Genomic DNA, 50,240 nt, shown 5'->3' with positions numbered 1-50,240 from the left:
ATAGCGTTCCAAAGTTTATGCTAGTCATGGGGGAAGTTTGATTTGAGAAGCTGGTAACTTTCATCTTCTTACTTCTCCCGCCTTTTTTCTTAATTCACATTAGGCGTGAATTAGTATTACTAATTTCATTATTTTCACTTCCAAGAGTGAGGCATCAGCTTAAGTTAACTACCTTCATACTCCTGTAATGTTCCTAACTTGGCAATTCCTGGCCAAATAGCAGCCACAGCAATTACTACAAAAATTGTGCCAATTCCACCACCAACTACGGAGATGACCGGGCCAAATAAAGCTGCTGTCAAGCCGGATTCAAAGTCTCCTAACTCGTTTGATGCACTAATAAATACACTATTAATCGCCGCTACACGACCACGTAAATGATCTGGCGTTCTAATCTGTACTAAGGTATGGCGAATCACAACGCTAATGGTATCTAGTGCGCCACTCAACACTAACATCAAGAGTGATAGCCAAAACCAACGTGATAGCCCAAAGATAATTGTGACAATACCAAAGCCAACGACTGACCAAAGTAAGGCAGGGCCAGCTTTGCGTAAAGGTGGTAAATATGCCAATACAACCGCCATAAATAAAGCCCCAATTGATGGGGCTGCTTGCAGGTAGCCTAACTCTAATGGCCCTACCTACAAAATATCTTTGGCGAATATCGGTAGTAGAGCGATGCCTGCGGCGGGCTACGCCTACGCACCACCCAATAACACTGCAAACATATCTAAGGTAATGGCTGCTAAAATCAGTTGATTTTGCCAGACAAACTTAGCTCCTGCTGACAAGACTTTGAGGGAAATTGGTTCTTTGGTACGAATGGTTTCTTGTTTTGAGATTGCCACCGTTAAGATAAAACATAGCAAACCTGCGATCGCCGCCAGTACGTATACACCTGTAGCACCTCCCAAAAAGGCTATACCAAATCCTCTCAAAGCTGGGCCAATAACTGAGGCTAACTGAAAGCTACTACTATTCCAAGTGGCTGCATTAGTAAAAGCACTAGTAGGTATTAATTGCCACATCAAGGTATCACTAGCGGGTTTCAAGAAGGCTCTGGCAATTCCTGTGAAGATTAAGCAAGCATAAAATAAAATGACTGCGCTTTTAGTCCAGGAAAATACCGCCAATGCTAGGGAACATAAGACTAACAGCAACACTGATAGTAACATTGTGAGTTTGCGTAGGCGCAGCCCGCCGTAGGCATCGCGGCGATCGGCGACATCGCCAGTAATCAAAGTGAGGGCAATCATCGGTAGGACTTGGGCTAACCCCACACCACCTAAGGCCAAAGCTGAATTTGTGCGATGTCTACGACAAGCCGCTCCGCGTCTACGTACAGTTCCCAGCCAATAGCCACAGTCTGCATTTGTGACCCGATGAACAAGAGTACACGCCCGATAGTAAATAGTCGATAATCTCGAAACCTCAGTGCCGCAAAAGGATCATGTTTTGCAGACTTAGCGTTGGGGAGGTTTAAGTTCCGTTTGCTCGAAGACATTTTTTAGTAAAGCCAACCCTTCTTCAATATGGGAAACTTGCTTTGGTGTCAGACCTGCCAAAAGGTCGGCAATATGTGTGCGAGTTTGGTCTTGGGATTGTTTTAATTGATGCTTTCCTTCTTCAGTCAGATTCAGAAGAACTCGCCGCCTTTCTTGGGGATCGTCTATACGTTGTACCAAGTTGCGTTGTACTAGCCGTTCTGTTGTGGCTGATGCTGTCGCACAGGTGACACCTAAATGATCTGCCAAATCAGACAACGAAGCACCTGGACTGCGGTTAAGAAATGCTAATGTTCTCAACTGTGGTATCGATAAAGAAGCGGCACTATTAGCTCGCATATCCGCCCGGATAAACCGCATCACTAACGGAATTGTATCCATTACTCCAGTAGCACATTTTTCAGAAGTTGTGCTTTGGTTAGGTTTATCTGGGGTCATGAAGCTCTTTGTTCTCCTAATTACATTGCTACCCGTGGATAAAGTTTTCCACAGATTGAGGTCAAGACTACTAATGTTAACAAGAGAACTGCACAATTCAAACCAAACCCATAGATACTAGTTCCATTTGCTAGCATCGTGCCGCGTAACGCATCCACTTCGTAAGTTAAGGGATTAACACGAGACAAAAACTTTAACCAGTCGGGCATCATGGAAATGGGATAGATGGCATTACTAGCAAAAAACAACGGCATAGTTAACAACTGCCCAATTCCGGTCATTCGTTCTCTAGTTTTTACCAGACAGCCAATGATTAAAGAAAATGTGCAAAAACAACCTGCTCCCAACATGACGACTAATAGGACTTGCAAAAAAGCTAAAGGATGAAGGTTGAGTTTGACACCTAACAGTAGTGCCAATCCATAAATCACAAATACCTGTGATAAACAACGCACTCCACAGGCTAGGGATTTTCCTAACACCATTGCTACTCTAGGTGTCGGACTAGCCAAAAATTTATGCACAACTCCTAAGTCTCGCTCCCAAATCAGTGTCATCCCGCCTGTAAAAATAGCAACGAATAACACGCTCTGCGCTAAAATACCCGCAGACATGAAGTCTAGATAAGGTAAGTCACCTGTCGGAATTGCCCTAATCCTGGTGAAAACTTGCCCGAAAATCAACAGCCACAGTGATGGTTGCACGGCTCGGACTATTAAATCAGTGGGATCATGCCGGAGTTTCCGCACTTCCATCTCGGCAATCACCAGGGTTTTGGTGAATACCTGAGCAATTGTAGAAATCACATTGGCTCGATAAGTAGGTTTGGACTTAACCCAACCGTTGGGCTGTACGTCTGGTTCTGGCTGTATCACGATAGCTAACTCCCGATGTTAATTGATCGCCTGTGTAGTGAATAAAGACATCATCTAAGGTTGCATTCGGCTTACCCAAAGAAGCTTTTAAATCACTGGGTGTGCCTGTAATCACAACTTCGCCTTGCTGCATAATCGTCACTCGGCTACACAGATTATCGGCTTCTTCTAAAAAGTGGGTAGTTAAAAATATGGTTGTACCGTAATCTGCACGCAGTTGTTCCACAAGTTGCCATACCTGAGTCCGGGCAATGGGATCTAGTCCGACAGTCGGTTCATCGAGGAACAAAATCTTGGGCTGGTGCATGATAGATTGGGCAATTTCTAGCTTGCGAATCATCCCACCAGAGTAGTTACGCACTAAACGATGGGCTGCTGCTTGCAAACCCATAAAATCCAGCACTTCCCGAATACGCTTTTGCCTATGCTTGACAGGAATGTCGTATAGCTTGGCAAAAGTTAAGAGGTTTTCGTAACCTGTAAGACTACCATCAGCAGACAGAGCCTGGGGTACATAACCAAATAGCCGTCTGACAGCAGCAGCCTGACGAGTTACGTCATAGCCAGCTATAGTTACTCTGCCTGCACTCAGGGGCAATAGAGTAGTCAACATCTTGATGGCTGTGCTTTTCCCCGCTCCATTGGGGCCGAGTAAGCCAAATATCTGACCTTGTTCTACTGTGATATTCAAATCATTGACTGCAACTGCTTTACCGAAGTAACGTGTCATTCCTTGCGTTTCTAAAATCACTGCGTTAGGGCTTCTAGTAAGTGATTTAGACAAATCAGTGTTTTCCGTAAGTCTTGTCACTAGTTTGATGCGCTTTCAAATATTTAGTTTATCTAAATATTAGCTTCGCACATTTTATTTAAAAGTCAAGAGTCTGATTGGTGTTAAGAGGATGGTCGTTGATGTGACTTGAGCCATAACTTATTTTTGTTCTTCTGCACGATCGCTTATGACTGAAAACCATTTTATGTCAAGACTTATGCCAGTTTATTTAATTTAACTTTCGGGGGTGGCTTTTTCAAAAATATTGTTTCAATTTAGACTTTACCCTTTGTTTTATTCAGCATGACCTATTGACATTTTGTTTTACATCATTTAATGTAAACATATATTAATGTAAAAAAATATATGGAATTTGAAAGTGTGCGTCAGTGGCAGGGAACTGCGGATGCACTTACAAAAGAACTTAAACGCCAGATTGAACAACTTAAACTATCAGTAGAGCCACCAGCTTTGCGAACTGTGCGCTCGTGGAGAGCAAAGCAACTTTTATCACAACCCAAAGGGCAGGAATTTGGATTCCGTCAAATTTTGGAGGGATTGGTAATAATTTTACTATTAAAGAAAGGTTGGACACTTGCAGCGATCGCTCAAGTTTTACCTTCCTTTGGTGAAGATACTTTAGAGATGCAAATTCTGGCAGAGGCTCAAGGTCAAGACCCCACATGGTTACCTGCAATTTCAGCAACCTCTTTACCGTTACCTACTGGACACCGCCCAGCGATGGATCTGGCTGAAGATGCTGTGGTGTTACTTGCTCAGGGAATTCTTCGCCAATATGAACGGGTTCTCCCAGGTCGAGAAATTGTGCGCCAAGAGGATAGTACACTGCCACCAGAACTCTATCAAGCACTGTGCAAATTGGGCCGTCTATATATTGAAGAAGGATTAAGCGATCGCGCTGCCTGTGTGCATACTGTTTTAGATAACGCTCGATACTCTCTTGGTGGCGATCGCTGGCAGTTAGGGGTTTTTAGCCAATTAGACTTTCGCTTTTCTAGCGTTACCTTAATCGATCCAGATTTACGAGTACCTACTTCAGACTGTGCAGAGATTGCCAACCTGAGCGGGGCTTTTGGTGAAGATAATGTGATTGAGCATCGCTTATATACTCAGTTATGCGAAGCAACTGAACGATTGGGCGGTCGTCGCCAACACAAAGCTTACACCGCGCTACGAGAGTTATTTGGCAGGTACTCTCTGATAGGAGAACGGCAACTATTAGACTACTTGGTTGAAAATGACTTGACCCCTTTACAGCGAATGATCGTTGAAAATTTCTTCCACTTAGTGCCAGATATCTGGCTAGTTGATGGACTAGCACATCGTTGTGCCCACTGTGGAACATTGATGCGATCGCATCCCAACAAAAAACTTTTTTCACAAGGGCGTTGTCCAATTCGCCAGTGCATTGGCCACAACTCGCCAAAAGTATCTGAAAAACTAGATCCCAAAGACATTTTACGAATTGCCGAGCCACGAATTCTTACCTACTGGACAGGCCCAGCAATTGACGAATTAGCCATTTTTGATACAGCCCGACAAAATAAACTCAATGCTGAACTTTACCCGGAGTCGGATTTATGCGATGTGGCAATTAACGAACGGGCAATTGGAATTGATGCTAAGTCTTACACAAGTCCGGTGACTCTGGCTTTGCGTCTCAATCGTAGTATTGGCGGGCTGATTCACTATCGCCGCCGGATTCTTGCTGTGAGCGATCGCTTAATAGAAGACAACCCAAGCTACATTTCTACCCTCATCTCAACACTAGATAAGAAGGGCGATCCCGCCAGTTTAGAAATTATGTCGGTTTCGTCTGTAATTGATTTTTTAAAGAAGATGCCTTATGCGAACCAAACCTGATTTTTGGAAAGGTGTAGACCGAATTTGCTGGCTTTGCGTCTTAATGGAGGAATTTATTGATACTAATTCACTGGAGTACGCGCCAGTAATTATGTCAGGTATGGCCAGCATTTTAAATGCAGCTGTATTAGAGCAAGCCCGTCAAGCTATTTTCAATATGCGGCAGATGTCCTTGACTTTTGTTACACGGCAGTCAGTTCAACACGCAATTGCTCTCTATAACAATCATCATTACTGCAACCATACTAAAGGAGCGTATGAGATTGATACCGAAACACTGCACTTCAAAAGAACAGATCCTTTAGAAGATTCTCAAATTACACAAGCGCGTCAAATTTTAAGTGCCCCTTTGTCATACGATTCGTATGGTTTTACATTTGCCGATCCTCGTCAGGCGATGGCGGTTGCATTAGGTGAAGAGTCAACCGCCGTGAAGTTAGACATCCCTCGTATAAATGCCCCGATTATTGCACGTCGTACACATTCTCTCAACCGCCAACCAAGAGGAAAAATTCGCATTCCCCTAAGTGAACTGCGCGATCTGGCTATTGAGATGGACGAGCGTGAAAAGCAAGATACTGAGCGACGACGTGGTAACTGGGCAGATCGTTTTGAACGCTTTGACCTCATGGTATCGGAGGACGGAAAAGGTCTGCGGAAAGAAAATGATGTTCTGGAATTAGAAGACATCAAGCACTTAATTGGTTTGCCAGGGTCAGGTAAAACAACCATTCTCGTGTTGATAGCTATCTGGCTAGGATTACATGACTATAAAGCAATGTTTGTGTTTCCCTCTATTGAAGTTGCTAGACAGTACATGGCTGAACTGGCATTTCATCAGGTAAAAGTGGGAATGCTTGTCGGACAAAGTGATGAAACTCGTCGTCGTCATGCAGATAATATTGCTGAAGCTATAGCAACACAAGGTAATGGTGGTTTTGCTCACACCTTAGAACAGGCAGAAGTTTTTGGGATGAACTGCGTCCTACCAGCCTTTTCAACTGCCGATATGTCTCTGTGGGGCTTTGGTTACGCACCTTGCAACGAGATATTGCAAGGCGGAGGGAAACAGGGAAAGATGAAGAAATGCCTGTGTCCCTTATGGACAATGTGCGGTCGAAACAAAGCACCGCGAGATTTGTTGGATGCTAATATTTGGGTTGGTCATGTGCGATCGCTCGATACTCAAATATCACCTCACGCGATTCAGGAACAAGTACGATATTTTGAATTAATTGCTCGTACCTTCGATGTAGTTGTTTGCGACGAAGGTGATATGGTGCAGACAGTGTTAGATGGCTATGGGGCAGCAACTTTAAGTATTTCAGGCTCAGAGCGATCCATTCATCGGGTAATTTTAGAACAAATCCATAACCGCTTTGCTGGCAGCGAGAGCCATCGATTATTCGATCGAGATGTAGAACTCTACAGCCGTGACTCGGCAGAATTTGGTAGCTATAATACTTCCTTAATTACCACCCTTCAGAATATGTCTAAGTCGCGGGTGGGAGAACGCTACGAAAATCAATTATTGACTGTATTACGGATTGTTAGCGAACTATTGAATACTTTAAAGAAATCCTCTCAGCAGGATGACCTTGATGAACAAGAAGCCAAACTAGGCTTTAGTAAAAGTCGGGCGCTAACTGAATTTTGGGAAGCGGCAGCATATAACGCCTTCTATGATCGCACAGGTGTTGAGAACCCTCAAAACTTTAAAGCAGATTTGTGGCCTCGGATTTTAGGCTATAACCGTGAAATCCTTGAAAAGCAATGGGAAACTCTCATTAGTCATTTCCGCCGTTACCTGGCTGAAAATCTGATTAAGCGACGTGATGCGATCGTTGAAGAAATTGCCGAATTATTTCTCAAGCTCTGTTTTCCAGATCATTTATCAACAATAGAAGCAGAAGATTTAGCTAAATTACTTATAACTGTTACTTTCGTAATTGTGGGCTACCAGCGAATTGTACCAGGAACTAGAACGATGGTTGCAGATGGTTTCATTCGTGAACCAATTGTGGAATCAACTGCATCACCAGAACTCCGAAAATTTATTCCAGAAAGTATTTTAGGTTCATTTTCTGGAGTGCGATACAGTTTTTCCAAAGCACAAACAACACGTACCGCCGCCAAAAATGTGCAATTGTCCTACATTACATTTGTTGGTGCGCCTCGAATGTTAATGCATCGCTTTCATCGGTTGTTAGAGGCAGATGATGGACATCCAAGCCCAGCCGTTTTAATTACCTCGGCAACTTCATTTTTAGAAGCTAGTCCTGCCTACCACATTAACGCTGGCCCACATTATTTACTAAAACCGCGTCAGTCAGAAAATAAAGCAGAGCAGAGCGTTTATCGTTTCAAATGGTTCCCAGATAGTGAACGTGGTGATGAACCCCTCAAATATAGCGGTGCTGGCGACCTTCAAAAGCGTAATCTTCTGCGAATGGTAAATGCTCTTGTAGGAGGAAGTAAACCTGAAATTTACAAGTCTATGAATAGATTTGATGTAAAGTCTGGTATTCGTCGCAAAGCCGCTTTAGTTGTCAATAGTTATGAACAGGCTCGTTCTATCAAGAAATATATCAATGACTATCATCCTGAAGTTGGTAGATATACAAAGGCAATTGTTCAGTCCCTCAGAGATGGAGAACAACCGGCAGATTTTGTTACCTCTGCTCAATGTGAAGCGTTAGGAGACGATGAAAACTGTGATATTTTAATTTTTCCCATGTTGGCAATTGGTAGAGGTGTGAACATCGTTTTCACCAAAGGAGATAGAAAACTAGATGCGGCAATTGGCTCGATTTACTTCCTGACTCGTCCTCATCCTACCAAGGATGATATGCAGCTTTTGTATAGCTTGGCAGGACGCGCAACACAAGAATTTGATAGTCGAGTTTTTGGTGAAACAGAAGATTTAAATGCGATCGCAACTTCTTGGCAGCAATCGAGAAAAGACCTTTGGAAAACTGCCAATAGATTGTTACGTGAACCCTTAATGGCTAGCCGTTTAGGCCCTGAACTATTCAAATCGTTTACAGCTAATCAAATGGTTGCGATTTTGCAAACAATTGGGCGAGGAATGCGGAATGGATGCCCGGTATCAGTTTACTTTGTGGATGCAGCTTGGGCTAAAAAATCAGCAGAAGGTAAACCCGACTCTGGGCGAGACAGTATGCTGGTTCAGATGCGAATCATTTTAGAAGAATGTGTCAACCATAAAGACCCCGTAATTCGGGAAATTTATCAAGAACTTTATGGCGCATTTTTAGCACCCTTAAAACGTATTGAAGGACTCATTTACCCTGATGAGCTAGCTAATTCACAAGATTTGACGGATGAAGAAGACGGTTTTAATGATTTTTCACCACTATTGGAGATGTAAAAATGACCGACAATTTTGATAATGAAATGGAATTGGAAGAAGACTTTTTTGAAGAAGAGGAAGAACAAGAAACTGATGGTAGTTTAGTTTCAGATACCTTTTATATTCAGCAAGGTCAAATCAAACCAATCAAACAATTTCCTTTAGCCTTCACTGTACCAGATAAACTACCTCCAATCATAGTAGAGGGTTTAACACTTAGCTGGACAAAAGCATCTATGCTAAGTTTTGCCGAGATTCAAAAAGGAGCTAATCTCAAAAATCTCCCCTATGCCTCATTGCGAGGTTTTCTACAAGTAGTACTAAAAGATGCGGCGCGAATTGAACCAGAAGTAGGTCTGAGCAAGGGTGCATTTTATCATGCTAACAGAGGGGATGAGCCAGAACCTTTTGTTTACCTGACTGATGGCGATGAAGAAGAAATAAATAAAGTGCTTCGCCCAATTATTAATGATTGGTTCATAAATTATCTCAAACCGTTTGTTGAAAAAGAGGATATATCCATAGGGATTATTGAGCGATTAGAAGATTTGCGAGAAATAGGAGAGTTAATAAAAATTTCTCCATTTAAATCTCAAGTATTACCTTGGGGTTCAGATGAAAAGACAGGTACAACTCAACCAAAAGACAAGTATGCCTATCGGATGCTGGCAGATTACGCGGCTCGCCAAATTGCTGGACAGGTAATTTTCCCAGAGTTAGGGCCGATTAAACGCATTATTTCCAGCAACGGAACATTTACCTCTGGCATGGCAGAACTGATTATTGATCCGATTACCCTACCTAACACAAAAGGAAAATTCAGTTTTGTAGTGCGTCTGGAAGTCGTTACTTATCCATCTTTGCATCAACCTTTGCTGAAAGTTGAGGTTTCCAAACGTCGCTGGTTTACTCAATTAAAAGCTCCTAAGTATGACCGTAGGAATATTAGCGGTTTCATATTTTCCCAAGACCATTGCAATCGCTCCTTTAGCTATCAAGTAAAATGCCAACAAGATAAAAATAACAAAAAGGGTAAAAATAACAAACAAGAAAATAAAAGTTTTCGTTGGGTGGCAGATACAGATTTTAACATTCTGCAAAGAGAATTAAAACTAAAACAATCTTGTGATGGTCAAGAAATAGCTTCTGGTTTAGCCTCTACTGATAGCTGTGAAGTAGTTCTAACTTACCGTAATGGACTTCAAGATAATTCAGAAGACGAAGAAGAAACTTCAGAAAAATATGGTATTGAAACAGGTGTACCAGAAATTGATAAATTAGATGCGTTTGAGGCGATCGCTAAAATTCTTCAACCATTAGGAATCAAAATATTCGATGGTTACACAGAAGTACCATCTAAGCATAAACTAGATGATACAGCATCGCGTATGATTAATCTTCCGACACTGCTTGGTGGTGTTTTGGAAGCTCTTGAAACAAATACCAAATTGGAGTTTACTCCAAAATATTTAGATCAACTCAACGAGAAACAAATTGATGACTTGCTATGTAAATACTTTGACCTTCGTTTAGAAGGGATTCATTGGGGAAGAAAAGCCTTTCAATTTAAGGGACGCACGCTGAATCAGACAGATGAACTTCAAAAAATCATTCAAGCAAACCAAGCAGCTATTCAGCAATTGTATCCTAATGAGCGACCCTTATTATTTATCTTTTATGAATCTGAGTTGCAAACAGAAGCGAAACTATTGCAGAAAATTACTCAAATCTTGTGGGGAGACACACTCAAAGTAGAGATTAATCTCTTACCAAAAAAGACCCACGGGCCACGAGAAGGTTTACCTGGAAAAAAATTCAAAGCTAAAGAGCGATCGCGTGAGCGAATTAAAGCATGGGAATCCACTGCAAAACAGATTGAAAAGCTAAATCAGCCAACTTTCTGCTTAATCATGGCGCGGAACTTTTACCCAGATCCTACTGGTCAAAACACTGTGAAACCTGATGATAAAGTTAATAAACCTTCAACCCGCCAAGTATTAGCAAAGGTTGGTGCTGGTGTCCAGTTTCTACTACCCATCGCAAAGATACGAAAAACAAACTGTCTTAAACTCACAGACTTTTTCCATCGGATGCAGTCAGCATTAAAAGATTTGCTCTTTGCTCATTCTGGTTACATTAATGATCTGAGAGAAAAAGTTGATAAGTATCTGCAAAGTATCCCGCTAGAAGCCAGACCAAAAGAAATTATTGCAATTACAATCGTCCGTAAACAAAAGGGTCGCGCTCGTGGCAGTATTGGAAATACATTTTTACCAATAGCAATACGCCTGAATGTAGATACAGGTAAATGTGAGTTTTGCTGTGCTTATGATAAAGGAAATTTAGCAATAACTCCTTGGAGTAGCTTTACTGATGCACGAGCTTTTATTGCCCAACTTACTCCAATCAAACTAGCTGACAAAGAGGATGTACGTAAAACTCGATTCATGGAATTTGTAAAACAGATTATTACTAACTCTGTGAAAGAAGGGATGCAACCCTTAGTTATGATTGATTCTTCCAACTGCGTTAAACTTTGGAATTGGTTAGCTGATATCAGAATTAATGCTAATCAAATTAACCTTGGTCAACAGTATGAGAATATGCAGGATGAATGGCAAGGCGCGCGTTTAATTCGCATTCGCCAAGAACTTGCCCCTGGCATTATTGAGAAAAAATCAAGACATTTAATAGAAACTTCTGTAGAAGATACCAGAACTAAAGAAGAACTAAATAAACTGCCGCCTAATCTAGAAATTCCTTCAGCGTCAAGTGCGACTGGGTTATTTCGACTCAGCGCGACTAACCAAACTGGATGCGTAGCTTATCTATCTGTGGCGCGTGAATTACCACAAAGAAAAGCTCGTGGGCAAAGTTGCTATCGCTCAACCGATACTCTAGTAAAACAAACTGGGTTAAAGATAAGTCAACTCTCTAAAAAACCTCCATTTGCGGGTCGCTGGCCTACTCCCAACCCCCTTGAGATTGTTGTTACCTTGAGGCAACCGGAAGATAATCCTGATGATCTAGCTGCCCTTGTGGAGTCACTGCGCTATGGCTTTGGTCACTACAGCGATTGGACAGGTTTGCCTGCTCCCCTATTTTTTGAGCGTGTTGTGCGGGACTATATCAGTGATTTCACTATTGATGATGAAGAAACCGAGAATGAAGACGCAAATTCATAGACAGGATATCTAGAATACTGGTGAATTATATTGTGCGATCGCCTACCTCACAATAGCCAATCGCACAATTTTTGATATGATGATTTGCCTCTTTCTAACGCAACTCAAACCCCAAATTGTTCAAAACTTCCCGCAAGCGATCGCGTCCCGATAGAGATTCCACAAACGCGATTCGTTTAGCTGAGTGTTCTGACCAATCACCGGGAACATCCATCTGTTGGGAATTGTAGAATGCTTTCATGATTTGGTTGTAAACAGCAATTTCCTGGTCTTGTTTCTCTAACTGATAAGTCTCTTGATGCAATACCGCCGCTTGGGGTAAACGCGGTTTAATTTCTACATTTACGGCTGAATCTGCATAACCAACACACAACCCAAACACAGCAACAACATGAGGCGGTAAATTTAACACCTCTGCCACTGCTTCTGGACGATTGCGTAATGCACCAATATAAACTGTTCCCAAACCTAAAGATTCAGCAGCGACGACTGCATTTTGCGCTGCTAATGCTGCATCTATAGCCGCCACCAAAAACATTTCCAGATAATTCAGACCTTCATGGGGTAATCCTTGACTTTCAGCGATGTATGTTAATCTCGCTAAATCTGCCAACCACACCAGAAATAAAGGACACTGGCGAATATGTGCTTGATTATTCGCCAACTGCGATAACTTCTCTTTACGTTGGGGATCTTGGACAGCAATTACACTCCACGTCTGAAGATTTGAAGAAGTCGATGCAGATTGTGCTGCTGCTATCAAAGTTTCTAGAGTGTTTGCGGGTAGGGGATCATGCAAATAAGCACGAATTGAACGGTGAGACAGCAAATTAGATATTATCTCATTCCAAGGAATATCTGCATTAAACCCGTTTACACCATAACGACGATGAAATAACTCAGTTGGATTGTTCATAATCACGAATTATTTATTGATTCTTAGGTGAAAAAGCTGCATATTGCTCAGGTGTTAGCATAGCTTCTCTGACGTTTATTGGTTTGGGAATCAATTTTAGTTCCGAGAATTTATCAGCAACTTCCTGCTGGAGAGTAATTAATTCTGGAGTGATTGGTGTGATGCCAAATTTTCTTCGGTTAGTACTTTTTTGCATCGTTTCCAAATCAATACCCAAGATAGGAGAAAGAGTAGCCGCTACTTCAGCGCGATTTTGATCAGACCATTGTTCCAGATTTTGAATTTCTTCTAGGATGGCTTTAACAATTGCTGGCTGCTGGTTAGCAAAGTTTTTACTAGCAAGATAATATCCGCCTTGCTTATTAATTCCTGTGCCATCAATTAACACACGAGTATCAGCAGATTTTTCGGCTGCTGCATAAAACGGGTCCCAAATTGACCAAGCATTAACACTACCTTTAACAAAAGCTGCACGCGCATCGGCTGGTGGCAAATATATCGGTTGAATATCGCTATATTTCAGTCCATTTTTTTCTAAAATTTGCACCAGCATATAATGGGCGCTAGAGCCTTTTTGAAAAGCAATCTTTTTGCCTTTGAGATCATTGACTGTCTTGATAGCAGAATTTTTAGGTACAAGAATTGCTGAACTAGCCGCACTGGGTACGATTCCCGCGATATATGTGATTGCGGCACCGGCGGCTTGAGCAAAAATTGGTGGTGATTCTCCAGTATGTCCAAAGTCAACACTGCCAACATTCATAGCTTCTAAAAGCTGTGGCCCAGCAGGAAATTCAATCCATTCCACAGATACGCCTTCCGGTTGCAAGCGCTTTTCTAAAAGCCCTTTACTTTTCAAGAGAATGGCTGATTTTTGATAGCCTATTCTCACTACTGATGCTTTGGTTGGATTTGAATTATTAGCAGATACAGCAGTAGTGTTAATTGCATTATTAGCTGTGCAAGCGGCAAATAGCAAGCTGAGGCATAAGCCAGTAAGAAATGCTCCGGTAACTTTTATTGGTAAAGCAGATAATAACTGCTGTTGTCGGGTAAATCTGACAATAATCTTTTTTTGACAAAAAATTATGATTTCAGGACTTACGCAACTGGCACAATGCGATTGCTATTCAATAGTACAAAAGTATTAAATAAATCCGATTCCGAAAGCTTTGTCTTCGCAGTAAAAGTCGCTGCCTGGGAAGCAAAACATGAAATATTTATGAGAAAATAGGTAGAGGTTGTATGAGATAAATATTGCTTACGGTAATGAGATTCACTAAGCTTAATTACTGCCAATACTTATTAAGTAGTCAAATTAATTATACCATTACAAATTTAGCAGAGCATTTAGAGAATATTAGCCATGATGCCATTAACTATTATTTGAAAAAAGAAAAGTTAACACCTCGATTACTCTGGGAGAACGTGAAAGAGGTAGTTGAGCCTGATGCCAATGGTTACATAATATTTGATGATAGCGTTTTAGATAAAAGGTATTCTGAAGAAATAGAAATAGTCAGAAGGCAATATAGTGGTAATGAGCATGGTGTCCTCAAAGGTATTGGTGTAGTTAGCTGCGTCTATGTTAACCCTATTCTACAAAGATATTGGGTAATAGATTACCGCATTTTTAATCCTGATGCCGATGGTAAAACCAAGATAGACCCTTACGGGTGCGCCAGTTCCCTACTGCGGGAAACCCGCCTTCAGGACTGGCTTACCATGTGAAAGATATGCTGCAAAACCTTGTGTATCATAAGCTTTTACCGTTTGATACGGTTTTGATGGATACGTGGTATGCGGTAAACAGTTTAATGCTTTATATTGATGCAATCGACAAAATTTATTATTGCCCTGTAAAAAATAATCGGTTAGTTGATGATACTTTTGGTAAAGAAAAATATAAACGTATTGAATTATTAGAATGGAGCCAAGAAGAATTAGACTGTGGTAAGATAATCAAAATTAAAGGGTTCCCAGCTAATAAAAAAGTGAAACTATTCTGGGTTACTGTTTCTACCAACAGAACGGATTATGTCGCTACTAACGATTTATCTCAAAGTTCCACGGATGTTGTACAAAAGGCGTGTAAAATTCGTTGGAAAATCGAGGAGTTTCACCGAGAGATTAAACAACTAACAGGCATTGAATCTTGTCAATGTCGTAAAGCTAGGCTCCAAAGAAACCATATCGCTTGTGCAATGTTGGTTTGGGTTAGATTAAAGAATTTAGCCTATCAAACTGGTAACACTATTTATCAAATCAAGCATAATTTGCTTTCTAATTATTTAATTCAGCAACTAAAACGCCCAAGTATTCCTATGTGCTTGGTTTGATTTAAATTGTCGTGTGCCACTGCTACGCCCTGCCTACTATTTGTGCCAGTTGCGTAAGTCCTGACTCATTGAAATGGAAGCTTGCAAAGAAGTCTGCATCGAATGCAAAACTACTTGCATCGATACCCTCAAATACAGCAAGAATCAGGGTGGTAGATATATAGATATGACTATGATGTCCATGTTGCGAGACTGTGCGGAAATGTGCATGATGTGCGTCAACATGATTAATGATGGTTCGGAATTTATGGGAAACATCTGTAGTTTGTGCGCCCAAATTTGCGATCGCACCGCAATGGCTTGTGAACAAATGAGTAGCGATGCCACAATGATGTTCTGTGCTGCTATTTGCCGCAAGTGCGCTCAACATTGCAACGCGATGGGACTCAATTCTGCTTCCTATTTCCGCAGATCACGCTTGGTGGTAGAAGATGCACTACTGTCTAGCTAACTTTCCCCCAGGATTAAGTGGACTAATTTATAGCAGACCCAATACGGTTCGGTTAAGCCAAAAACCAGATAAACTGGGGGTTATCACCCCAGTGTACTGACATTGAATGCAACTCAAAGAATTCTCACTGATCTCGCCTGCGATTGAATCAGGTACGGTACTCAAAGCGTTAAAAAAAGCTATCAGAGCAGAGGCTATTGAACAAGCCATTGCAGACACACAGAGTAATCAAGAACGAAAGCGGGCTTTACCGTCGCACCTGGTGATCTGTCTGGTGATAGGTATGAGCTTGTGGTCAAAAGCGTCAATGAGAACAGTGCTAAAAAACTTAGTGGATGGGTTAAGTGAAGCGTCGGTGAGAGTGGGAAAATATTGGCAAATACCCTGTAAATCATCAATAACAGAAGCCCGACAGCGAGTAGGAGCAGGGGCAATACAGTTCGGTTAAGACATATCTTCATTGAGGCAGCAGAGGGGCAGGGTGCGGGGGACAGAGGGGAAATTTCCTCTCCCTGCTCTTTGCTCCCTGCTCCCTTACCTGCCTTTACGAATAAATCTCTTATCCGAACCGTATTGGAGCGGCACTGGTCAATAGGACGTTGCGTTTGAGGAGGGGCGATCGCACTTCTTTTCAGCAAGAGCGATCGCTTGTGTAAAATCTGCGATTCAATACTTCAGCTTAACCTATACTTTGCCTAATAATGGCTTTATAATCTGCATTCCGTCATCTTGCTTTCTCTGTATTAATAGCATTATTTAAGTTATTTTTAAAACAAAACTGCTTGGTAGTCCCTTTGTCTAACCTCACAAAATCGTGTTGCTCCCCCTAGAAATTTCAATAAGTTCGGAATAAAACTGGCTAGCCCAATAACGATATCTCATAATTTCACCATCACCCTCACAGAGAATTGGATGAGTGCGGTAAAGTTTGTTTTTCCAGATGGGGAAGTCTTTTTTCACTTCATTTTCTAAGGTCTTGATCAGCAATGGTGTCAAAGCTGAGGTTATGGTTTTACTAAAAAAGCTCTTAATACTAATAAGCATATGTATCTCAAGCTCTTCTTCATTCACTGGTGTTGTCAAAAATAAGAGAATGAATTCTAGCTTACCGATTCCACTAATACAATATCTTTGTAAACTATATCCCAAGCCATAGAGAATTATTTCGATTTTAGTTTCTATCTGCAAGTTTAATGTTGCAATTTTAAGAGCTTGTTGTGAAAGAAGATATTGTTTCCAAATCGAACCATCTATCTCTGAACCTTGACTTTTAGTAGAATGATCGGAATGTACTGTTGGAAAATGAGCAATATCTACAACTTGTTCATGTAGTTCTTGAACATGAGAATTAATTTGGCACTGGCTACCTTGTTTTAACTGAGTCCATTCTCGAGAAGTTAATTCAGGTATCTGTGGTAATTCCCACGTTGGAGCTTCTCCTTGAGCATGGTAGTATAAAAAAATCAAGCCGTTAATTTCTCTAACGTGCCAAGTCGGAATCTGTACATTAGGTAAACTTCTATTTGCATAAGGTACATCTGTACATTTTCCATACTTATTAAAACACCACCCGTGAAACGGACATTTAATAGTTTCACCTTCAACACGTCCACCGTAACCCAAGTTTGCTCCTAAATGAGGACAGTAGGCATCAAGTACATGGGGAGATCCTTGTTTAGTACGGAATAGTACTAAGTTTTTTCCAAAATAATAAAGTGGCTTAACGCCTTCAAGTGGTAATTCATGACTGTAGGCAATACGGAACCAACCATTGGGAAATGACGTAAATGGAAAACGTTGTTTCATATATTTAAGCTCGTTTGGAATAAATTTATCTTGCTTTGCTAACTATTTAAGTAAAGGCGAAATAATTTAGCTAAATATAACTATTAAGTAATCATGTTTTTCTCTATAATTTACTTACAATTGTAGCTCCCCACATATTTGATCCTGTTCCTAATAGAAGAAGCAAGTCCTGTGAATTTAAATAATTGTTATTGAGTAAATCACATAAGTTTATTAAATTATCAGATGCTAAAGCATGAGCAAATCTTGCTATGTTTTCGGTGTAAACTTGCTCAAATTCAAAGCCTCCTAAGTCACTAATAGTTTTTGACAATAATAAACTATAGTTATTAGTAATTAATTGCTGAAAATCTCTTGGTTCTTTTTCGATGAATTTCATTGCTTTCCACAAAGTTTGCTTGATACCTTCTGTTACAGCATACATATACTCCTCACTTTTCTCATTTATATCTAGTTCACTCATTGCTGCATTAGTGTGTTGAGTTATATGGATGATTTCAAAGTCTCCTTTTTCCGCACTAACAATGCAACTTGCTGCTGCGTCACTTGCTATAGAAATATTTGGTGGAATTATTCTCGTTTCGCCTTCCTGAGTTTGATCTGTAGTCACGACTAAAATATTTCTACATTCTCCAGCTTGGATTAAGCTAGCAGCAGTACGTATGGCAGTGTGTATGTTTCCACATTCAGAAAGAAAAACACCAATTGGGTATGCATTCTCTAAACCTAGTTCATAACTTAAACGACTGACTTCCTTACCATCATAGAATCTAGAATCCCAAAAACTGCTAGTGGCATAGATTAAAACATCAATTTCTTTTCTAGTTATACTTACTTTTTCTAAAGTATGCTTTGCAGTTTGTTTAGCCATAGCTAGTGGTGGTAAGTGACTTTTAGCATATTTTTTTAATCCGAATTTTAACAGTGTTTCTAAAATTTGATTATCTTCTTTAAGCTCATCTAAAGTTTCGATATCTTTAAGATTGCCTAATTCGTATGATGGTGCTGTTAAATAAACTTTTTTATTGCTGAACATATATTTATGTCGATTTTCAATGTTTAATTTCTAATTGCTACTTCGTACAATTCCGAACATCTTGATATAGCAGTACTTTTATTTAACTACGACTAGTTTTTGCTTGATAGATTGCAGAAGTTTCTCCGGAGTAGGGCAATCAAAAAGTGCATCTGGCCCTAGTTCTACACCAAATATCTCTCTGATGCGAGAAGTCACCATAATCGCTTGTAATGAATCTCCATTAAGATTGAAAAAGTCGTCACTGGTTTTAATTTCTTGTATGCGTAAGACCTCTCGAAAAATGTTTACTAGGGCTGTCATTTCCTCTGATAATGGAGAAGTTAATCCTTGACGATAATCGTTCCAAGAATTGTTGATTGTAATAGAGTGGGGTTGAGAGTTTACATGATTTGTTGTCCACTCTCGTAATAAGGGCAAGGCATTTTCCTTGAAGCGTAATACCCTCATAGTTTTGTTTTCAGCCTGGACACTGGCAAAATCTTGAGTAGAAACCAACACTTGGGATGACGATTGTTTCAGTATCCGACGGAAGGCTTTGGCTCCCTCTAGGGAAGTCATCCCCTGCTGTAATTCCGGATGTAGATCAGGAGATGCAACTGGACTAATAGCTTTATTGGTGGAGCGATCAGGGCTGCTCTTGAGCATAAAGCCTTCTATCAAAGCACATTCATAACCAGCTTCATCTAGTAACAGAATATCGAAAGAAATAGTTTCTTTACCTGAGCGGCCGTCATCGAGATAGCGTGCATAAGCTACTATCTTTGATGGTAGTGACCCGTAAAGCCGCAACTTTTGATAACTAAAGGGAAAGTAGAAATCTTTGGCAGCGATCGCAAAACTGGTGGCGACATCAAGCAAGGCGGGGTGCAACTTATAATGGTATAAATCATCACTATAATCTTCTGGTAAAGTCAACTCAGCCATAGCCTGATTTTGACCGAAATATCTATCTGCGATCGCCTGATACCAACGTGGCCCAACACTAACAGGGCCGTAATGCTTCATGTTATCTCTGGCACTTGTCAGCCCTGTATCAGCTGCTCTTTTCTCCTGACAAGCACGCCTTAAGGCTTGAATATCGTAGAGTTTTGGTTGATACTCTTTGAGTAGGGCAATTTCTCCTCGTGCATTTTCATACCAGTAGGACGCATCATCTTGGCTAAGAATAGTAAAGTTGCAGTAATCTCCTCTATCTTCTAGAACAACACGCACTTCACGCTCCTGGGATTCATCCACCTCTAACGTATTCAGAAACAAGACATCGCGCAATTCTATCGCCTGACTTGGGTGCCAATGTTGATAAGCTGCCCTAGCCAATTCTAGGAAGGCTGTACCTGGGACTAGCGGACGCTCGTCAAGCCGATGCTCGTTCACAATCCAATGTCGTGGTACTGACAAGCGGGTGTGATAAACTCTTCTACCTGGAATAGTTTCTACACAATGATCAAATAGAGGATGAGACACCCAATGTAGTTGCGGTGCAGCAGAAGACTTGTCCATAAGCAGACGCATTGCCGCGCCAGCATCACTCCAATTGCCCCAATTGATAGAACAGACAAAAGACTCAGACTCAGCATTCATCTTGTGAGCAAAAGCATCTTGGAAAGCATTGGCAGCACAATAATCTGCCTGGGCGTGGAGTCCAAGAGTGGAAGCTAGAGAAGAACTAATAGCAAAAAAGCGCCTCTGGGGATTGTCAGTTAATTCAAACAGTAATTGCGTACCTTGGATCTTTGGACGCAGCACCTCCATCGCTTTCTGAGAAGTTTCTAACTGCATTAATCCGTCATCGAGTACCATAGCGGATTGGATGACACCATTAATTGCACCAAAACGTTGCTCAACATCGCCAATTGTTGCCGATAGTGCATCGCGATCGCAAATATCACAGTGATAAATTTCCACCTCTCCCCCCCGGAGTTCGATTTCCTGAATCCGGCGAATTCGATGTTGTGTTAATTCTTGGGGATTGGCTTCACTATGCCAACTAGGTGAGACTGCAACTCGCTCACTGCTGACTTGAGCAATAATTAAAGCTGTATCTGTAGTACTTTGCATCTCAGCATGAGCCGGTAAGCTGTCAACCGTTGTGAAACCCTGTTCTGTCAACAGCTTTTCCCATTTGTGCTGACTTAAAAGGGGCGATCGGTTGCGTAAATGAGTGTCCTCAAACTGCCACCAGCCCTTAGATAATCCCCAGATCATATCAATCCAAGGGGGCATCTTCGTGGCTTCAATCAGTGCCAAAATTCCGTTAGGAGCTAAAAGCGATCGCAGGTTAAATACTGTGTTTTCAATATTTGGTGTTGCGTGAACAACGTTGAGTGCCAAAATAACATCAAAGCTGCCAGGAGCATAACCTTGAGTTATCGTATCTCTGGAAATATCGAATACCCTTGTTTGGATGAAGTCAAAACCATTGTCTGCAATCCGATGCTGAAGCTGTTCCATAAAGCTGGGGCTAATATCAGTTACCCAATACTCGACCTTTGAGGAAGTTAGTTGCGATAGTTCCTCAGCAACAACTTGTGTTAATAACCCGCTACCAGCACCGACTTCCAAAATCCGTAGAGGGCGTTTCTCCTGCTGCTGTGCCAAGATCCGCACTAATTCGGCTAATACCCGGCGATAGATCGGCTCCTGAGTATACTCTAAAGTCTTTTTTGTAGCTTGTTCTAGAAAATCGGAGCGACCGTCTGGGTACAACACACTAATTGCCGGAATTTTACCTGAAAGAGCTTCATGGTAGTTTGTAGCAGCGCGTTCTAAAACATCAATAATGCCAGTAAATGCCGGGTAGCTAGCACGTAATGAAGCATTCAAACGAGAAGAATCTTGTAATTGGTTAAAATTTGGGCCAAAATGAAGTCGCCTATTTTGTTTGATGAGTACTTCTTGCTCTTGCAGTAAGTCGATCATAAAATCGACGAATCGTACCATTGAGGGCAATACCTCAAGACATTCTAAAAGTTTCTCGGTATCTATACCTGTTACCGTCTTTGATTTTCTCAGCGCTCCCTTGAGGTAATCAAGAGCATAGCAACAACACAATTCTCGTAGCCCTGATTCTAAACCTGGGTAATCAGCCAGAGATGCGATCGCCAGTTTTTCTGACCATACTGACTCAGCATCATATAAATTCTCTAGATAAGTGCGAAAATCACATATATGCGTTTGTGTCAAGAGGTCATACCAAGATTCTCGTGGTGGAAATGGCGATCGCGTAATCAGTGCAATTTTCGCTGCGTATTCTTCAGCCAAAAAAGTTGCTAAAGATAAACCCACGCCACCAAGTCCGCCAGCGATTACATAAACTCCATGATTTTGCAAGGGAATATTTTCGTTGCCATCATCCGGGGTTAACTGCTTGTGTTCGTACTCAAGAATCAGACGGCTTTCGCCGCGATAAGCAACTATTAGTTCCTCATTGAGTGCAGTAGACTCACAGAACAAACTATCTAACAATCGTGCTGTTTCTGTTTCGTTCTTCGGTAATTCGATATCGAGACTGCGACAAGTAATATTGGCATACTCAAGTGGAATAACGCGACAAGGCCCAAGTAGAGTAGCTTTGGCAGGACTAATGCGATCGCTTGGCTCAATTGCGTGGAGGTTTGTGGAGACGATTGTTAAATGTGTGGTGAAAGAGCGATCGCACTTACCTAACGCTTGTGCTAAAAACAATAGCATCTCGAAGCCAGTTTCGGGAGCAAGCTCATCACTCAGCGATGTCACAAACCAGAAGTTTAAGATATAGCTGGGCATTTGATGACGTTGAGCCAAATCATCCAATAGCAGTCCGTAATGTTCTGCTGTAGTGGAATTTATGGTATATTCCCGCTCCGATAAAACTTGAAAACTGGTACTGTGGCTCACAGTAAATACGTTAATTCCCAAACTTTGCAAATACTGGGCAAAATTTTGACCAACACCGCACTCATCCAAAAATAAAAGCCAGCTATTTTGAGAACCAGTTAAATTCAAAGAACTAAATGGTAAAAGTGGCAGTGTCGGCCGCCACTGCGGTACATAAAACCATTCCGCCAAATTCTTTTTCTTTTTTAATGGTGTCGGTGGTAGTTGCTTAAAAATCGGTGCTGGTTGCGTAGCAACTCTCACAGTTTGGCCTGGTTCATACCAATAACGCCGACGCTGGAAAGGATAGGTTGGTAACTCCACCCGTCTGGGAGTTGTTCCCACATGAAGCTGCTGCCAATTGATTTGACCCCCAGCCAGCCAGATGTGCAGTAGGGACTGAAAAATAGGTTTTTGCTGGTTCGGCGCAGATTCAATAGTGCTATAGACGTTAATGATTGTCTCGCTGTTCTCCTTTGCTGTTTGGGAATCGAGTATTGTCCCAGGTGCTAATTCCAGTAAAAGGTATTGAGAATCAAGAGGTAATTTAGAGACAGAAGCTTGTTGTTTGAGTTGGTCTACCCAATATTCTGGGCTGATTAATTCTGTTTTATCTATCCAATCACCTACAACAGGATCAAATACAGATATCTGAGGTGACTGCAAATCCATAGTTTGCAGTAATGTAGTTAGTTTTTCTGAGGAAGATATATCATGTTTAGCAATTAATATGAGGGCATCTTCAATAGCCATCACCCCAGCAATAGAGGCGCAAATATATTTCCCCAGACCAAAACCAACTACTCCCCCAGGCTCAATCCCTAAAGATTGCAACAGTTGAGCCAGAGCGTATGCAACAGCCAAAAAGATCGGTTGAGTATTGGCTAAGTGTAAAGACAGTTCTGACTCAAGTGAAGAGAATATTTGATACAGATCATCTTGGTAATAGGGTTTGAGGACTTGAAAACAGCGATCGAGTGCTTGTGTAAAAATAGGTTCATCTACATATAATTTGCGGATAACTGCTAAATTTATAGTCCCTAAACCGTGGAATATAAAAATCGGTTGGCGAACATTCTCTTTAGGCAGCAAATTTACCTGATTAACGCCAACACCGCGCAAACCTTCAATAGCTTCGGCATGGGTTTTACAGATAATTGCCCGTCGGCACGAGTGTTGAGCGCGACCTACCTGTAATGTATAAGCTACATCATTGAGACAGATATCTGGATGAGAAGTTAAATAATCAGCTAAATTATGTGTCAGTTGTTCTAATGCTTCGGGAGTTTTAGCCGAGAGCGGTAGCACCTGAAAAGTATCAGCCTGAGATTCACTTTTATGGCTTGGGGCTGCTTCCAAAACCAAGTGAGCATTAGTTCCACCCATCCCAAAGGAACTTACACCCGCCCGTCGTGGTTGATCTTGCTGAGGCCATTCCTTCAATGTCGTATTTACATAAAAGGGACTGTGAGCAAAATCTATTTTTGGGTTGGGGGTTTGAAAATGCAGACTGGGTAACAGCAATCCATGACGCAGTGAGAGAATAGTTTTGATCGCACTAGCGACTCCAGCCGCCGCATCCAAGTGTCCAATATTAGTTTTGACTGACCCGATAGCACAAAAGTTAATTTTTTGGGTCTTTTGTCGGAAAGCTTGAGTTAAGGCTGCGACCTCAACAGGATCGCCTAATGGAGTAGCTGTACCGTGAGCTTCGATATAACCAACAGCCTCAAAATCTGCCCCTGCCATTTCATGGGCCAGGGAAATAACCTCAGCTTGACCATCGACGCTGGGAGCAGTGAAACCTACTTTGTCTGAGCCATCGTTGTTGAGAGCAAAACCTCTAATAATGGCGAGGATGTTGTCTTGGTCTTGCAAAGCATCATCAAGCCGTTTGAGAACTAATATACCTACTCCGTCACCAGGAACAGTACCAGCAGCACGTTGATCGAACGTCATACAATGTCCATCTGGCGATAAAATTCCGCCCTTTTCATAGACATAGCCTGCTTTTTGCGGCACATGAATTGAGCAACCACCAGCTAAGGCCATATCACACTGATAGTTAAGCAGCGACTGACAAGCCATATTGATGGCAACCAGTGAAGTTGAGCAGGCTGTGCGAACGACCACAGCCGGGCCTTTCAGACCTAATTTGTAAGCTACTCTAGAGGCAAAGAAATCAGGGTAATTGCCAAAAAAGACATGAGTTTGTCCGGCTCTCAGATTGAGATCCTCGCTATCCTGTAGAACATGGTTTAGGTATGTTGTATTACCAGAACCTGCGTAAACACCTATCCAACCATCATATCGGTGCGGATCGTATCCTGAATTTTCCAGCGCCGTCCATGCAGTTTCCAAAAATAAGCGATGTTGCGGGTCCATCAACTCGGCTTCGTGAGGATTGACCCCAAAAAAATCTGCATCAAATAGGTCGATATCTGACAAAACGCCCTTTGCTGCTACGTAGTGAGAATCACTAACTGTTGTTTGATTAACTCCAACATCTAGTAATTCCTCGGTTGTAAAATGACGTATTGATTCCACTCCATTGCACAGATTTTTCCAGAATGAATCGAGGTCGTCTGCACCCGGAAATTTTCCAGCCATGCCAATTACAGCAATAGCTAAGTTATCCAAATTTTGCTGTTCAGTCATGGGGTCATCTCCTTTTTCTGGGAAAAGTAACTGTGTGATAAGCATTCTGCTGTTGTTGTGACCGAGTTTTCTCAGGTGTAGACCGGGTGATTTTGCCTTCTCTGGTTTTGAGATGATCTGCCAATTTGCGAATTGTCGGATATTGGAACATCTCTACAACACTTAGTTCCATCTCTAAGGTTTTTTGGAGAATGCTACAGACTCGTACCATTGTTAAGGAGTTACCACCCAAATCAAAGAAGTTATCCTCTCTGCTGACGTTTTCGATTTGCAGGATGTCCTGCCACACTTGAGCAATCTTCTGTTCAATGCCATGTTCCGGCAGACTCCTTTGTTTCTGGTTATTTAAAGTCAAATCATGTGTTTGTGGTAGCGCCACTCGATCAACTTTGCCCGATGGTTTGAGGGGAAGGTGGCTCAGAATCAAGATGTAAGTGGGAATCATATAGTCGGGCAAATGGGCGTGCAGATATTCCCTTAACTGCGGCCCTAATAAGGAACTGAGTTCACCTTGTAGCGGCAGGTTAGCCATGCGCGTCAAATCTGGCAAGGAATTGGGGTTAAGGGCGCGTAGAGTGGACTTGATTGTCTTTTGATGAGGCTGTTGGGGTTGTGGGGCAGCAATTTGGAAAGTTGTATCAAAATACTGGAGATTTCCCGATAAAGCCCAGTTAATCTCCACATCCAACCCCATCTCTCTAGCCATGATCACTAAATCATTAGGATTCACCGCATCACTGTCAGGCTGTTCCTGATTTTTAGCTCGCCATGCCCCAACTGTGTTGGGTTCACCGTTGTCCCTCAGCCAATCTACAGCCTGCAAATCCTCTACCATGCGGGCATTGGGTATGTTTCGCACAGTCAATCGATGCCAATCTCGGTTCCGCAGACGAGCTGGAAGAGAGGTCATACTGATTTGATCTATGCGCCAATCTAAACAGATTTCCCGTCCTACAGATTTCTCATCGTTGCCGTCGAGCTGAATAATTACATCGTAACGGTGGCGAGTTAATTCGTTGAAAGCACTACCACGCTGGAGTTGAATTTTGACATGAGATATGCGGGGGAAAAGTTGTTTTAATGCTTGGAAGAAGCGGGGATCTACTAACAACTCATTCTGGTGGAAGACCCGTTGGCGTACACGACGCTGTAACTCGCTTTTGGAAGTCGAGTCTTCTGCCCGACGCAATGCCACAGCAGCATGAAAGGCTTCTAGTGTAGCTAGGTTACGGATATCACCTAGATAAATTGTACCGCCTGGTTTCATTGCCTCAATAGCAATTTCTAAAACGTTAATTAAATAGTCGGCACTAGGAAAGTATTGAACCGTGGAATTCACAATACAAGTATCAAACTTTTGTTGATACAGTCCTTTGATTTGTTCTGCACTAGCAAGGTGTAATTCTACCTTTTCTGATTCCGCAGGTTTGTTTTGCAGATATTCTGTAATGTAGTCTAAGCCAACTTGAGAGATATCAATGCCGACATATTTTTCTACCACAGGCACAAGTCGGAACAACACCAGCCCAGTACCGCAACCAATTTCTAACACCTGTTTTGGTTGGTAAGAGAGGATTTGCTCGATGCGATAGTCTAACCATTCTCGCATCTGAGCTACAGGAATGGGTTCTCCTGTGTAACTATCAACCCAGCCAGTTAGGTTGAAGGTGGGGTCAGATGTGACATGGGACTGGGTATAAAGGTGCTTGTCAAATAATTCTGCCCAGTTAGCTTTTTGATGTTCCAACAATGACTCGCTATTGTTCTCGTTAACCACTGTGGAAACAAATTCTGGTTTGGGTACAACATAAGCAACTAAAGCTTTATCCTCAGTTTGAGAACCTACAGCTAAAACTAAAGAGTCTCGAACTGCTGGATGTTGAGCCAGACAAGATTGGATTTCGGTGGGTTCAATCCGAAAGCCACGGATTTTCAGCTGATCATCTACACGACCGACAAATTCAAGGATACCATCGGCACGTCTGCGGACAAGATCCCTGGTGCGATAGATTTTGGCGTGAGGATCTAAACTAAAAGGATCTGGGATAAAATTTTCTGTTGTTAAATCTGGTCGTCGCCAGTAACCCCGCGCCAAACCATCTCCACCAACGTACAATTCCCCAACAACACCATCTGGAACGGGTTCTCGCTGAGTATCAAGGATGTAAACGTAGGTGTTAGAGATTGGCTGGCCAATGGGAACTTGCTCTCCATCACAGTCGGAAATGTCTTGCATCCCATGACAGCAACTGAAAGTTGTGTTCTCTGTGGGGCCGTAGCCATTAATGATTACGCAGTCACTACCAAGATGGGTTAATGCTCGTCGAACCTGCTGCACAGAAAGTACATCGCCTCCAGCAAGGAGTTGGCGAAGTCCTCGCAGCCCATCAATATTTTCGTCAACCATCAAATGAAATAAACTGGCAGTTAGCCAAGCAGTGGTTATGCCTTGTTGCTGAATCAGTTGCCCTAATTCTTTTAAGGAGGGACGGCTGGGTGTGGCAATTACTAAACGACCTCCGTTCAACAACGCACCCCAAATTTCAAAAGTAGCAGCGTCAAAAGTTAATGGTGCTAATTGTAAGAGTACTTCTGATGCATCCAGTTTAACGTAGTTGCATTCTTTCACTAGTCGCACTACACCGCGATGGACTACACTCACGCCATTAGGCTGTCCGGTAGAGCCAGAAGTATACATGATATAACAAAGATTTTCAGCACCAATTTGCACAGGTAAGTTAGTTTCCTGTTGAGCCGCGATGATGCCTTGGTTTTGGTCTAGGCAAACTAGTTGTGGTGCAATGCCTTTAAATTCTTTGGGTAGCTGTTGTACCGTTTGACTGTCAGTGATAATCAGGTCAAGGTTTGTATCTTGGACAATAAATTGAATGCGTGCCGATGGATCTTCTGGGTTAAGAGGAACATAGCCAGCAGAAGCCTTGAGAATCGCCAGCATTGCCACTATGCTATCTATCCCCCGTTCCAGGTAGATTCCGATTAACGTTTCTGGTGTCACACCCAAGGTTTGCAAATATCGGGCAAGCTGATTAGCTCTAGCGTTTAGCGATTCGTAGGTCAGCGTTTGTTCTCCATAGACCAGGGCAACTGCCTCTGCTTGTTCAGCTGCTTTGGCTGCAAAAAGTTCGTGGATTGTCTTGTCTCGTGGGTATGAAATCTGCCAGTTATGTCGCCCGGCTTTGAGCAATTCCATCTTTTCCGCAGTTTCGAGAATTGCCACTTGTTGAATATTTTGATCAGCATCAGTACTGAGCGATCGCAATAAATTGACATAGTGGCTGGCTAATTTCTCGATGGTCGCAGCCTGAAACAGATCAGTATTATAAATTAGATAACCAGTTAATCCATCGTCAGCCTGTAACAGATGCATCTCTAGGTCAAAACGTACAGTATGTGCCTGAAAATCACTGGTGGCAATCTCCAAACCAGGGATAACTGATGGTTTCATGGACGCATTCTGAAAAGCGAAAATCACTTGGATCAACGGATTTTGGCTACTATCCCTTTCTGGAGCCAGTACCTCTACTGCCTGCTCAAAAGGAAAGTCTTGCCGTGCATAAGCTGCTTGGGTAACTTGGCGTACCTGTTGCAACAAGTCTGAAAAAGTCATGTCTTGGGAAACTTGACAACGCAGCACCAATGTATTCACGAAAAAGCCAATGAGATTTTCGATTTCGCTACGGTTGCGGTTGGCGATCGGCGTTCCTATTGCTATGTCTTCTTGACCTGAGTAGCGGTAGAGTAGAACAAAAAAGGCCGCTACCAAAGTCATGAACAGGGTGGCACTATGTTTCTGGCTCAGTTTTTCTAGGGCGATCGCTATCTCAGTGGTTAAATGGAACTGTACGCTAGCACCAACGAAGGTCTGCACCTCTGGACGCGCATAGTCTTTAGGTAATTTTAAAGGTGGCAACCCTGCTAATTGATATTTCCAGTAAGCAAGTTGCTTTTCTTGTACCTCACCTTGTAGCCAGGCACGTTGACCAACAGCAAAATCAGCGTAGCTTATTGACAATTCGGGTAGGTGTGGCGTTTCTTTGGTGAGAACTGCTTGGTAATGCTGACTGAGTTCACGGTTAAAGACTCCAATTGACCAACCATCAGCGATGATGTGATGCAAATTGATCAGGAAAATGTACTCGTCTGCCTTGAGTTTAAGCAGGGTAAAGCGGAAAAGTGGTGTTTGGCTCAAATCGTAACGCCAGAGATATTCATCCTTGCAAATCTCTGCAATGGTGTTTTCATCTGTAATCTCAATGACGTTGAGCGCTACCTGCACCGATGACTCGATTCTTTGTACTGGCTCTCCATTAATTATAGGAAAGCAGGTGCGTAAAGATTCTTGACGCGTAGCGATCGCTTGTAAGGCATCTGCTAGGATATCTGCGTTTAAGCTGCCGTGAATACGATAACTGATAACGATATTGTATGCAGGATTGCCTGGGTCAAAATTATTTAAGAACCATAAACGCCCTTGAGCAAAAGACAAAGGTGCATCACCTGCGATCGCTCTAGGAAGTATCTGGGGTAGAATACCGCAGGAATCGCTGAAGACGTTGACAATCTTAGCAGCCAACTGGGCGATCGTAGGAGCGGCAAACACATCTGATAATTGCAATTCGACTGCAAAGGCAGCGCGGATGCGAGAAACAATCTGGGTAGCTAGTAGGGAATTGCCTCCTAATTCAAAGAAGTTGTCGTCAATGCCTATTTTTTGAACTTCTAAGATATCAGCCCAGATATTAGCTAACATCTCTTCAGTAGAGGTATTTGGTGGTACAAAATCTACTTGGTAATTCCTCTGGTCTGGATCTGGTGCTGGTAGATTTCGACGGTCTACTTTCCCATTCGGAGTTAAAGGCAAAGTATCCAATACAACAAAAGTAGAGGGAACCATATAATCGGGCAACAACTCCAAGAGAAAGTCGCGCATTGTAGTGGTGCTAGGCGCTTTGTCTGGCTGCGTGACGATATAAGCCACTAGTTGCTGATTACCTATTTTGTCTTCCTGGGTAGTAACTACTGTCTGGAGTACATTGGGATGTTGAGCTAACACAGCTTCAATTTCTTCCAGTTCAATCCTGAAGCCCCGTACTTTTACTTGGTTATCGATGCGACCAATAAACTCAATGTTACCGTCGGCTAGGTAACGAGCTAAGTCACCAGTTTTGTAGAGACGTGTCCCTGGTTCATTCCTGAAAGGGTGATTAATGAATTTCTCTGTAGTCAAATCAGGGCGATGGAGATAACCTCTGGCAAGACCAGCACCACCAACATATAGTTCACCAATCACGCCAATGGGAACTAATTGCAGATGGCGATTGAGAATATAAACTTGAGTATTAGAAATTGGGCGACCAATGGGGACACAAAGACCAAGTTGGCTGGAGTTTGTGATCGGGAAACAGCAAGTGAAGGTCGTGTTTTCTGTTGGCCCATAACCGTTAATTAACTGACAGTTTGGCAACTCTTGTAAAGCTTTCTGGACGTGGGAAACAGATAGAGTATCACCTCCTACCAACAATTGACGTACAGGCTTTAAATCCTCCAGTCGCCAATCTACCATTAAGTTGAATAAGCCTGCGGTCAACCATAGGGTTGTGACTTGGTATTGCTGAATAATTTGCCCTAACTCCTCTAAAGACGGTGTGTGAGCAGGGGAAACCACTAACCGTCCACCGTTGAGTAAACAACCCCAAATCTCAAAAGTCGAGGCATCAAATGATATGGGAGCCAGTTGTAAAAAAACTTCTGCTGGAGTGAGATGAGCATAGTTAGCTGCTTTGACTAACCTTACTACACCACGATGGATGATGCTAACACCCTTTGGTTTACCAGTAGACCCTGAAGTGTACATAACATAAGCTAAATTGTCGGCTGTTATGGCACTGTGGGGATTTTCTTCACTGTTTTCGTTAATTAGTTCCCAGTCAGAATCTAAACAAACGACCTTGGCACTGCAAGCAGGTAATTTCTCAAGTAACGACTGTTGAGTTAACAAAACTGAAACTTGGGCATCCTCCAACATCAAAGCAAGCCGCTCTTGGGGATATCCTATATCTAAAGGTAGATAAGCTGCACCAGCTTTGAGAATTCCCAATAGCCCTGCTACCATCTCTAAAGAACGCTCAACGCAGATACCCACCAGCATCTCTGAGCCTACACCCAAGCTTTGCAAATGACCGGCTATTTTGTTAGCGCGGATGTTCAACTCTTGATAAGTTAGTTGCTCATCTCCAAATATTACTGCTACAGCATTTGGCTCTTGCTCGACTTGCTCTGCAAATAATTGATGGATACATTTATCTTGGGGATAGGCTACCTGGGTGTTATTCCATTGCGCCAGCAGCTGATACTGCTCAGTAGCAGATAGTAAGGGCAATTGCGTCAGATATTGCTGAGAATCAGTCACAATTCCTTGCAGCAAGGTTTGAAAATACCCCATGATGCGCTCAATTGTGGCAGCTGCAAATAAGTCTGTGTTGTAATCAAAATCCAACAGCAATTCACCATCTATCTCGACAACATTCAAGCTGAGATCAAATGGAGTAAAACTAATAGGTTTAGGGAATAAATCTGTCTCCAGCCCAAACATCTTGGGCAGAAAAACAGGTTGGTCGAAGTTAAATGTTGTCGCAATTAAAGGGGAGCGGCTGGCATCTCTGGCTATATTAAGTTTGTCAATTAGCTTGGCAAAGGGATAATCCTGATGTTCGTAAGCATTGAATAATTGAGATTTGAGATTTTTTACGTATTCTCCGATTGTTAAAGAGTCAACAATAGAACTTTTAATAGGTAGTATATGAGCGCAATAACCTACTAATTCTTCACTGCCAGCAAAAGAGCGTCCGGCTGTGGGAGTACCGATGATGATATCGTTTTGGTTTGTTAATCGGTGCAGCAAAGCTCCATAGGCTGATAGAAGAGTCATAAATAGAGTGCAGCCATTGTCTACGCTGAACCGTTTGACATCACTAGTCAGGCTAGGGTTAAGCCGCATCGTTTGTCTGCTACCCTTATAGGTTTTGATGGGGGGGCGAGAATGGTCAGTGGGTAGGTCTAAAATGGGGATGGAGCCAGCAAATTGTTCTAACCAGTAAGATTCATGGACTGCCATTGCCTCAGTTTGGCTTTGTTGCTCTTGCCATTGCAGATATTCTTTAAATTGCATAGATGGCTTTAAGTGGCAATCAGCACCCTGGCACTGAGCAGAATATAATGCACCTAACTCCTTGAGGATGATGCCCATTGACCAACCATCAACAATAATGTGATGAATAGTCAAAACCAACAAATGCAGTTGTGGCTCTAGTTTGAGAATTGAGAAGCGACAGAGGGGTTTTTGGTTAAAGTCGAAAGGTTGTTGGTTTTCTTTTTGGAACCAATCAGCTACTTGCAAATTGCGATCGCTATTATTTAAATTAGAAAAGTCAATTAAAGGAACCTCTACTATTAGAGATGGTAAAATCTCCTGCAAATCGTTCTGGCTGCTGATAACTGTACGTAGAGCTTCGTGACGGTTAACAATTGTTTGGATAGCTTGAGTTATTGCCCCTTGATTCAACAAACCTTTCAACTCCAGACCAAGGGAAACATTGTATGCTAGCGAAGCATCGTTCCCCATTTGTGCCAAAATACCTAATTGTTTTTGGGCTGCATTCAAGGGAATTGTGTCTGCTACTTGGGCAATAATCAGAGCTTGTTGAGATAAAAGTCTGGTTTCTTCCATCTCATGGGGAATGGTGACAGCTTCCCTAAATCCATTATCCTGTAGTAGTTGCCGCCATTGCCCTGCAGAAAGCAAGGGGTAGGCAGGTCGCAAATCATGGTCAGCAAATTTCCACCAACCTGCTGTTAACCCAAAAGTTAGGTCTAACCAGCGTTGGGGAGCTGTTGTCTCTACTAAAAGAAGTAATCCACCAGGAGCTAATAACTGCTGCACATGGTTGATTGTTTGTCTGAGATTTTGAGTAGCGTGGAGTACATTGGCTGCTATCACCAAATCATACTCATGAACACCAAAGCCTTGAGTAGAAGGTTCTTGCTCAATATCTAAAATTTGACATTTAATATTAGAGTAATTACTATATTTTTTCTCTGCCTTAGAGACGAACAAGGGAGAGATATCCGTAAATACATACTTAGTTTCATCGCCCAGATAAGGCAGAATATGTGAAGTTGTGCCGCCAGTACCAGCGCCAATTTCTAGGATTCTGACTTTTCGTCCTTGCCGATGCTGTAAAGCTGTAGAAATAACTTTCTGCACCAAGGTATTTATGACTACAGCCCCAGGAGAATCTTGATAAAGCTGGGTTGTTGTGCTTAAATCTCCTTGGGGAAATAACACTTGCAGAGCGTGGCATTCTCCTTGTAGTATCTGTGCTAGTCTTTGCCCACAACGCCCCAACAAAGTCAGTTCAGCTTTGGCGATTGGGTACTGTTGAATTAAAGTTGCAATCTCTGGTTCTTGTAAGTCTGTATGCTTTGGCAGTTGGGTAACTTCCCACTCTCCGTCTACGTGACGCAGCACCCCCACTTCTGCCAGCATAAAAAGTAAGTGATTGAGTAACGGCTGATATTGCTCGACTACGCCCATTTGCTTTGCAGCTAATAGCGTTGAAAAGCGATGGTGAAGAGAGAAATTCCATCCCATTTGTGCAAAAGCCCTGAGAACATAGTTGATGCTCAAGTCTTCCAGTTTGGTTAATAACTGTTTGTAAGCATCTAAATTTTGCTGGGAGGGCAATTGAGTGAATTCTGGTCTGAGGCGATCGCTAATGCTTTTTGGTGTTAGCATCGCCTCTGATGGCAAATGCTGACTTTTTTGAGTCGCAGTTGGGGAATGCTTGGAGAAAAAACCTCCCTGTTGCAAGTTATATATACAATCCTTAAAAGCTTGAATTATATAATCAATATCTTCTTCTGTATGCGCCGTGGATAGAAAACAGGAGCGTGCTTCCCAGATGTAAATTCCCTTCTGTGCTAGATGATAGAAGAGTAAATCCATCTCTAACGGCTGATATAGATAACTAATATTTCCTAAGAAAGTAAAACGTAAAATTGAACCACAATATAAGACTTTAATGGGAATTTTCTGTGCTTCAAAGTAAGCGTTGAGGGTTTCGGCTAACCGTGATGTTCTCTGATTCAACTGCTCGTGAAGTGCGGTTCCCTGCATCTTCAAGTACTTGAGTACAGCTCGTGCTGCCACCATAGCTAATGGATGCTTGGAGAAAGTCCCAGCAAAAAATGTTGTTTCAACCGCAGGATATGAATCATCACCGTAACGCCACAAACCGCCATCAATTCTATCCATGTAAGTCGCCTTACCAGCAATAATGCCAATGGGCATCCCACCGCCGATGAGCTTACCATAAGCGATGATGTCTGCTTGAATACCAAACCAAGCTTGCGCTCCACCAGGATGAATACGAAAACCTGTGACTATTTCATCGAAAATTAATGCAATTCCAGTTTCTTGCGTTAAATGCCGTAATTGTTGCAAAAATGCTTTGGGTTGTAGATCCGGCCGGCGGCTTGGTATCGGTTCAACCAAAACAGCAGCCAATTCATGAGCGTAATTTTTGATAATTTCCAGAGATTGGGGCGCATCATAGGTGAGAACTAAAACATCATCAACCATAGATTGCAATACCCCAGGAACCATCGGTGCAGAGCTTAATTCCCCATTGATATTTTCTGCGATCGCCAAAACACCATCAAAATGTCCGTGGTAAGAGCAGCTGAATATAGCAATCTTAGAGCGGCCTGTGGCTGCGCGTGCCAAACGCACGGCTGTCATCATTGCCTCTGTTCCTGTATTACAGAAGGTAACTCGCTCTACACCCGTTAGTTTACAAATCAATTGGGCTACTTCACCAGCAATTTTTGATTGAGTGCCAATTTGTATCCCTTGCTGTAACTGCTCTGCCAAAGCCTCAGTAATAAAGGGGGGATTATGACCAAAAAGGTGGACACCAAAACCCATTGTTAAGTCTATATATTCATTGCCATCGATATCCCAAAACTTTGATCCCAAAGAGCGATCGCCCACTATGGGATAACACATCTCTTTGGTTTCCAAACGAAACTGGTTTAATGCTCTCCTATCTGCCCAAATTGGCCGATAGGCTTGTGCTAGTTGTTTTGATTTTTCAGTCCGTTGGGTATAACGAGCGATCAGAGTTTCCAAATGATGCTGTTGTTGGGGATGCAATTGTCTGGACTGGGATTGTTCAACTTGCCAAAAAGGAATAGCTGAGGAAGATGGAGGGGTACTTGCTGGCAACTCAGGTTGAGTAGTAGCATCTGCCGATTGAGCAACTTGGTGATGCTGCGGTTGCTCTTGAGAATCGACAGTATTAGTTTCTGATGAAGGCGATCGCTTGGGAGGTAATTTGTTGTTGCTTAAGACTTCTAACTGCTGCGACATGATCTGAGACATTACCTGAAGCTGCTGCTGGATAATTCCTTGTAGCCCTGTCTCTGGTACTATCTGTTGATTTTCCGGTTCTGGTGTAGGTGTGACAACGATAGGCGGTTGAATTGGCTGCGGCAATTGTACTTGAGGCTGTGGCGCATCGATTTCAGTTTGCTGTTCGCCTAAATTTTGGTTGATGTAATTTGCCAGTGCATCCAGTGTTGTCAATTCTTCAAAGAACTGGCGCATGGCAATCTTCATTCCATAGGTATTTTCAATGCTGCGCGTTGCATTAGCAAGGACAATGGAATCAACCCCCATTTCTAGAAAAGGTTTATAAATATCTACTTCCAGTGGGGACAATTGCAGCAAATTGGCAATTAACAAACTCAATGTTCCCAAGATTTTGTCTCGCTGGGTGGTTTGAAAGGAAGTATTTGCCTGGGAGTTGGAGTCTTTTGTTTTCATCAGTACACTCTTGTCATCAAACCAGTGAATTTTTTGCTGAAAGGGATATGTAGGAAGTGATACCCGATTTTGTGAGTAGTCCCGATTGAACTCGATCCAGTTGATATCTGCTCCCCGGACGTACAAAGTAGCAAGGCTTTCCTCTAACACTTGCCAGTCATGCTTAATTGGGTTTAAAGAAGGTAGCCAAAGCGCGTTTGTTGTGGAGCGATCGCGTTGACTCATACTGCATAGAATCGGCTTCGATCCTATTTCTAGAAACAACTCGTAACCTTGTTGTAATAGATAATCAATGCCGGCGCTGAATTTCACAGCTTGGCGAGTGTGTTCTCGCCAATGGTGAGCGTTAAGTACAACCCCTGGCGGTATCAGTTCCCCAGTTAAATTAGAAATGAGTGGTAAGCAAAGCGGTTGCAGCGAAACTTGGTTAATAGCTTCTGCCAACTCATCCAGCATCGGTTCCATTAAAGGAGAGTGGAAGGCATGAGAAACTTTTAAACGCTGAGTTTCGATTCCTTTTAATTGCAAAGCAGCAATTATTGCTCTGACTTCTTCACGCCTGCCAGAAATGACAATATTTTGTAAGCCATTAATCGCGGCAATACTTACCTGCTGTGCGTAAGGTTGAATGGCTGCTTGCACCTGATTCTCATCGGCGAAGACTACTACCATCTCACCATCTTGGGGTAAAGCTTGCATCAAACGCGCTCTTTTAGCAATTAGCTGCAAACCATCTTCCAGGCTGAATGCTCCCGCTACACAGGCAGCAACATACTCACCCACACTATGACCCATGACTATTGCTGGTTCTATGCCCCAAGATTTCCATAACTCAGCTAGGGCATATTCAAAGGCAAATAAGATGGGTTGAGTATAGGCAGTTTCATCGATGGGAGAACTTGTACCTGGTGGGTAAAGTACTGACAGGATTGATTTTTCCCCAAGAGGACGCAGGATTTCATCACAGCGATCAAGCACTTGGCGAAATTTCGGATCTGTCTCGTATAACTGACGACCCATGCCTATATATTGTGACCCCTGACCCGTGAAGAGAAAGGCTACTTTCGGTTGACTCGTACCCAGCACTTGCTCACAGAAAATTCCTGGCAGTTTTTGTCCGGTAACAAAGGCAGCTAATTTGTCCCTCATGGTTGCAGTCGAGTCAGCCACCACACTCAACCGATGATTAAAGTGCGATCGCTTGGTACTAGCACTAAAGCAAATATCTTCTATAGCTAAATCTAAGTTAGCGGCTAAATAATCTTGATAACGCTGTGACAATTGCTTTAGCGCCTCTAGTGTCTTAGCTGATAATGTCAACAAATGCCATGAGCGTTTTGTATTTGCTGGTACTACTGGGGATGGTGGGGCTTCTTCCAGCACTAAATGGGCATTAGTGCCACTAAAACCAAAGGCACTCACTCCCGCCAACCGAGGGGTTGTCCCTGCTCGCCAGGGCGTTTGTTCAGTTGGTACGACTACCGGAATTTCATTCCAGCTAATATAAGGATTGGGCTGCTGAAAGTGTAAATTAGGTGGAATTTCCTGATGCTTGAGAGCTAATACCACTTTGATTAAACCTGCAATTCCAGATGCCGCTTCTAAGTGACCAATGTTGGTCTTTACCGAACCAATTATCAATGGCTGGTCTGGGGAGCGGTGCTTACCAAAAACTGTTGCTAACGCCCCCACCTCGATCGGATCGCCCAAAGATGTGCCAGTGCCATGAGCCTCTACATAACTTATTTCCTCTGGCTTGACCCTGGCATTCTTCAGGGCATGAGAAATCACAGCTTGTTGAGCCGGGCCATTGGGAACAGTTAGTCCACTGGTGCGCCCATCCTGGTTAACTGCTGAACCACGAATTAGGGCTAAAATGTTGTCTCCATCAGCTACTGCATCTGACAAACGCTTCAGGACTATGACTCCGCAGCCTTCCGCACGCACAAAGCCATCGGCTGAGGCATCAAAGGTCTTACAACGACCATCGGCAGCTAACATTTTGGCTTTGGAGAAATTAATACTATATTCTGGTGACAGGAGTCGATTTACACTGCCTGCTAGTGCTAAATCACACTCTTGATTACGCAGACTTTGACAAGATAAATGAACAGCTACCAATGATGAGGAACAAGCTGTATCCACTGATAAACTTGGCCCTTGTAAACCTAAAATATAAGATAAGCGACCCGATGCGACGCTATGGGAAGTACCTGTTGCTAAGTAAGGGTCAATTTCTGTAGGCTCTCTAGTCAAAAGTCGTTGAAAATAATCATTGCTAGAGATACCAATAAATACACCAGTTTGACTGTTAACTAGTTGTTCGGGTAATAAACCTGCATTTTCCAGTGCTTCCCAACTGACCTCTAGAAGCAGCCGTTGCTGGGGGTCAAGGCTGGCGGCTTCCCGTGGTGAGATGTTGAAAAATTGAGAGTCAAATTCACGTAAGCGATCGACAAACCCACCATGCCGGGTATATGTTTTCCCCGGAGTATCTGGGTTTGAGTCGTAGTAAGCATCAATATTCCATCGATCTGGCGGTATTTCAGTAATGGCATCTACTTTATTGCATAGCAACTGCCAGAAAGCTTCAGGACTATTCGCGCTACCGGGAAATCGGCAACTCATCCCGATAATGGCAATAGGTTCAGTCTTGGCACGTTCTAAAGTTTGCAGTTGGGATTTCATTTCCCTAAGTTCCAGCAGTGCCTTTTTCATCAAAGATTGATGATCGGTATTTACGGAATTATTGCTCATAAAGCTTTGCCCTCCTCGATCGCTGCTAATTCTTGGGCTAGTAAATCTGCAATGTCATCTGGGGATAGTTCTTCTAACTCAGATTTTTTATTAAGTTGTGATTTGAGAGATGCTGGCGAGAATTCTGTTACTAATACTTCCTGAGTCAAATAATTAATCAGGGTTTTCATAGTGGGATAATCAAATATTAAGGTGGGAGACAAAGTACATCCCAGACTGGTTTGCAGACGATTTCTCAATTCCACAGATGTGAGAGAATCCATCCCCATCTCGAAAAATCCCTGCTGTGGATCTAGAGATTTAGATGGATTTAAACCTAAAACTTTGTTGACTTGTGAGCGGACATGAGCAATCAAAAGCTCTTGACGATCGCTTTGTTGAGCTGCTTGAAGTTGTTGGATGAATTTTACAGGAGCGATCGCTGGCTGCTCAGAAACTTCTGTAAAGTCAGCAAAGAAGGGTAAAGGTGGTGATTGCTTCATAAACTGCGCCCAGTTGATAGAGGCTACCCCAACCTGAACCAAGGGCTGAGACAATAACATTTCCAGCACTTCCAACCCCTGCTGTGGGGCTATGCTTCCTATCCCCTTAATTTTGAACTGTTCGGCTACCTGATGTTTGACGACAGATCCGAAATCAGCCCAAGCGCCCCAATTGATGCTTAATCCTGGTAATCCTTTAGCCCGACGAGCAGAGGCTAGGGCATCCAGAAAGGCATTTGCTGCTGCATGGTTGGCTTGACCTGAATTGCCCAGTAGAGAAGCAGTAGAGGAGAATAACACAAAAAAGTCTAAGGGCTGGTTTTGGGTCAAAACGTGTAAATTCCATGCTCCTTGGACTTTAGGAGCCATAACTCGTTGGAAACGCTCCCAATTCTGTTGCAACAAAATACCATCATCCAAAACCCCAACGGCGTGAATAACTCCCCGCAATGGTGGTTGGGAACTCTCAATATCCGCCAGCACTTGAGCGACTTGCTCTGCATCAGTAACATCAGCTTGGACTACCCTGACATTAGCACCTGATTGCTCTAACTCCCTCAACTGACTCTGCACAGAATCATTAGCAATACTACGCCCCACAAGCACTAAATGACGCGCTCCCTTTTCTACCATCCAGCGAGCCACCAATAACCCTAAATCTCCTAAACCGCCAGTGATTAAATAAGTGCGATCGCTAGAAAAGGCTACTAACTGCTGAGATAGAACAATTTTGCCAATGTGTTTAGCTTGCTGGAAGTAGCGAAAGGCACTAACTGCATCTTGTATAGAAAAGACCTTTCGTGGTAAAGGCTTGAGTTTGCCCTCTGAGAATTTTTGCATCAAGTGATTTAGCAGCGACTTGATCAAAGCAGGCTGTTGTTGACATACCTCCATAAGATCAATCACAAAATAAGAGACATCAGACCTGAGTTTCACTACTCGCTCCGCTTCCCAAATGCCCCTTTTACCAATTTCTAAAAAGCGACCTTGAGGACTGAGAATCGATAAACTTTTAGGGATGAATTCTCCTGTTAGACAATTAAGGACAATATTCACCCCTTTACCTTGAGTAATTGCCATAACTTGATCAGCAAAATCTAAGGTACGGGAGTTCATAATATGTTTTACTCCCAAAGACTTGAGAGATTCCCATTTACCATTACTAGCTGTAGCAAACACTTCAGATCCAGCCAACTGCGCTAGTTGCACTGCGGCTTGACCTACCCCGCCACTAGCCGCATGAATCAACACCCTGTCCCCAGGAGAGATTTTAGCCAGGTGGTGTAGCGTGTAGTAAGCTGTTAAAAAAGCAGATGGGATGGTTGCAGCCTCCTCGAAACTGAGAGTTTCTGGCTTCATGGCTACTAGAGCAGCGTTGACTGTGACATACTGTTGGCAACTGCCAGGAGTAATAGTTAAAACTGCATCTCCAATCTCAAAACCTTCTACTCCTTCCCCAATAGCGACCACCTCACCAGCACACTCCAGCCCCAATGAACCAGGATCGCCAGGGTACAAGCCTAGTGCATTGAGAACATCTTTAAAATTCAGCCCGGTGGTGAAAACTCGAATCTCTAACTCACCAGCACGAGGTTTACAGCGATCGCTAGGCTGTAGTTGTAAATTTTCTAGTTGTCCTCGCGTTGAGATACTGAGTTGAAATGGTTGGTTATGAGGAACATTCAAGCGGTTGGCAACTGAACGGCTACGTACTAACCTAGCCACTAGACGTACACCATCACGGAAAGCCACCTCATATTCGCCAACACCTAACCAAATCTCTGCAAATAAGTCTTGTACCTGACTCTCGACTTTGTAGGGGTCTAAATCCACTCGCACACAGTTAAGCTCTGGATGTTCTAGAGTAATGACTTTTCCCATTCCCCATAAAGGAGACTGTGCTGCTCCTAGAAAGTTTTGAGTTGTGGCTGGTACTGCACCTTTGGTTACTAACCAAAGGGAAGGCGGCGTAGAAAATCCTGCTTTTACCAAAGCTTGGACTAGATGTAATGTACTAGCACATCCTTTTTTTGTATCTACCTCTAAATCTACTCCTCTAGCGTCCAAACTCCACAGATGCACCACTCCTCGCAAAGGCTGGTTTGTTGCTAATGCCTGGAGGAGTTGTTGAAAGTCGGTCGGGTTGCTGGGGTCTGCTATGAATTTATCTGGTAGCTGTTTATACTCTTGTCCAGGGAAGACTAAAGTACAAACTTCTCCTTGAGACTGTAGTAATTTCGCTAAATCTTCACCAATACCAAAACTATCTGCCAAAATTAGCCAATGGCTTGGTTGAGATGTTGTGAGTTCTGAATTTATACATGGCACTTGGGCCACAATTACCGATTGTGGAAATACATTCTCTTTGTCAGAGCTAAGGGCTGTAGCTTCTGTAAATCCAGTTTGTTGTAATAATTTTAACCATTGGTTAGCAGAAAGTAAGGGATATTCTGGACGTAAATCGTGGTCGGTAAATTTCCACCACCCATCCAGTAAACCAAAGGTTAAGTCTGTCCAGCCCCTCCGGGCTGTTCCTTCCAGTAAGACTAACATCCCGCCAGGAGCCAATAACTGCTGTACGTGTTTGAGCGTGAAAGTTAAATCTCTAGTAGCATGGAGTACATTGGCTGCCAAGATTAAATCATATTCATGTAAATTAAATTCTTGATTTTCAGGTGGTTTCTCAATATCTAAAACCCGATACTCCACAAAGGGGTAATTGTGAAATTTCTTTTGTGCCTGAGTTGTAAAAAAACTGCCAATATCGGTAAATACATACTCTACTTGATGGGCGTTGAGGTGCGGCAGAATATAAGAGGTTGTTCCCCCAGTACCTGCGCCAATTTCCAAAATTCGCACCCCAAGTTGAGCAGGCAAACGCTCCAAGAAAGTGGAGATTGCCTTCTGCACCAATACATTCATGGGCGCGAAGGCGGGAGAATTTTCATATAAGCTGGCTGCTGTTGTGACATCCCCAGCAGGAAATAGCAATTCTAAGGGAGGACAATTTCCTTGCAGTACTTCTGCTAGTTTCAAGCCGCAACGCCTGAGCAAGGTTAGCTCCGCTTGGGCGCTGGGGTATTGCTCTAACAGGGTAATCCAATACTCTTGTGGATCTTGAATTTGCGGGACTGAAACTACTTGCCACTTTTGTCCTACTCGTCGCAGTATATCGACTTCTACCAACATCTCTAGTAGACGATTTAGTAGTCGATAGTGTTGGCTAACTATGCTTAATTGCTCTGCTATGAATGCAGTACTAAAGGTTGTCTGGGATTGAAACTTCCATCCCAGTTGTTTGAAAGCAGACAAAACATAAGCAACACTCAAAGCTTCCATTTGATGGAATAGCTGCGGTTGCGGACTGAACTCAGCTAGCACAGGTGTGAGGCGATCGCTAATTTCACTAGGAGTTACTAAAAAGTCCCGTGGTAGAGAACGGCTAAAATTCGCCTGGGGTCGCCATTCCACCTCATAAAGCCAGTCTAACCAAGATTTATCATTAGTTCCCAAGATTGCTTGTTGACTGGTTCGCTTACAGGAAAGCCCATCAACTCGGACTACGATAGTCCCGTTTTCATCGTACAAGCGTAAATCAACTATTAAAGTTTCTGGATGAGAAGCTTTAACAGGGCGTAACTGAGCATGACTCCACAGGTTCAGCCCCAGATGGTTGTAGACTTCTAAGCGTTCTACGGCTACGGGTAAATAAATTTCTGATTTTACTGTTTCAGGGAAAACTGCGATCGCCACTTGCAAGCAACCATCCAGCAACACCGGATGCAGATGATAATCCAAAGCTTCGGCTACTAATGTCTCAGATATCCGAATGCGCCCTAAAGCTTCTCCTTGCTGCCGCCATAGTTGTTCAATAACTTGGAAACTTGCACCGTAATTAATGCCCCTCTCTTGACACTGTTGATAGTAAGCTTTGACAGATATCTCTAGGAAACAGCGACTCCTTAACTGGCAGAGGTTTACTTGCTCTAGTTGTGGCTTTTGTTCTTTAACTACAATCTTGCCGGAGGTATGTAATTTCCATGATTCATCATCCGATTGCAAGCTATAAATCCTAAATGCAGACTCCGCAGAGTTTTGGCCCAAAATCAACTGCACTGTTTGGATTTTCTCTGCTGGCAAAATCAGCGCATCAGAGATGATGACATCCTCTATAACTAAATTCTCAGATTTGAACGTAGCGATCGCAGCGACTATCGCCATTTCTAAGTAAGCAGCAGCAGGCAAAACAGCTTTTTCGTAAACACAATGATGCTGGAGAAAAGCCGGTGCATCGCTAGCTAGGGAGGATTCAAACAAAATATCTTGATGAGCTGAACGTAACCGTTGACCCAAAAGGGGATGAAGAGAATTGGAAGTTGATGCTTTTTGATTTGTATCAATCCAGTATCGTTGGCGTTGAAACGGGTATGTCGGCAATGCAACCTTTCGTCGCTCATAGTCTCGGTCAAAGCCTGACCAATTCACCTGCACGCCTGCCAAATAAAGCTGACTTAAACTGTCGAGTATTTGATGCCAATCTTCTTGCCCTGGACGCAAAGAGGGCAGCCATAGACCAACTGTTTCTGGTAGGCACTTGCGACCCATTCCTAGTAGAATCGGTTTTGCTCCACATTCTACAAAAATTTCATAACCAGCACGATACAGAGCTTCCATACCTGCGGCAAAGCGCACTGGTTGCCGGATATGCTGACACCAATATTCAACTGTAGCTACTTCAGCCTTTGCTAACTCCCCAGTGACATTAGAAATGAAGTCAATTTTCGGGGGGAAATAAGTTATCTCACTTGCCACCCGCGTAAACTCCGCCAGCATTGGCTCTATGAGGGGAGAGTGGAAAGCATGGGAGACTTGTAGAGGTGTAGCCTTGATTCCCATTGCTTCTAGTTTTACTACCACTAAGCGGACAGTATCGCGCTCTCCTGAGATAACCACACTTTCAGGGCTGTTAAAGGCAGCGATTGCTACTTTATCTGCATAAGGTGCAATAATTGGCACAACCTGAGATTCTGAGGCTAACAAGGCCACCATTTCTCCATTAGCAGGCAACGCTTGCATCAGTCGTCCGCGTGCGGCAATCAACCTTAAACCATCTTCCAGGCTGAAGACCCCTGCGACACAAGCGGCTACGTATTCACCGACGCTATGACCCATTACTGCTGCGGATTTAATTCCCCAAGACTGCCATAATTCTGCTAAGGCGTACTCTATGGCAAATAAAACAGGTTGAGTGTATGCTGTTTCATCTATGGGTGAAGTTTCTCCTGCTTCTGGATAAAGAATTTTGAGCAAAGGTACATCTAGATAAGGGCGCAGAATTTCCTCACAACGGTCAATGGTGGCGCGAAAGGTCGGCTGTGTCTTGTAGAGCGTGCGCCCCATACCAATGTACTGTGACCCCTGACCTGTGAATAAAAAGGCTACTTTGGGAGAATTATTTCTATGTAGATAGTTGCTATATAGACCAAAAGTTTCCTGATTTTCCGCAAAAGCTTGTAGTTGCGCTTGCAAGTGGGTGGTGGACTCAGCGACGACAGCAAGGCGATAATCAAAATGCGATCGCCCTGTATTTGTCGTAAAGCACGTATCAGCTAGTGGTATTCCCAAATTTAATTTTAAATACTTTTGATAAGACTGTAGAAGTTCCTTGAGAGCCTCCTCAGTTTTTGCCGAAAGCGTCAATACATGGAGAGGGCGCTCAACTTCCGCCACTACACAATCTGGTGCTGGTGCTTCTTCTAAAACTATATGGGCATTAACACCGCCGAAACCGAAGGAACTTACCCCAGATCGTCTAGGGATCGAGTCCCCTTCTTTTGTCCTTAACTGCTGCCAATCTTTTGTTTCTTCTACTACGTAAAACGGACTATTATCTAATTTAATTCGTGGATTTAGTTGCTGATAATTAATTATTTTCGGCAATTTCTTGTGCTGCATTGCCAATAAAACTTTAATTATTCCAGCTATGCCGGCTGCTGCTTCTAAATGTCCAATATTTGTCTTGACAGAACCTAATCCACAATAAATTTCATGAGATGGGAGAATGTTGTAGTGTTGATAGAGTTGCGTAAATGCTCGTTTGATGCCATTAATTTCAATTGGGTCTCCTAATGGGGTTCCTGTACCATGAGTTTCGATGTAAGAGACTGTATTAGGTGGAATATTTGCCTTTGTATATGCAGAGCGAATGACTTGTGATTGAGCATAAGCATTAGGAGAAGTTAAAGTCCGGGCAGCGCCGCCATGATTAACAGCACTTCCTCTAATCACGCCATAAATATGATCTTTATCTTTAATTGCATTTTTCAGAGATTTTAATAAAAGAACTCCTGCCCCTTCACCTCGCACATAACCATCCGCTTCCGCATCAAAAGTTTTACATTGTCCTTGCGGTGATAACATACCCAATTTACTGAAAGAAACGTAATAGGTAGGAGTAGACAACACACTGACTCCACCGACTAACGCTAGCTTACATTCATTGTCTTTCAGCGCATTGATTGCCTGATGAAGTGCCACAAGCGAGCTGGAACAAGCTGTGTCTACAGGTACGCTGGGGCCATGAAAATTGAAAAAGTAGGATATACGATTGGGAATAATACAAGTATAAGTACCGGTGGCGATGTGACCTTCAATATGATTTTGGTACTTTTCCAGTAATTCTTTATAGTCAAAATTACAAACTCCGATAAAAACACCTACATTAGCTCCTGATAAGTCTGTAGGGGAATATCCAGCATCTTCTAGACATGACCAAGTAAGCTCAAGCATTAACCTTTGTTGAGGGTCTATGATTTGTGCTTCTCGTGGAGAGATACCAAAAAACAAGGGATCAAATTTGTCTGCATCTTCTATAAATCCACCCCATTTACTAATACTTTTGTTAATTTCATGGGGATTTGCAGAATATAACTTCTCCATATTCCACCGATTTGCAGGAACTTCAGTAATGCTATTGATTCCTTGCTCAAGATTGTTCCAAAACTGGTGATAGTTATTAGCCCCAGGAAATCGGCACGCCATGCCAATGATTGCAACTAAATTTTCTGATTGTGTCATACTAATTAAATTTGAAAATTTCAGTAATTTTGTAACAGTCTTTGGCGGCGTTAATGGATTAATTTTCTACAACCATATCTAGGAGAATATGCAAATTATCAATTATTGATAAAATATTAACAAAAGGATTAATTATTATACATTTCCAAGCACTAATTGGCATCCCTGATTTGTTGACAATTACCTGATGAGAATATCCTAAAATAGGTGTGTTATGACTTCGCATATTCTTACTTTTGGCAAACAAATTGTGATTATATTCATTTATTTTTTGAGTAAAATTACAATCTTCTTCACTAGTTCCAAGTAACTCTCTGTTGTAAGCCTCTTGCGCTTCCATCCCAGGTGGATAAAACCGCCAAAGTGTGCTTGTTCCAGGAACATTTTGATTTAAAACTTGGACAGAATTTTTAAAACTGAATTGCAATTTAGATTGAAAAATGATGCTTTGTTGGATAGCATAACCAATCATAGTTTGGTATCCTTCATAACCCAACGCATATAAATTAGCTAAAATCATTAAAGGGCCATCTCCTGGACGAGAACTTTCAGGCGTGTAAGCACCTGGAAATGAGCAGAAGATATCTTCAGTAAAATACGGGGTTTCGTGGAAATCCTTTTGTAGTAATAACAAATCTCGTTTATTTTTAAAGATTAAGGCACTAGAAGTATAAGCTGTAAAACCATGTTTATGTGGGTCGACTGTAATAGAATCTGCATAAGATAAACTAGAATATAAATTGTTTAATTTTCGAATAACATCAAGAGTATCTGTAGAAAATCCTAAAGAATTATCAGTAATTTGATAATTTTTAAATATACTATAAACCCACCCAACAGCAGCATCTACATGAATATGAGGTTTAGGGACATGATATTTTCGGCATAATTCTTCGCAAATTCTCACAACACCTTTAACATCATCCACACCAAAAGAATCAGTTTGTCCAGCAATTAAATATATACAGACAACCTGTTTATTTTCTTTGATAGCTTTCTCCATCTGAGATTGGAAAGCTGGCAAAGATATACTAAAATCAGGTGTAACAGAAACAGATATAACATTTTCAGTGCCGATACCAAGTAAGCGAGCTGCGTTGACATTGGTATAATGACCAAGAACTGATTGTATAACCACAGGTTCTTGATTAGAAAAGGCTTTAAAGCCTTTTTCGCCTAAACCAGGGAATGCTTTTTCCAAGGCACATCTAACTGCCCAGTAATTACTTGCAGAGCCTCCTGATGTAAAATATCCTCCTGATATTTTTGGTTCAAAACCTATAATTTCAGCTAAATGTGAAATAGCTAACTGTTCAGCTTCAATGGCTTTTCCAGCATAGCTTTCATAAACTAAATTTGGATTAATAATAGCACAAGCAAATTTAGCAAGAATAGCTGGTATTAAAGGAGGAGGAATAACATTTAGAGGAGCATATCCTGCTGAATAATTGGGAACATTTCCTAAATAATTTAGGATAATATTTTGAATAACATCTTCAATTGACCAACCTTTTGTAGGGATTTTATTGATTTCTAATTCAACTTTGAATTCTGAATTTATCGAATCTGTTAAATTTGCATCAATTAATATTTTTTTTAACCCGGTTAACAATTGAGTAACAACATCCAAAAAATCATCATCTAAATTTGTGTTGTTAAGACAATATTTACTATATTTTAAAAGTGAATTATTTAATTTTTGGTTTTGATTAATTAAATAAAAGCCATGTTTTTCTTGATGTATTGCCTTAATCATTTTAAAAATTATTTAATCGTGAAAATTTACTTGAATCAGGAATAAATTTTAGCGTTAAATTTTCTCCTTTTTTACATTAAAAGAAGAGTTTCACCTAATAAATATTTATCTAATGCTGGTGAAATACTGAGGCGTGAAGGGGGATGAAATGCAAGAGCATGGACAGAAGCAAGTAGGTAAGCAACCTCAGATGATTTAAGAAATGACATACCACCTAAAATTTCTACAGCCTGCGTTGTGACACATGCGATCGCACGTTGAACCAAGTAACGTACAAATAGAGATTTCGCTACTGTTTTCTCATCTTTATCTCCATTCATTATGGAATAAGCCAAACCCTCAAGTGCAGCCATTGCACCTTCCACCTCTGTTGCTAGTAAAACACGCTCAGAAGGTATACCTTTGCCATCTTTGAATACACGCTCAACTAAAGCACTAGCAATGCCAAGATAAGCAGCTGAGATGAATAGTTCAAACCAAATAAATGTCTGAGCCTGTACCGAATTTAAATGACCAGGCTTACCCATATAGTAAATACATTCTTTGGGTACATAAACCTCTTGAAGTCTGACCTCATCACTTTCTGTTCCTGCAAGAGGCCAAGTTTCCCAGAAAGGGTAGCGCTCTACACCTGGTTCACTCGCTGGGATAATTACCATTACTAATTCATCTTCGTCTCCTTGGTGTGCTGGAAGCATAACACTAGCAGCCATCAAGTCCATAGACCTAGACAAACTACAAGGCTTCTTGCTACCACTGATGATTAGACCACCCACAGTTTCTTTGACTTGCATACATGAAGCAAGTATGTTTTGTCCTACTTGTCCTTCTGCAAAACCAGAAGCAAAATAGAGGTTTTGTCGAGCAACACGCTCTAGTAGAGCAAAACCAGGCTGATTAGTGATCATCACCTGAGTCATAACTACTGTGATATGGTGCATAGTCGTTGCAACTGCTAACGAAGGAGAACGACTTGCAATTGCACGTAGAATACGAATAGCTTGGAGTGGAGACGCTCCTAAACCAGCATACTCGGTTGGGATTAATAAACCAGGCCCACCAAATTCCCTAAAAACTTGGAAAGCAGGATTATTTCGGCTTTCCATTTCTAGCAGAGGAATATTTATAAGAACTGCGTCCAATCCTGGAAAAAACTTTTCGAGGGTTGCTCGTTCTTGACTTAGAATCATAAGACTCGCTTTATAAGTTTGCTATAACAAGCTCTAAAGTAGATGTCAGAAATACTAGTTCTCTAAAATGTTGTAACATATCAATTACTAAGTCTTCTCGGCATCATCTATAGCCTACTTTTGGACAATTAATATAAGTCACAAAATACCCCGCGATCGTTTTTCATCGAAGAGTGAAAGCATCAAAAACTCAATCATAGTTTTGCAAAAAAATATTATTGAAACGACTATACTTTTTAGTTATTGATCGAGTGTAGGTACTATCTTTATCCTCTTTCATATTAGATCCAGACGTAAAGTTTTTCTCTTTACTAGATGGCTGAATTTTAATAAATCCAGCCATCTACGAATCATACTTTGGAGACTCCTACTACTCTTTGATCAATCTTGAACAAAATGACAATTCTTCATGATTTTAGTTAACGAAAAATCAAGATTTTGTTCCAGAGTGAGATAAAAGGGTTAAGGAAAAGTGCCAGCCAAGCAATTATTAAAATTTACCAAGAATCCAGTTACCAGGAGAATTTTCATCTTGAGAGAGATAGAACTCTCGGACAAGCTTTAAAACTTCGTCCTTTGTAACAAAACCATCACCATTTGTGTCAAGCTTTTTAAAGATTGCCTCTTCTTCACTTGCTCCTAAACCATAAGCCGTGAAGAACCGCTTGTAATTTTCTAGAGTAAGTTTACCGTCATTATCACTATCGATTAACTCTACAAGTCGGCTGGTTGAATCAATTACGTATTGATCAAATTGCTTCTGGTCATTAATAATGTTCTCGCTGTATTTGTACCATTCATCTAAGCTGACTTCATCGTTACCATCACTATCAGCTATTTTCTTTAATTCATTCCAATGCTTTTGGCAATACCTTAGCCAAAATAAGAGGATGAAGAGAGAGGGCCGATGTAGTAGAGTTATTGTCTCTCACAACGACAACTCAAAAACCACAATCAGCCCATGCCCGATATC

17 protein-coding genes and 3 pseudogenes are annotated in these 50,240 nt (G+C 42.2%); 6 read left to right on the top strand and 14 right to left on the bottom strand.

The genetic code is table 11. The annotated features are described in order from the left end of the window. Positions 1–164 precede the first annotated feature (164 nt). The 4 genes and pseudogenes from H6G18_RS19205 to H6G18_RS19190 all read right to left on the bottom strand — a co-directional run bounded on the left by H6G18_RS19205 (position 165) and on the right by H6G18_RS19190 (position 3,632). A pseudogene (locus H6G18_RS19205) lies at positions 165–1,507 on the bottom strand (MFS transporter). Continuing rightward, positions 1,467–1,946: a MarR family winged helix-turn-helix transcriptional regulator gene (locus H6G18_RS19200; RefSeq protein WP_190408700.1), complete on the bottom strand. Its 480-nt coding sequence runs from the start codon at positions 1,944–1,946 to the stop codon at positions 1,467–1,469. The pseudogene H6G18_RS19205 and the gene H6G18_RS19200 overlap by 41 nt, the downstream one beginning before the upstream one ends. Before the next feature lie 20 nt (positions 1,947–1,966). Then, on the bottom strand, positions 1,967–2,821 hold the full coding sequence (locus H6G18_RS19195; protein WP_190408699.1) for an ABC transporter permease: 855 nt from the start codon (positions 2,819–2,821) through the stop codon (positions 1,967–1,969). Continuing rightward, the gene (locus H6G18_RS19190) at positions 2,778–3,632 is read right to left on the bottom strand and encodes an ABC transporter ATP-binding protein (protein WP_190408698.1); all 855 of its coding nucleotides are present in this window, start codon (positions 3,630–3,632) and stop codon (positions 2,778–2,780) included. Before H6G18_RS19190 ends, H6G18_RS19195 begins: the two co-directional genes overlap by 44 nt. 327 nt (positions 3,633–3,959) lie before the next feature. On the opposite strand from H6G18_RS19190, the gene H6G18_RS19185 reads away from it, so the two are divergent. The 3 genes from H6G18_RS19185 to H6G18_RS19175 are packed head-to-tail and all read left to right on the top strand — an operon-like array spanning position 3,960 to position 12,035. Further along, entirely contained in the window at positions 3,960–5,477 is a 1,518-nt protein-coding gene (locus H6G18_RS19185; protein WP_190408697.1) for a restriction endonuclease-related protein, read from the top strand. Further along, positions 5,461–8,868, top strand: a complete 3,408-nt coding sequence (locus tag H6G18_RS19180; protein WP_190408696.1) for a pPIWI_RE_Z domain-containing protein — start codon at positions 5,461–5,463, stop codon at positions 8,866–8,868. The genes H6G18_RS19185 and H6G18_RS19180 overlap by 17 nt, the downstream gene beginning before the upstream one ends. Positions 8,869–8,870: 2 nt before the next feature. Further along, positions 8,871–12,035 carry an RNaseH domain-containing protein gene (locus H6G18_RS19175; RefSeq protein WP_190408695.1) on the top strand — a complete coding sequence of 1,055 codons (3,165 nt, stop codon included), beginning with the start codon at positions 8,871–8,873 and terminating at the stop codon, positions 12,033–12,035. 94 nt (positions 12,036–12,129) lie between these two features. Here the strand turns inward: H6G18_RS19175 and H6G18_RS19170 are convergent, their stop codons facing one another. Both H6G18_RS19170 and H6G18_RS19165 read right to left on the bottom strand, forming a co-directional pair. Beyond that, the gene (locus H6G18_RS19170) at positions 12,130–12,951 is read right to left on the bottom strand and encodes an NADPH-dependent oxidoreductase (protein ID WP_190408694.1); all 822 of its coding nucleotides are present in this window, start codon (positions 12,949–12,951) and stop codon (positions 12,130–12,132) included. Positions 12,952–12,964: 13 nt separating this feature from the next. Continuing rightward, entirely contained in the window at positions 12,965–14,020 is a 1,056-nt protein-coding gene (locus H6G18_RS19165) for a sulfonate ABC transporter substrate-binding protein (protein WP_390825413.1), read from the bottom strand. A 200-nt stretch (positions 14,021–14,220) separates the two neighbouring features. Between H6G18_RS19165 and H6G18_RS19160 the strand changes: the two are divergent. The 3 genes and pseudogenes from H6G18_RS19160 to H6G18_RS19150 form a co-directional block, all read left to right on the top strand. Then, a pseudogene (locus tag H6G18_RS19160) lies at positions 14,221–15,290 on the top strand (IS701 family transposase). A 73-nt stretch (positions 15,291–15,363) separates the two neighbouring features. After that, positions 15,364–15,741 carry a four-helix bundle copper-binding protein gene (locus tag H6G18_RS19155; RefSeq protein ID WP_190408693.1) on the top strand — a complete coding sequence of 126 codons (378 nt, stop codon included), beginning with the start codon at positions 15,364–15,366 and terminating at the stop codon, positions 15,739–15,741. 106 nt (positions 15,742–15,847) lie between these two features. Then, positions 15,848–16,168 (top strand): annotated as a pseudogene (locus H6G18_RS19150) (transposase domain-containing protein); the annotation flags it as partial. Positions 16,169–16,545: 377 nt separating this feature from the next. Here the strand turns inward: H6G18_RS19150 and H6G18_RS19145 are convergent. From H6G18_RS19145 to H6G18_RS25280, 8 genes are all read right to left on the bottom strand, one after another. Beyond that, a complete protein-coding gene (locus H6G18_RS19145; RefSeq protein WP_190408691.1) occupies positions 16,546–17,547 on the bottom strand; it encodes a Rieske 2Fe-2S domain-containing protein in 1,002 nt (333 codons plus the stop codon). Between the two features lie 103 nt (positions 17,548–17,650). Further along, positions 17,651–18,583 carry a hypothetical protein gene (locus tag H6G18_RS19140; protein WP_190408690.1) on the bottom strand — a complete coding sequence of 311 codons (933 nt, stop codon included), beginning with the start codon at positions 18,581–18,583 and terminating at the stop codon, positions 17,651–17,653. A gap of 78 nt (positions 18,584–18,661) precedes the next feature. Further along, positions 18,662–25,144 (bottom strand): type I polyketide synthase, encoded by a 6,483-nt coding sequence (locus tag H6G18_RS19135; RefSeq protein WP_190408689.1) that lies wholly within the window; start codon positions 25,142–25,144, stop codon positions 18,662–18,664. Further along, on the bottom strand, positions 25,104–38,762 hold the full coding sequence (locus H6G18_RS19130) for a non-ribosomal peptide synthetase/type I polyketide synthase (protein ID WP_190408688.1): 13,659 nt from the start codon (positions 38,760–38,762) through the stop codon (positions 25,104–25,106). The genes H6G18_RS19135 and H6G18_RS19130 overlap by 41 nt, the downstream gene beginning before the upstream one ends. Then, positions 38,759–46,321: a type I polyketide synthase gene (locus tag H6G18_RS19125; RefSeq protein WP_190408687.1), complete on the bottom strand. Its 7,563-nt coding sequence runs from the start codon at positions 46,319–46,321 to the stop codon at positions 38,759–38,761. Before H6G18_RS19125 ends, H6G18_RS19130 begins: the two co-directional genes overlap by 4 nt. A gap of 58 nt (positions 46,322–46,379) precedes the next feature. Next, on the bottom strand, positions 46,380–48,077 hold the full coding sequence (locus H6G18_RS19120) for a pyridoxal phosphate-dependent decarboxylase family protein (protein WP_190408686.1): 1,698 nt from the start codon (positions 48,075–48,077) through the stop codon (positions 46,380–46,382). A 71-nt stretch (positions 48,078–48,148) separates the two neighbouring features. Beyond that, the gene (locus H6G18_RS19115) at positions 48,149–49,267 is read right to left on the bottom strand and encodes an acyl-CoA dehydrogenase family protein (RefSeq protein ID WP_190408685.1); all 1,119 of its coding nucleotides are present in this window, start codon (positions 49,265–49,267) and stop codon (positions 48,149–48,151) included. A 490-nt stretch (positions 49,268–49,757) separates the two neighbouring features. Then, positions 49,758–49,976 carry an EF-hand domain-containing protein gene (locus tag H6G18_RS25280; protein WP_390825411.1) on the bottom strand — a complete coding sequence of 73 codons (219 nt, stop codon included), beginning with the start codon at positions 49,974–49,976 and terminating at the stop codon, positions 49,758–49,760. Positions 49,977–50,240 lie beyond the last annotated feature (264 nt).

The organism is Anabaena subtropica FACHB-260 (assembly GCF_014697105.1).
Classification (GTDB): Bacteria; Cyanobacteriota; Cyanobacteriia; order Cyanobacteriales; family Nostocaceae; genus Trichormus; species Trichormus subtropicus.
The sequence above is the reverse complement of the archived record's forward strand: the minus strand, read 5'-3'. Positions and strand labels throughout refer to the sequence as shown.

Bases quoted from the DNA above. Each gene is read 5' to 3' on its own strand.
- H6G18_RS19200 (WP_190408700.1), bottom strand. From the start codon at position 1,946: ATGACCCCAGATAAACCTAACCAAAGCACAACTTCTGAAAAATGTGCT.
- H6G18_RS19185 (WP_190408697.1), top strand. From the start codon at position 3,960: ATGGAATTTGAAAGTGTGCGTCAGTGGCAGGGAACTGCGGATGCACTT.
- H6G18_RS19180 (WP_190408696.1), top strand. From the start codon at position 5,461: ATGCGAACCAAACCTGATTTTTGGAAAGGTGTAGACCGAATTTGCTGG.
- H6G18_RS19175 (WP_190408695.1), top strand. From the start codon at position 8,871: ATGACCGACAATTTTGATAATGAAATGGAATTGGAAGAAGACTTTTTT.
- H6G18_RS19170 (WP_190408694.1), bottom strand. From the start codon at position 12,951: ATGAACAATCCAACTGAGTTATTTCATCGTCGTTATGGTGTAAACGGG.
- H6G18_RS19155 (WP_190408693.1), top strand. From the start codon at position 15,364: ATGGAAGCTTGCAAAGAAGTCTGCATCGAATGCAAAACTACTTGCATC.
- H6G18_RS19145 (WP_190408691.1), bottom strand. From the start codon at position 17,547: ATGAAACAACGTTTTCCATTTACGTCATTTCCCAATGGTTGGTTCCGT.
- H6G18_RS19140 (WP_190408690.1), bottom strand. From the start codon at position 18,583: ATGTTCAGCAATAAAAAAGTTTATTTAACAGCACCATCATACGAATTA.
- H6G18_RS19135 (WP_190408689.1), bottom strand. From the start codon at position 25,144: ATGCTTATCACACAGTTACTTTTCCCAGAAAAAGGAGATGACCCCATG.
- H6G18_RS19130 (WP_190408688.1), bottom strand. From the start codon at position 38,762: ATGAGCAATAATTCCGTAAATACCGATCATCAATCTTTGATGAAAAAG.
- H6G18_RS19125 (WP_190408687.1), bottom strand. From the start codon at position 46,321: ATGACACAATCAGAAAATTTAGTTGCAATCATTGGCATGGCGTGCCGA.
- H6G18_RS19120 (WP_190408686.1), bottom strand. From the start codon at position 48,077: ATGATTAAGGCAATACATCAAGAAAAACATGGCTTTTATTTAATTAAT.
- H6G18_RS19115 (WP_190408685.1), bottom strand. From the start codon at position 49,267: ATGATTCTAAGTCAAGAACGAGCAACCCTCGAAAAGTTTTTTCCAGGA.